At 47.8% G+C, this 50,921-nt stretch carries 42 protein-coding genes, 1 tRNA gene and 3 pseudogenes; 10 read left to right on the top strand and 36 right to left on the bottom strand.

The features are described from left to right. On the bottom strand, nucleotides 1-141 hold a 141-nt coding region (locus ACY2VT_RS08070; protein ID WP_461879513.1), incomplete at its 3' end, for a transposase. A 252-nt stretch (nucleotides 142-393) separates the two neighbouring features. Beyond that, nucleotides 394-1,320, bottom strand: coding sequence for an AraC family transcriptional regulator (locus ACY2VT_RS08065; protein WP_461879512.1), 927 nt, complete (start codon nucleotides 1,318-1,320; stop codon nucleotides 394-396). Nucleotides 1,321-1,527: 207 nt separating this feature from the next. On the opposite strand from ACY2VT_RS08065, the gene ACY2VT_RS08060 reads away from it, so the two are divergent. Beyond that, on the top strand, nucleotides 1,528-2,706 hold the full coding sequence (locus ACY2VT_RS08060) for an MFS transporter (RefSeq protein WP_461879511.1): 1,179 nt from the start codon (nucleotides 1,528-1,530) through the stop codon (nucleotides 2,704-2,706). A gap of 64 nt (nucleotides 2,707-2,770) precedes the next feature. Continuing rightward, nucleotides 2,771-3,364: a DUF1349 domain-containing protein gene (locus tag ACY2VT_RS08055; RefSeq protein WP_055218940.1), complete on the top strand. Its 594-nt coding sequence runs from the start codon at nucleotides 2,771-2,773 to the stop codon at nucleotides 3,362-3,364. A 53-nt stretch (nucleotides 3,365-3,417) separates the two neighbouring features. Here the strand turns inward: ACY2VT_RS08055 and ACY2VT_RS08050 are convergent, their stop codons facing one another. The 9 genes from ACY2VT_RS08050 to ACY2VT_RS08010 all read right to left on the bottom strand — a co-directional run bounded on the left by ACY2VT_RS08050 (nucleotide 3,418) and on the right by ACY2VT_RS08010 (nucleotide 13,485). After that, on the bottom strand, nucleotides 3,418-4,872 hold the full coding sequence (locus ACY2VT_RS08050) for a serpin family protein (RefSeq protein WP_461879510.1): 1,455 nt from the start codon (nucleotides 4,870-4,872) through the stop codon (nucleotides 3,418-3,420). Beyond that, nucleotides 4,869-5,429 (bottom strand): RNA polymerase sigma factor, encoded by a 561-nt coding sequence (locus ACY2VT_RS08045; RefSeq protein WP_461877186.1) that lies wholly within the window; start codon nucleotides 5,427-5,429, stop codon nucleotides 4,869-4,871. The genes ACY2VT_RS08050 and ACY2VT_RS08045 overlap by 4 nt, the downstream gene beginning before the upstream one ends. A 123-nt stretch (nucleotides 5,430-5,552) precedes the next feature. Further along, a complete protein-coding gene (locus ACY2VT_RS08040; protein WP_461879509.1) occupies nucleotides 5,553-7,235 on the bottom strand; it encodes a phospho-sugar mutase in 1,683 nt (560 codons plus the stop codon). 260 nt (nucleotides 7,236-7,495) lie between these two features. Then, complete coding sequence (locus tag ACY2VT_RS08035) at nucleotides 7,496-8,164, bottom strand: SGNH/GDSL hydrolase family protein (RefSeq protein ID WP_195997419.1); 669 nt, start codon at nucleotides 8,162-8,164, stop codon at nucleotides 7,496-7,498. Between the two features lie 162 nt (nucleotides 8,165-8,326). Next, on the bottom strand, nucleotides 8,327-9,358 hold the full coding sequence (locus tag ACY2VT_RS08030) for a TRAP transporter substrate-binding protein (RefSeq protein WP_461879508.1): 1,032 nt from the start codon (nucleotides 9,356-9,358) through the stop codon (nucleotides 8,327-8,329). 16 nt (nucleotides 9,359-9,374) lie between these two features. After that, on the bottom strand, nucleotides 9,375-10,664 hold the full coding sequence (locus ACY2VT_RS08025; RefSeq protein WP_461879507.1) for a TRAP transporter large permease: 1,290 nt from the start codon (nucleotides 10,662-10,664) through the stop codon (nucleotides 9,375-9,377). Continuing rightward, on the bottom strand, nucleotides 10,664-11,296 hold the full coding sequence (locus tag ACY2VT_RS08020) for a TRAP transporter small permease (protein WP_461879506.1): 633 nt from the start codon (nucleotides 11,294-11,296) through the stop codon (nucleotides 10,664-10,666). The genes ACY2VT_RS08025 and ACY2VT_RS08020 overlap by 1 nt, the downstream gene beginning before the upstream one ends. Before the next feature lie 103 nt (nucleotides 11,297-11,399). Then, nucleotides 11,400-12,161, bottom strand: coding sequence for a type I 3-dehydroquinate dehydratase (aroD, locus tag ACY2VT_RS08015; protein WP_118666662.1), 762 nt, complete (start codon nucleotides 12,159-12,161; stop codon nucleotides 11,400-11,402). Between the two features lie 109 nt (nucleotides 12,162-12,270). Next, nucleotides 12,271-13,485 carry an MFS transporter gene (locus tag ACY2VT_RS08010; RefSeq protein ID WP_461879505.1) on the bottom strand — a complete coding sequence of 405 codons (1,215 nt, stop codon included), beginning with the start codon at nucleotides 13,483-13,485 and terminating at the stop codon, nucleotides 12,271-12,273. Between the two features lie 278 nt (nucleotides 13,486-13,763). Here ACY2VT_RS08010 and ACY2VT_RS08005 point away from each other — a divergent pair, with 278 nt between their 5' ends. The 4 genes from ACY2VT_RS08005 (at nucleotide 13,764) to aroE (ending at nucleotide 18,872) form a co-directional block, all read left to right on the top strand. Beyond that, complete coding sequence (locus tag ACY2VT_RS08005) at nucleotides 13,764-14,711, top strand: LysR family transcriptional regulator (RefSeq protein WP_461877191.1); 948 nt, start codon at nucleotides 13,764-13,766, stop codon at nucleotides 14,709-14,711. A gap of 71 nt (nucleotides 14,712-14,782) precedes the next feature. Continuing rightward, nucleotides 14,783-16,804, top strand: a complete 2,022-nt coding sequence (locus tag ACY2VT_RS08000; RefSeq protein ID WP_461879504.1) for an oxidoreductase — start codon at nucleotides 14,783-14,785, stop codon at nucleotides 16,802-16,804. A 103-nt stretch (nucleotides 16,805-16,907) separates the two neighbouring features. Next, nucleotides 16,908-17,798, top strand: a complete 891-nt coding sequence (locus tag ACY2VT_RS07995; RefSeq protein WP_334294803.1) for a quinate/shikimate dehydrogenase — start codon at nucleotides 16,908-16,910, stop codon at nucleotides 17,796-17,798. A gap of 201 nt (nucleotides 17,799-17,999) precedes the next feature. Then, nucleotides 18,000-18,872: a shikimate dehydrogenase gene (aroE, locus tag ACY2VT_RS07990; protein ID WP_055218962.1), complete on the top strand. Its 873-nt coding sequence runs from the start codon at nucleotides 18,000-18,002 to the stop codon at nucleotides 18,870-18,872. Between the two features lie 79 nt (nucleotides 18,873-18,951). Here aroE and ACY2VT_RS07985 read toward each other — a convergent pair whose 3' ends face one another. Both ACY2VT_RS07985 and ACY2VT_RS07980 read right to left on the bottom strand, forming a co-directional pair. Next, nucleotides 18,952-20,739 (bottom strand): ABC transporter ATP-binding protein, encoded by a 1,788-nt coding sequence (locus ACY2VT_RS07985; protein ID WP_119221392.1) that lies wholly within the window; start codon nucleotides 20,737-20,739, stop codon nucleotides 18,952-18,954. A 12-nt stretch (nucleotides 20,740-20,751) separates the two neighbouring features. Further along, nucleotides 20,752-22,482, bottom strand: coding sequence for an ABC transporter ATP-binding protein (locus ACY2VT_RS07980; RefSeq protein ID WP_461879503.1), 1,731 nt, complete (start codon nucleotides 22,480-22,482; stop codon nucleotides 20,752-20,754). Nucleotides 22,483-22,748: 266 nt separating this feature from the next. Here ACY2VT_RS07980 and ACY2VT_RS07975 point away from each other — a divergent pair, with 266 nt between their 5' ends. Continuing rightward, a complete protein-coding gene (locus ACY2VT_RS07975; protein WP_441761948.1) occupies nucleotides 22,749-23,654 on the top strand; it encodes a helix-turn-helix domain-containing protein in 906 nt (301 codons plus the stop codon). A 111-nt stretch (nucleotides 23,655-23,765) separates the two neighbouring features. Here the strand turns inward: ACY2VT_RS07975 and ACY2VT_RS07970 are convergent, their stop codons facing one another. The 17 genes and pseudogenes from ACY2VT_RS07970 to ACY2VT_RS07890 form a co-directional block, all read right to left on the bottom strand. Then, nucleotides 23,766-25,346 carry a glucose-6-phosphate isomerase gene (locus ACY2VT_RS07970; protein ID WP_461879502.1) on the bottom strand — a complete coding sequence of 527 codons (1,581 nt, stop codon included), beginning with the start codon at nucleotides 25,344-25,346 and terminating at the stop codon, nucleotides 23,766-23,768. 165 nt (nucleotides 25,347-25,511) lie between these two features. Beyond that, complete coding sequence (gene pfkA, locus ACY2VT_RS07965) at nucleotides 25,512-26,504, bottom strand: 6-phosphofructokinase (protein WP_022462041.1); 993 nt, start codon at nucleotides 26,502-26,504, stop codon at nucleotides 25,512-25,514. An 81-nt stretch (nucleotides 26,505-26,585) separates the two neighbouring features. Then, nucleotides 26,586-30,059: a DNA polymerase III subunit alpha gene (locus ACY2VT_RS07960; RefSeq protein WP_461879501.1), complete on the bottom strand. Its 3,474-nt coding sequence runs from the start codon at nucleotides 30,057-30,059 to the stop codon at nucleotides 26,586-26,588. Nucleotides 30,060-30,070: 11 nt separating this feature from the next. Beyond that, complete coding sequence (locus ACY2VT_RS07955; protein WP_461879500.1) at nucleotides 30,071-30,850, bottom strand: response regulator; 780 nt, start codon at nucleotides 30,848-30,850, stop codon at nucleotides 30,071-30,073. Next, nucleotides 30,844-30,975 (bottom strand): hypothetical protein, encoded by a 132-nt coding sequence (locus tag ACY2VT_RS07950; protein WP_461879499.1) that lies wholly within the window; start codon nucleotides 30,973-30,975, stop codon nucleotides 30,844-30,846. The genes ACY2VT_RS07955 and ACY2VT_RS07950 overlap by 7 nt, the downstream gene beginning before the upstream one ends. A 24-nt stretch (nucleotides 30,976-30,999) precedes the next feature. Further along, nucleotides 31,000-32,250, bottom strand: coding sequence for a GGDEF domain-containing protein (locus tag ACY2VT_RS07945; RefSeq protein WP_461879498.1), 1,251 nt, complete (start codon nucleotides 32,248-32,250; stop codon nucleotides 31,000-31,002). A gap of 176 nt (nucleotides 32,251-32,426) precedes the next feature. After that, nucleotides 32,427-33,278: a CvfB family protein gene (locus ACY2VT_RS07940; protein WP_055218974.1), complete on the bottom strand. Its 852-nt coding sequence runs from the start codon at nucleotides 33,276-33,278 to the stop codon at nucleotides 32,427-32,429. A gap of 13 nt (nucleotides 33,279-33,291) precedes the next feature. Further along, on the bottom strand, nucleotides 33,292-34,761 hold the full coding sequence (locus ACY2VT_RS07935; RefSeq protein WP_119221388.1) for a nicotinate phosphoribosyltransferase: 1,470 nt from the start codon (nucleotides 34,759-34,761) through the stop codon (nucleotides 33,292-33,294). Between the two features lie 71 nt (nucleotides 34,762-34,832). Beyond that, nucleotides 34,833-35,537: an acyl-[acyl-carrier-protein] thioesterase gene (locus ACY2VT_RS07930; protein ID WP_461879497.1), complete on the bottom strand. Its 705-nt coding sequence runs from the start codon at nucleotides 35,535-35,537 to the stop codon at nucleotides 34,833-34,835. 78 nt (nucleotides 35,538-35,615) lie between these two features. Further along, nucleotides 35,616-35,687: transfer RNA gene (locus ACY2VT_RS07925), tRNA-Gln, on the bottom strand. Between the two features lie 97 nt (nucleotides 35,688-35,784). Next, complete coding sequence (locus tag ACY2VT_RS07920; protein WP_461879496.1) at nucleotides 35,785-36,987, bottom strand: cation diffusion facilitator family transporter; 1,203 nt, start codon at nucleotides 36,985-36,987, stop codon at nucleotides 35,785-35,787. A 218-nt stretch (nucleotides 36,988-37,205) separates the two neighbouring features. Next, nucleotides 37,206-38,795: an ABC transporter substrate-binding protein gene (locus ACY2VT_RS07915; protein WP_461879495.1), complete on the bottom strand. Its 1,590-nt coding sequence runs from the start codon at nucleotides 38,793-38,795 to the stop codon at nucleotides 37,206-37,208. A gap of 145 nt (nucleotides 38,796-38,940) precedes the next feature. Continuing rightward, on the bottom strand, nucleotides 38,941-40,077 hold the full coding sequence (locus ACY2VT_RS07910; RefSeq protein ID WP_461879494.1) for an HD-GYP domain-containing protein: 1,137 nt from the start codon (nucleotides 40,075-40,077) through the stop codon (nucleotides 38,941-38,943). Then, nucleotides 40,074-41,144, bottom strand: a pseudogene (locus ACY2VT_RS07905) (HD-GYP domain-containing protein). Before ACY2VT_RS07905 ends, ACY2VT_RS07910 begins: the two are co-directional and overlap by 4 nt. Nucleotides 41,145-41,428: 284 nt before the next feature. Next, nucleotides 41,429-41,896 carry an Hsp20/alpha crystallin family protein gene (locus tag ACY2VT_RS07900; protein WP_461879493.1) on the bottom strand — a complete coding sequence of 156 codons (468 nt, stop codon included), beginning with the start codon at nucleotides 41,894-41,896 and terminating at the stop codon, nucleotides 41,429-41,431. 363 nt (nucleotides 41,897-42,259) lie between these two features. Beyond that, a pseudogene (locus ACY2VT_RS07895) lies at nucleotides 42,260-43,536 on the bottom strand (tyrosine-type recombinase/integrase). Nucleotides 43,537-43,766: 230 nt separating this feature from the next. Further along, complete coding sequence (locus ACY2VT_RS07890; protein WP_461879492.1) at nucleotides 43,767-43,901, bottom strand: hypothetical protein; 135 nt, start codon at nucleotides 43,899-43,901, stop codon at nucleotides 43,767-43,769. On the opposite strand from ACY2VT_RS07890, the gene ACY2VT_RS07885 reads away from it, so the two are divergent. Continuing rightward, nucleotides 43,895-44,404, top strand: a complete 510-nt coding sequence (locus ACY2VT_RS07885; protein ID WP_461879491.1) for a helix-turn-helix domain-containing protein — start codon at nucleotides 43,895-43,897, stop codon at nucleotides 44,402-44,404. The genes ACY2VT_RS07890 and ACY2VT_RS07885 overlap by 7 nt on opposite strands. 61 nt (nucleotides 44,405-44,465) lie before the next feature. Here ACY2VT_RS07885 and ACY2VT_RS07880 read toward each other — a convergent pair whose 3' ends face one another. Together ACY2VT_RS07880 and deoC are read right to left on the bottom strand one after the other, a co-directional pair. Next, nucleotides 44,466-45,254 carry an ElyC/SanA/YdcF family protein gene (locus ACY2VT_RS07880; protein ID WP_461879490.1) on the bottom strand — a complete coding sequence of 263 codons (789 nt, stop codon included), beginning with the start codon at nucleotides 45,252-45,254 and terminating at the stop codon, nucleotides 44,466-44,468. Nucleotides 45,255-45,338: 84 nt separating this feature from the next. Further along, entirely contained in the window at nucleotides 45,339-46,052 is a 714-nt protein-coding gene (gene deoC / locus ACY2VT_RS07875) for a deoxyribose-phosphate aldolase (protein WP_461879489.1), read from the bottom strand. 253 nt (nucleotides 46,053-46,305) lie between these two features. On the opposite strand from deoC, the gene ACY2VT_RS07870 reads away from it, so the two are divergent. Continuing rightward, nucleotides 46,306-47,118 (top strand): GntR family transcriptional regulator, encoded by an 813-nt coding sequence (locus ACY2VT_RS07870; RefSeq protein ID WP_461879488.1) that lies wholly within the window; start codon nucleotides 46,306-46,308, stop codon nucleotides 47,116-47,118. Between the two features lie 123 nt (nucleotides 47,119-47,241). Here the strand turns inward: ACY2VT_RS07870 and ACY2VT_RS07865 are convergent, their stop codons facing one another. From ACY2VT_RS07865 to ACY2VT_RS07850, 4 genes and pseudogenes are all read right to left on the bottom strand, one after another. After that, nucleotides 47,242-47,712: a flavin reductase gene (locus tag ACY2VT_RS07865; protein WP_461879487.1), complete on the bottom strand. Its 471-nt coding sequence runs from the start codon at nucleotides 47,710-47,712 to the stop codon at nucleotides 47,242-47,244. 261 nt (nucleotides 47,713-47,973) lie between these two features. Next, nucleotides 47,974-48,516 (bottom strand): rubrerythrin, encoded by a 543-nt coding sequence (gene rbr, locus ACY2VT_RS07860; protein ID WP_461877932.1) that lies wholly within the window; start codon nucleotides 48,514-48,516, stop codon nucleotides 47,974-47,976. Between the two features lie 42 nt (nucleotides 48,517-48,558). Next, a pseudogene (locus ACY2VT_RS07855) lies at nucleotides 48,559-49,179 on the bottom strand (flavin reductase); the annotation flags it as partial. Nucleotides 49,180-49,181: 2 nt separating this feature from the next. Then, nucleotides 49,182-49,577: a Fur family transcriptional regulator gene (locus ACY2VT_RS07850; protein ID WP_461877904.1), complete on the bottom strand. Its 396-nt coding sequence runs from the start codon at nucleotides 49,575-49,577 to the stop codon at nucleotides 49,182-49,184. 186 nt (nucleotides 49,578-49,763) lie between these two features. Here ACY2VT_RS07850 and ACY2VT_RS07845 point away from each other — a divergent pair, with 186 nt between their 5' ends. After that, complete coding sequence (locus ACY2VT_RS07845; RefSeq protein ID WP_461879486.1) at nucleotides 49,764-50,657, top strand: DegV family protein; 894 nt, start codon at nucleotides 49,764-49,766, stop codon at nucleotides 50,655-50,657. Nucleotides 50,658-50,921: the final 264 nt, after the last annotated feature.

The following is a 50,921-nucleotide window of genomic DNA, read 5'->3' as shown; positions in this document are numbered from 1 at the left end:
TGCAGCATACTCTGTGAGCAGCTCCTTCAGCCGGACATCCACACCGTTCGTTAATACTTTTCGTCTATACTTTGGGCACCATACTACATGGTACTTACAGGAATAGACGACATTATTGTTTGATTGATATGTTGTGTTCATGTTTGTATTATACGATATTTTATTGATTAATACAACTATTATTTTGTCCATCTTCAATTACTTGCGTAAATTCGATGGACGCGTCTTATTTTGTGTCTACCGCACTTTTATCCACTTTCTGCGGTCTTTTTTGTCAACGCTCCGCTCTACATATCCTTTTTCCTCCAGTCTGCGACCCAGCCGGCGGAAGCATTTTGGTCTTTGCTGCCAGCTCTGAGCTTGTAATTTTTCCGTTTTCTCCTACACTACGGCTTAAACGATCCATCCTCTGTCATCCGTATCCATTTGTTTTTTTCTTCGATATTCCGTCGGTGTTCTCCCATAATACTTCTTAAATGTTTTGCAAAAATAATCCATGTTTTCAAATCCCGTCTCGCCGGAAATTACAGTTATCTTTTTCTCCGTCGTGGCCAGAAGCTTTGCAGCCTCCTGCAGACGATACTTCACCAGATAATGTACCGGCGTATCGTGAAGATATCTTCGGAACAGATTCAATGCCGTACTCTTGCTCACCATAGCCTGCCCGGCGATATCCTCCAAGGTAAGATTCTGTCGGAAATTTTGATGAATATATTGCATCATCAGCTGTGTTCTTCCCTGTGAGGATGCCGTATTTTCTCTTTTTTTCTGCAGCACTTCCGAATCCATGTGCAAATAAAGCAAGTGCCACAATTCCTGCGTCAGAAATAAAGTAACCAGTTCCCGGTCTTTGTCTGATTCCTGCGCTTTGAGAATTTTCTGCATGAGCTCCAGCGCTTCTGCCTGCCATTTTATTTCCCTGCAAAAGACAATGCAGTCCACCTTACACGCCTGTATCGGTGCAATGTATTTTTTGTAAATCAGGCTGTCTGCCGGAGCGAGAAATGTCGGTTTCAGAACGAAATTTGGCACAATCGCATGGCCTTCAGAAAAATAGCGATGCAAAATCTTTGAGTTAATAAAAATGCCCGTTCCCTGTCCCAGTGAAAACTGCTTTTCGCCAACCCAGAAGGTTGCTGTTCCCTCCTGTACAAAAACAAACTCAAACTCCACATGCCAGTGCCATTCTACACAATGAAAATCAAACAACGCAAGATCGTCGTAATACAATTGAAACGGATACTCACTGTTTCCATGCTGTATCGTTTCCATCATGCTTTCATCCGTTTGGATCTTGTTATAAAATGTATTAAATTCCATCTTTCCCCGCCTCCGTTTTTCAGGCACGACCCTCTCTATTTTACGATATTATACAATAAACAGAGGATATATTCCAGTGAAAGCGACATCATTTTACGTTATTATACAAAAAGAATCGTTGTCGCTCCATGGAACACGGTGAACGGCAACGAAACGAACACTACGGCCGCAGCAGTTCTGCCATTTTTAAAAACGGAGTATATCACTATGAAAAAGAACTACCGCAAAACCTTAATTGCCTGTTATCTTGGATTTATCACGCAGGCAATTTCTGCAAATTTTGCACCTTTACTATTTCTTACTTTTCACAGAACTTACCATATTTCTCTTGGAAAAATTGCGTTTATCTCGACAATATTCTTTTTCACACAACTTCTTGTCGATTTGTTCTGTGCCAGATATGTCGATAAAATCGGTTATCGCAGGTGTGTCGTTGCTTCCGAGATTTTTTCCGCCTGCGGCCTGATTGGACTTGCCTTTCTGCCCAATATTCTGCCAAATGCCTATGCGGGAATTTTGCTCAGCGCCATGATCTATGCCGCCGGAAGCGGACTGATTGAAGTTCTTGTCAGCCCAATCGTAGAAGTTTGTCCGTTTGACAATAAGGACAGCGTTATGAGTCTGCTTCACTCCTTTTACTGCTGGGGGTCTGTAGGCGTCATCTTACTCTCCACTGCTTTTCTGGCAGTTTTTGGTATGGAACGCTGGCCGATCCTCGCATGTATCTGGGCTGTACTTCCACTGTACAATACGTTTAATTTTCTTTCCTGCCCGATTGAATCACTGACCGGAAGCGAAGAAGGACTTACCATTCGTCAGCTGTGCCGTCTTCCCATTTTCTGGATTTCCCTTGTTCTTATGGTCTGCGCCGGAGCAAGCGAGATTTCGATGGCGCAATGGGCTTCCGCTTATGCCGAGTCTGCATTAGGTCTCTCAAAAAGCATTGGAGACATTGCAGGACCGTGCCTGTTTGCTGTGATGATGGGCATCAGCAGAACCTTCTATGGTAAATACGGGGAAAAAATTGACTTAACAAAATTCATGATCACATCCGGTACACTTTGCCTGATCTGTTATCTGGCTGCAGCTCTCGCACCATATCCTCTTTTAAATCTTACAGGCTGCGTTGTGTGTGGTTTCTCCGTAGGAATTATGTGGCCGGGAACCATCAGTATTTCATCCTCTAAAATTCCACTTGGCGGAACTGCACTGTTCGCACTTCTCGCCATGGCCGGAGATATGGGCGGTTCCATTGGACCATTTGTTATTGGATTTGTCACACAAAACACCGGCGACGATCTGAAGGCAGGTATGCTGGCCGGTTGCATTTTCCCTGCTGTACTGATTTTGTCTGTTTTTCTGCTCCGACAAAGGAACGCAGAGTAAAAATAAGCACCAAAGAGATACTGTAACGTGTCTCAGACACACTTCTTAGAAAGGAGATAGGATGATGGATTTTTCCTGGTTAAATGAAAGCGAATTAAAAAGAGAGGAAGAAGGCAAGCTTGTCATCTTTGCACCGGCTGGGACAGATTTCTTCTGCAACAACGGCACTGTTTCGGAAGAAGGCATTACGCCGGAATCACTGCACAATGCACCCTATTATTATACGGAAATCGAAGGCGATTTTGTTCTGACTGTCAAAGTTTCTCATGACTTCAAAGACATCTATGACTCTTCTTCTCTTATGGTCATGGAAGATCTGGACAACTGGGCAAAAAGCTGCTTTGAAAAAACCGATTTCGGAACTCATGCCGCTGTCAGCGTTGTGACGAAACAAGGTTATTCTGACGATGCCAACGGAAGTAATATTTCCGGAAATACCGCATGGCTGAAAATTTGCAGAGTGAAAAATTCCTTTGCTTTCCATTATTCTGAAGACGGCATTCATTATTTTATGACAAGATTTTTTAATCTTTCCGGTAAAAAGACCGTAAAAGTAGGGCTTCTTGCCCAGGCGCCGCAGGGAAATGGTGGCAACCGGATTTATGAAGATTTGCATATTGAGAAGAAAACGGTAAAGAATATCCGCTTCGGAGAATGAAATACCCTGAGTTCTTCTATTTTAAAAGGAGTCGGACAGTCCGACTCCTTTTTTCACTTCCCGTCGATATTTCTTACAACTCCCGAGAACAACAGCGATCCGTCCTGCCCCGTAACAAGAAACAGGAATGGACGATCCAGTACGAAATCGATTTCGTCGTCCGGGATTTCTGCTGCGGTTTCTGAAACGCCAAGTTCTGTATAGGCTGCTCCGGTTACTCCGTTTTCATCAATTTCGAGCATGGCAGCGTGGTCTGCTTTACTCAGGTATAAATTCTCTTTATCCTCTGTCAATGGGCTGAAATCTGCCAGATCCGCATCCAGTGCATCCGTTACACCCAGTGCGCGCACGGTTTCGATCAGGTCTGTTTTTTCCGATACTTTAAATTTAGGAACAGACAGGTTCACCATAGGTGAATACCAGTTATCACTGCTTTCATCCCGCCGTATAACCTTCATCAGATCCGGATCCGATACCAGTTCATTGACATCGGTATTTTCATCCGGAAGCAGGAAATACATGGAGCCGCTGTCCTGAAGGCTAAGGCTGGCTGCACGGAAATGCTCGCCCCGGTAGACATCCATCCGTTCCGTTTTCTTCATCATATCCACAGTGGTATCTCCCGCAGTTCCGTGGAAGGTTTCCTTCTCTGTATTTACTTTCCAGAAGTTCTCCCGCCACATCGCCTTATAATAGATGGTTGATACCAGTTCAAATACCGTTTCCGGGGCGATCGCCATATTTTCGGTATATTCTTTTAAAAGTCCTCCGGTATTATCATCCGTCCAGGTCCGCAATGCCTGATTCATCTCCTCCGATCCGGGAGTTCCACGGAAGGTCGATGCATAATACTGCTCCGCCAGCCGCTGCAGCGTTGTGTCATTGTATGTTTCCTCACCATCCAGCCACAGCGAATTTGCCAGCACACTTTTCAGCGCAGGCGTATCTGCATAATTACTTTCCCAGAGCGAAGAAACATTTTCCCGCAACGTATCCATATCTTGAGCACCAAGCATGTCGAGAATCTGCTGCCGTGTATTTCCATCCGAAGTTTCCGCCAGCATCGCAAATGCGATATACAGATTGATCGGCGAGCAGACGGTATTTTCATTTTCCGAAACCAGCATCTGTTCTATCAGGTTCTGATAATACGCATCCATTCCTGTCTGCAGTTCTGCTGATTTTGCTGTCAACTCCCGGTACGAATCCCACCAGTCCCAGTGTGCATCGCTTTCCATAAATTTCTGCGCATCCATCGTCCGCGCCACAGATGCCGGATAAGCCGCCAGCACCGTCGTTACCCTCGACGGATAACGGACTGCAGAACCCTCCCGACCGTTTCTCCATGTCGTAACCCCCAGCACAGCTCCGCCAATGATCACCGCACAGGCTGCAGTGGCCGTCCATTTTTTCCATGCAGTCCTTCGTGAACGCTGATATTTCCCCGCTTTTTCCACCATAGCAGGATCCAGATTTCCCAGCGTTTCAAATAATTCTTCTTTCTTCATACTTCGAACCCCCTTTCCGTCAAGTGTATATGCAATTTTCCACGGATCCGGTTCAATGAAACTGAAATATAATTTTCACTTCTTCCCAGCCGCTCCGCGATTTCACCGATGCTGTCTACATACCAGTACCGCAGGACAAACATGCATCGTTTTTCCTCCGGCAGCTTCTGCAGAAACCGATTGATCTCCGCGATCAGTTCTTTCATCTCCCACTGCCGCTCAATATCATCTTTCCCCGAAACGCATTCTTCCAGCTCATCCAATACCGCATCCATCTGACTTTCTCCGCGTTTTTTGCGATGCATTTTTCTATACAGATCAAACGAAAGATTTCTCGTTATTTTTCCAAGAAATGTGGATAGCAGAGACGGCCGGTGCGGCGGCATGGCATTCCACGCGTGAAGCCAGGTGTCGTTGACACATTCTTCTGCATCCGCCGGATTCTGCAGAATATTCTGTGCAATGGACGTACAGTATGCGCCATATTTCATCGATGATTCGCTGATCGCTGTTTCGTTTCTGTCCCAGTACAGTTGGACAATATGAGTATCCTCCATATGGAAATCCCCCCTTTCATCTATCATCACGCCATTTTGCAGAAAATCTTACACTTTTTAAAAGAAATTTCGGTTCGAAAAAGGGCGTGACCGAAGCCACGCCCTTCCATTCTTTTATTTTCTTTATGCCAGAATCGGTTTTAAAGCCTCTGCGAGTTTTTCTTTCTCTGCTTCTGCCTCTGCCAGATCCTTTCCAAGTGTTGTGTAGTATACTTTGATCTTCGGCTCTGTTCCGGACGGGCGGACGATGACGGTTTCACCGTTTGCCAGCTTGTAGATCAGAACGTTTGCGGATGGGAGTCCGGTTTCTTCCGGTTTCTCATAGTCGGTTACTTTGACAACGGCAGAACCTGCGATCTCGGTCAGCGGCTCTTTTCGAAGACCGTCCATAATGCCAGCCATCTTGTCCATTCCGCTCAGTCCCGGGAACTCGAAGCTGTCTACTTTGTTCAGGTAACGGCCATACTCGGCATAGATCTCTTCCAGTCTCTGTTTCAGGGAACTTCCGATGCTTCTGTAGTAAGCTGCCATCTCGCAGATCAGCATGGAGCCGATGACTGCGTCTTTATCTCTTACATACGGGCCGGCCAGGTATCCGTAGCTCTCCTCAAATCCGAAGATGAAGCGGTCTACTTCGCCGTCTGCCTCCAGGTTTGCAATCTGGTCGCCGATCCATTTGAATCCGGTCAGAACGCTGCGGAGTTCTACGCCGTAGTGCTCGGCAACAGCATCTGCCAGCGGTGTGGATACGATGGATTTTACAGCAACCGGTTTCTCCGGCATGGTGCCTTTCTCGATGCGGCCTGCGCAGATGTAGTCGAGAAGCAGAACGCCGACTTCGTTTCCGGTTACCAGTTCATAGCTTCCATCCGGGCATTTCATGGCGATACCAACACGGTCTGCATCCGGGTCGGTAGCCAGCATCAGGTCTGCGCCGGTCTCTTTTGCAAGATCAAGACCTTTTTCCAGTGCAGCAAAGATTTCCGGGTTCGGATAGCTGCAGGTAGTAAAGTATCCGTTCGGGTACTCCTGCTCCGGAACGATGGTGATATCGGTGATGCCGATGTCTTTTAATACACGCGTAACCGGTACAAGACCAGATCCGTTCAGCGGGCTGTAAACGAGTTTCAGTCCGGCGGTTTTGCACAGACCCGGACGAACCTGACGGGATTCGATTGCTTCATACAGGGCATTCTTGCAGTCTTCTCCGACAAAACGGATCAGTCCTTCTTCCACTCCCTCTGCGAACGGCATGAATTTTACGCCGGTCAGGATATCGGTTTTCTGAATCTCTGCGTATACGATTGCAGCAGCATCGTCAGTCATCTGGCATCCGTCCGGACCGTAGGCTTTGTAGCCGTTGTATTTTGCCGGGTTGTGGGATGCGGTTACCATGATACCTGCGTTGCAGTTGTAGTAACGGGTTGCAAAGGAAAGTGCCGGTACCGGCATCAGTGCGTCGTAAATTCTGACTTTGATTCCATTTGCTGCCAGAACGCCTGCTGCTGTTTTTGCGAATACATCGCTCTTGATACGGCTGTCATAGCTGATGGCTACGGTCTGGTTTCCGCCCTGTGTTTTTACCCAGTTTGCAAGACCCTGTGTTGCCTGACGTACTACATAGATATTCATACGGTTTGTTCCTGCGCCAAGTACACCACGAAGTCCTGCGGTTCCGAATTTCAGAGATACAGCAAAACGATCCTTGATCTCCTCATCGTTTCCTTCAATCCGTGCCAGCTCCGGGTTCAGATCTGCGTCTTCCAGATCAGCTGCCAGCCATCTCTTATACTCTTCCAGATACATATCTTTTTCTCTCCTGTTCTATTCTTTATTTTTATGTCTCACTCTTATGTCCCAATTCAGCGCCACATAAATGTATGGATAGTCATAATATACCATAAAAGCGCCAAAACAGCAATTAAATTTGGTCATTTAAGCAAAATTTTACCGCAGTTTTTCTCCTTTTTTCGACTCCATCCGCAGTTTTCAGACAGAACCTCTGCCCTTTTCAAAAACAAAAAGCGGGAACCGCGATGACGATTCCCGCTTATCATATGCATTTTTTATTCTTCCCCCGGCCTATGGTTATAATCAAATCCGCATTTTTCCAGAAATGCCCGCGCGATCACCGTTGCACCAATCTGGTTCGGGTGGATTCTGTCCCAGGCGATGTAGGAGGAATGGCGGTACTGGAAGTAATCGTTAAAAACGGCCTGCAGGTCGATGAAGCGGCAGCCGTATTTTTCAGCCAGTTCGCCGCAGATTGCGCCGTAGGTGTCCATGCGTTTTCTCATCCAGTCTTCTGCGTTCGGCTCCATGTAGTATGGGGTCATTAGGAAAATGCCTTTTACGTTATCTTTTACGGAAAGAATCATCTGTTCCACATTAGAACGGTACTCCTCCGGGGATACCTGCTCGTCCGGGATGGCCGGGCTGTCGAACTGTCTCCAGACATCGTTGATCCCGATGCAGATAGAAACCCAGTCCGGGTTCAGGGAAACAACATCGCGGTCAAACCGCTGCAGCAGATCACGGCTTGTGTTTCCGCCGATGCCGGAGTTTGTCACGCGAAGATATACCTCCGGGTAGAATGCTGCAAGCATGTTTTCGACGATTCGGACATAGCTCTTTCCGACATTTTCAAATAAACCTTCCCCCACCGGCTGTGCACTCTCCATATCCGTTACGGAATCTCCTGCAAATACAATCCGGTCCATGTGTTCAAAAATCATTTTTTTGCCTCCCTTGATCATGAGTAATTAATTTAGAAAAACCCTCTGAACCCCATTATAGTCTTACAGTTTCGACCGTGCAAGGCAAATTTTGTGTAAAAAAATCCGGCCGCGAAACACTGTTTTTCAGTGCCCCGCAGCCGGGAATTTCATTTTCTTTTCTTACTCAATCCCATCCATATAAGCATTGTAAATCGCCGGGTCAATGTTCTCTTTAATCGACGCATACACGCTCTTCGATGCCTCTCGGATGTCCGCTCTTGTCTGGTCGTCGAGTGTCAGGATCTGGGTTCCGCTCTCCTCGATCGTCGCGATCTTGTCGGCGATACGGGCATCGGACTGCTCTCTTGCGTACTCGGTCGCAATCTTGGCAGCCTCAGTCATAATCTCCTGCTCGTCCTCCGGCAGATCCTTGAAGAAATCGTCGTTGACAATCAGGGAAATCAGATGCGGCAGATGGTTGGTCTCCACCACATAGTCCTGCTGCTCGTACAGGTTGTTCGAAACGATAACCTCATACGGGTTCTCCTGCGCATCGATTGTATGCTGCTGCAGGCCGATGTAAACCTCACTGAAGCTCATCGGTGTCGGGTTGGCGCCGATCGCTTTCCAGAATGCCAGATGGTAGCTGTTCTCCATTGTACGGATCTTCTGTCCTTTGAAATCTGCAAAGCTGTAAACCGGCTTATTCGTACTCATCACACGGAATCCCTGATCCGCCATGCCGAGCAGGTGATAGCCGCCCTCGGTATAAACGTTGCTGATGAGGTCATAGAAATTCGGATCATCAATTTTCTCACGGCACTCATCCACCGTAGCAAAGACGCACGGCAGGTCGAAGACAGCCAGATCACTCATGAAGGAAACCTGCGGTGCCGTATTCTGTACAACGAAAGGGATATCGCCGTCGGCACACGTTTCGAGCAGATCGCGGTCGCCGCCGAGTGTTGAGTTTGCGTAAACCTGAATTTTCATTTTACCGTCGCTCAGCTCCGAAATCTCTTCCGCGAACTTCTCGGCAAAAATCTGTGTGACCGTGTCCTCCGGGCTCGCCGTTGCCAGCGGCCAGGAATAACGCTGTGTCGTCTCTCCCTCGGAAGAGCCGCAGCCGGCAAGCGATGCACCAAGCGCAACGACAGCAGCAAGTACCGTCGCTGTTCGGAAAAGCTTTTTATTTTTTGTCATCTTTTTCATTGTCCTTCGCTCCTCCTTATAAAATTCCAATCGAAATCGCCGGAATAAACGTAATCAGCAGCAGTGCCACAAGGAAGAAACCGATCATCGGCATAGCCTTCTTTGCGATCTGCATGACCGGAACCTCGGTCAGGGAGCTTGCCACGAACAGGTTGACGCCGATCGGCGGTGTTACGAAGCCGATCGCCAGGTTGACAACCATGATCACACCAAACTGAATCGCATCCATACCGATTGCCTGTACGATCGGCAGCAGGATCGGGGTCAGAATCAGGATTGCCGGTGTGGTATCCATCACCATTCCGACAATCAGCAGGAATACATTGATGATCAGAAGGATCGCAACCGGGCTGTGGAAGTTGTTCAGAATGAATTCGCTGACCGTCTGCGGTACCTGCATCAGCGTCAGCACACGGGAAAATGCCGTCGATGCCGCCAGGATGAACAGGATCGGGGTGAAGGTACGAATCGCCTCAACCAGAATGGACCAGATGTCGCGGATGCGGATACTCCTGTACACAAAAAGGCTGATGATCAGTGCATAGAATACGGAGATAACAGCCGCCTCGGTCGGGGAAGCAACGCCGCTGTAGATACAGCCAAGGATGATCACCGGGCTGAGTAATGCAAAAAAGCTCTCTTTTAAAACGCGAAGCAGGCCTTTGTCATGCAGCACTTTGACTTCTGCATAGATCTTCTCTTTGTCCTCCCCATACCGTTTGCAGTGATAAACGGCATAAATCATCAGCAGCAGACCGATCATCAGACCCGGTACAATTCCGGCAAGAAACAGATCGCTGACCGAAGCGCCGGAAGCCATACCGTACATGATGAACGGAATACTTGGCGGAATGATAACGCCAAGACCGCCGGCAACTGCCACAATCGCAGTGGAGAATGTCAGATCATAACCAAGCGTGGTCAGAATCGGGATCGTCATACTTCCGACCGCGGCAACGGTCGCCGGAGCGGAACCGGAGATCGCACCATAGAAGAGGCATGTGACGATAACCGCACACGGCATACCCGCAGTAAATTTTCCAAGGAAATAGGCAAAGACGTCAAACAGCTTCTTGGAGATTCCTCCCTTTGCCATGATAATACCGGAGAGAACGAACATCGGAACTGCCAGCAGGGGAAAGGAATCGAGTCCCCCGAACATGGCACGGATCAGATATTTGGCTCCTACCGTAAAAGACGGGTCAAACACCGACGGAAGCACAGATGTGATTCCAAGGGTAATCGATACCGGAACAGCGATGACCAGCAATGCAACAAAAATCAGAAATAATACTACGACCGGCATTAGTGTTCCTCCTCATTCGAATTTTTAATCGTATGGATGCGGTTGTCGATACCCGCGTTCAGGGCATTTTCTGTGGCGTTATCTGCTCCGGCATTTGCCTCGATGAAGGATTCCGGCGTATTGCGCTCCGGATGGGCCGGGTCGAAAACGTTCTCACCGCGCGCTACACGGAACTCAATCATCCAACGCTGCAGTACACGGAACGCAACCAGCACAAAGGAGACAAGCGGTGCTGCCTGGATAAAGTACATCGGGATTTTGCAGGCCGGGGAAAGCTGGCCGCTTTTAACCGACGACATCATATAAGAAAAAGCAAACGGAATCATGTAGATGAAAAAAATCAATTCAAACGTATGATTCACAATTTTGAAGATGGCTTTTCCTCTCCGCGGAAAAATCGCAACAAACTGCTCGATCTTAATCGAAAGACATTTCTTGCTGCAGTAACTGACACTTAAGAAACCGCACCAGATAAAAATATATCTGGTCAGCTCTTCCGACCATGACAGCGACATGCCAAGGACGTAGCGGCAGAAAACCTGAATTCCCATGATCAGCGTCATGGCGATCAGACCGATCACAAGAAGAAATTCTTCCAGGTTTTCATCCAGCCAGTGAAATATTTTTTTCATGAAAGGCATACCTCCGTTAAATTTGTAACAGGATAATAACATAAAGGGGACATCGGCATCAATAGCAATGCTAAAAACACCGGTGTCCCCAAAAGAAAAACGGTTACATAGCTTTGTGAAGCAGATCCAGGACTGTGCTCAGATCATTGACTCCCATCTGACCCGGTGCGGATGCTTTCTTCGCCGCGCCGAAGGTCATGGAAGAACCAAATACCTCACCGCAGAGACGGCTGATTACACCTGTGCCTGCCATAGACATGGTGATGATCGGTCTGTCCGCATAATTGGTGGTCATTTCCTCTGTTGCTGCAAGCAGGGTCAGAACGTCTTTCTTATTCTGCGGCATAACAGCGATCTTCGGAATATCTGCGTTCATATCCTGCATCTTGCGCAGTCTGTAGATGATGTCTGCTTTTGCAGGAGTCTTGAAGAAATCATGATTGGAAGCGATAACCTTTACGCCTGCTGCGTGTGCACCGTCGATGATCTTCTTTACGATGTCATCTCCGGTAAAGATCTCAACATCCACCAGATCCACATATCCGGTCTGTGCTGCTTTGATGTTCAGCTCTGCATATGCTGCCGGCTCAATCGCTTTTTCACCGCCCTCTTTGGAGGTACGGAATGTCATCAGAAGCGGAATATTGCCGAGTGCTTCGCGGAGGTCTTTTAACACGTCCTCTACCTGTGCAAAGTCGAATACACCCTCGAACCAGTCTACACGCCATTCTACAACGTCAACCGGAATCGAATGGAAGGTTTTTGCTTCTTCGATGATATCGTTTTTGGTAACGCCTACGATCGGAACGATGATCTTCGGTGCACCGGCACCGATTTCAATATCACGAACTTTTACTGTATTCATGTGTTTTTCCTTCTTTCTTCAATATTAATCCTGACTTTTCTTTGCAGGCTTTTCTTTTTCACGCCCGGATTACCCGGTACTTCGTACTCCTGCAATCCTTAACCTCATTTTAGTTGTCCTGCTGTGCAAGTTCAACCATTTTTTTGTAGCGAATGTTTACAAACAGTCCAAGTGCAACACCAACTGCGGTCAGAACGATGTTCATGGTCATAACGCCGGACGGCTGCATTTTAGATGCTGCGGTCAGGATCGTGTAGTTGCAAAGAGAAGATGCAATCATAACCAGTGCGGTTACGGTTCCTTTGATTTTCGGGAACAGCATGTTGCAAACGGAAGTTGCGATCTGAAGCAGTCCGCCTGCGCCTGCCCATCCGATAATGAAAGCACCGGCGATCATCAGCGGTTTGCTCTGTCCCATCAGGACAACGATCATGGTTACAAGGCAAATGGCCGGGTAAACAACGATGAAACGAACGTCTTTGATTTTTCTGGTCAGGAATGCGGTTACAACGAGTGCCAGCATGGTTCCTGCTGAATAGTAAGTCTGCATGATGGACGGATTCGCCCAGCCTACATTCTCTTTTGCAAAGTTCTGCGCACAGTTCAGCCACAGCTGGAAGGTACCGGTGCAGGTAAATCCGATCAGAATCATGGCAACGGACTCGAAGGAGAAATGGGTATGTTTCAGGCTGTCGATCAGACCTTCTTTTTTGCCGGATGCTTTCTGGTCAGCATCTGGCAGCGGGAACAGGAATACCAGTACAAAAAGGACGATATACGCGATTCCGCATCCGTAGAATAACGGATTGTAGGAGGTAAGGCCAGCTGCGGTAGAAGTAACCGCTACACCAAGAACAAACGGAAGCAGCATCTGTGCGATTGCGATGAAAAATTTGATTCCCATGGTAGCAACGCCAGGAGCTTTGTAAATAATCTCGGATACTGCCGGGTAAATACCGGTATCCAGAAAGGAGTTTGCGATACCGCCGATGATGGCGCATACGTAAGCGATGGTATAACCACCGTGTGTTCCTGCATTAAATGCAAGAGCAAGGCCGATCAGGTAAATTGCATAAGAAGCACTTCCGATTGCAGTGGAAATGCGGCGTCCGAGCTTGTCGGACAGAGGACCTGCAAATGGCAGTGCGATCAGACGGCCAAGACCGAGTGCTGCGGAAATCGCAGTAATTGCCATTGCTTCCACTCCCCATGCTGCTGCCAGAGCCTCTTTGATGACTGCCTGGCCCAGGATGGAGCATCCAACACCGTGGATAAAGTAGTTCAAGTACAGAATTAATGCACTTGGCAGGTATTTCTTGTTCATGGTTTCTCTCCTTTTAAATAAGATCATGTTGAGGTCAAATTGTTTTTGCCTCTGTTCGGTTCATCCTTTTGTTTTGTCACAAACAACAGATTACCAGTTTCGTGAATGTTAAAAAAATAACATTTGCCTTTATTTTAGCAGTGAAAGGGGATACAGTCTAATGCTTTTAAAGGAAAAAACCAATGCATTGAATGCATTGATGTGGTATACTTGAGTTATAATAATAAGAGGAAGCAAAGACTTTCTTACGGAACCATTTTTTCAGGAGGAAAATCCACATGACACTGAATCAGATTCTCTATTTCCGAAAGGTTGCCCGGCTGGAAAATTATCACCAGGCAGCGGAGGAGCTTTATATTTCCCAGCCATCCCTGAGCCGTTCCATGGCTGCCCTTGAAAGTGAGCTTGGAATCACGCTGTTTGAAAAGAAAGGGCGCGGTGTTGTCCTTACCAATGCCGGCCGCCTTTTCCTGGAGCATGCAGACCGGATCGCAGGTGACTGTGACATTGCGACAGGAAAAATGAAAGAGCTCGCCTCCGGTGGCGGAAAAATCAATATCGGTTATATTTTTCCACTTGCCGGACATTATATTCCACACAACGTCCGCACCTTTCTGGACAAAGAAGAAAACAAAAATGTTGCCTTTAGCTTCTGGCAGAACCATACCCCGGCCATTGCACAGAAGGTGAAATCCGGTGAACTCGATCTTGGGTTTGGCGGCTTTTTAAAGCGCGATGACATGGAGTTTTTTCCGTTGATCCAGCAGCCGCTTGTCATCGTATCCCCGGAACAGCATCCGATTGCCGATGAACCGGAGGTTCCGCTTGTAAAGCTTACCCGTTATCCGGTGATCGGCTACGACCGCACCTCCTGGCTCGGTGTCTACACCGATCATCTCTACCGGAAATATCAGCTTCATCCGAATATTATCATGGAATGCCCGGATGAATATTCGATTGTAGCACTGGTACGCGAAAATTTCGGCATCGCACTTATGCCGCGAACCGATATTCTGGAACAGGCAGACGGCATCCGCATCCATACGCTGAAAGGTCTCGAAATCTATCACCAGACCTTTATGTTCTGGATGAAGAACCGCTACCGGCTTCCGGCTGTCGAACGGTTTACCGAATATATGAAACAACACGCTGACATTATCGAAGAGACCGGAAATGATAGCGAAAACGTATCGAAAGTTTATCTGAAAGATATTGTTAATTTTTAGTCGAAAGAGTTATGATGAAATTGTCACAAACAGAGGATTACCGCTCATGTAATGAATAAGGAGAAATTTTCATGAAGAGTGCTTACCCAAAAATTTTTGAGCCAATTACAATCAAACGAACAACGATTAAAAACCGTATTGCAATGACCCCGATGGGAACCAACTACGGTGAGACAAGCGGTGAAATGAGTAACCGTCATATGAATTATTACTCTCTCCGCGCAAAAGGCGGCGTTGGTCTCATTATTCTGGAGAACGCCAACATCGAGTACCCGGTCGGTTCCAACGGAACCAGCCAGATCCGTATCGACCACGACAGCTTTATGCCGCGCTACTATCAGTTAGTCGAGAACCTTCATAAAAACGGTGCTACCGTAGCAATCCAGATCAACCACGCCGGAGCTTCCGCATCTTCCGCAAGAACCGGCATGGAAACCGTTTCTTCTTCCAATATCCCGACAAAGGCCGGTGGCGAAACCCCGCGTCCGATGACAAAGGAAGAAATCATGACAACCGTGAAAAAATACGGCGAGGCTGCAAAACGTGTGCAGGCCATCGGCTTTGACGCCATTGAAATCCACTGCGGCCACTCCTACCTGATGAGCCAGTTCATCTCCCCATATTACAATAAAAGAACCGATGAATTCGGTGGTTCCGTAGAAAACCGTCTGCGCTTCCCGCGTATGGTTCTCGAGGAAGTACGTAAAAACGTCGGACCGTGGTTCCCGATCATCGTTCGTATCTCTGCCGAGGAGCGTGTTCCGGGCGGAAATACCCTGGAAGATACCCTGGAGTATCTGGAGTACCTGGATGAGTTCGTAGATATGTACGACGTATCCTGCGGTCTCAACCCATCTCTGCAGTATCAGATCGATTCCAACTTCCTGCCGGACGGATGGCGTTCCTACATGGCAAGAGCCGTAAAAGATAAATTCAAAAAACCTGTGATCAACGCCGGTAACTACCGTGACCCGAAGGTTGTTGAAAAAGTTCTTGAGAGCGGCGATGTAGATATCGTCGGCATGGGACGCGGCCTGATCGCTGAGCCGAACTGGGTAAAGAAAGTGGAGAATGGTGAAGAAGATCTTCTTCGGAAATGTATCTCCTGTAACGTCGGATGTGCAGGAAACCGTATCGGTGTCAACCGCCCGATCCGTTGTACCGTAAACCCGGCTGTTCCGGAAGGCGATATTTACAAAGCACTGAAAGTGAACAAAAACTGTAACGTTGTTGTTGTCGGCGCCGGTACTGCCGGTATGGAAGCAGCCTGCACCGCAGCAGAAGTCGGATGCAACGTTTTCGTACTCGAGAAAAACGACCACATCGGCGGTCTTTCCACTTTCATCTCCGATCTTCCAAGCAAGAGCCGTATGAAAGATTTCCCGAAATACCTTGAAGCAAGAGCTGCCAGACTGAAAAATCTGTATATCTTCCTCAACACCGAAGCCACCGTAGAGAAGATCAAACAGTTCAAACCGGACATCATTGTAAACTCCACCGGTTCCGTTCCGCTTGTTCCGCCGATCAAAGGCCTGAAAGAGAATATCGACGCCGGAAATGTAAATACCATCTTTGGTATGATCAACAATGTAAACGCAGGAAAATATCCGGAAGAAGCCTGTCAGGGCAAGAAAGTCGTTGTCGTTGGCGGCGGTTCCGTAGGACTTGATGTTGTTGAGTACTTTGCACCAAGAGGTGCTGAGTGTACCATCATCGACATGCTGCCGCAGATCGGTATGCTTGCAGACCCGATCACCAAATGCTCCATGCGTGAGACACACGACAAATACGGTGTAAAAGAGTATGTCAACACTGCTCTTCAGGAAGTAAAAGAAAACGCATTCACCGTAAAACTTCCGGACGGAACCATCCAGGATCTCACCTTCGATTACGGATTCAACTGCCTTGGAATGCGCTCCAACAACCCGATTCTGCCGGAGCTTCAGGAAGCATTCGCCGATACCCATACTTATATTTATACCATCGGCGATTCCGTCCGCGCACGCCGCATCATGGAAGGTACCATGGAAGGCCGCGCGATCCTGAATGTACTGGAGTCCCAGGGATACCTGCATCTGGAGCCGCTTGAGTAATCATCGATTTTAAGCAGCCCGACAAAAACTGTATATCACCTGCTGCGCTGCCTCTTTTTCCAACCAAAAACAGCGCAGCATGAAAAAAAGAAAAGAGGAAAATATCATGCCAAACGTAACAGGACATACCGAATTAGTTGGATTAATGGCTTACCCGATCCGTCATACCCAGTCTCCGACAACCCACAACCTTGCATACGACAAAAACGGAGATGACGTCATTCAGCTTGCTTTCGAAGTTGATAACGATTCTTTAAAAGATGCTGTGCAGAGTATCCGCGCGCTGAAAATGCTCGGTTCCAATATTTCCATGCCAAACAAAACTGTTGTCCACAAATATCTGGACGAGGTAGATGAAGCAGCTAAGTTATGCGGCGCTATTAACACCGTAGTCAACCTCCGCGACGAAAACGGTCAGGTAACCGGCAAACTGAAAGGCTACAACACCGATGGTATGGGATACTGGCAGGCACTGACCGAAGAGGGCATCGATTTCAAGGGAATGAAGATGGTCCTGATCGGAACCGGCGGTGCTGCTACTGCAATTGCAGTGCGCGGTGCTCTGGATGGAGTTGCAGAAATTGAAATCTTCAACATCAAAGACAAATTCTACAGCCGTGGAGAGGAAATTGTTGATCTGATCAATAAGAACACCAACTGCAAGGCTACCATGAACGATCTGGCAGACAAAGACCTCCTGAAAGAAAAAATGCACGCAGCCGACCTGTTCTGCGATGCTACCGGCGTAGGAATGCATCCACTCGAAGACCTTTCCAACATTCCTGATCCTTCCTTCTTTAAAAAAGATCTCATCGTAACGGATACCGTTTACGCTCCGCGCGAAACAGTTATGATGAAACAGGCAAAAGAAGCAGGATGCGAAAAGGTCTTCAACGGCATGGGTATGATGCTGTTCCAGGCACTCATTGCAATCAAGCTGTATACCGGAAAAGATACTCCGGTTGACTACATGAAAGAGAAACTTGGAATCTGATTTCCGGGCGAATCTTTTCCATCTTAAACCTTAATCAAAAACCAACACGAAAAGAGGAAATGAACTTTGCGTCATTTCCTCTTTTTTTCTTGCTTTCTTTCGGCATCTGGAGTATAATTCACTTCATATAGTAGCAGTTTAAAGTGCTACAGCACGATTTATCATCATGCGGAAATACGAGGAGAGAGAGGATTTCAAATTATGTCAAAACACATCACAGGACACACCGGATTATTATGTTTACTCGGAAGCCCGGTTGCACACAGTGTTTCTCCGGAAATGCACAACGAAGCATGCGACCAGCTCGGCCTTGATTATAGCTACCTTGCCTTTGATGTACCGGAAGACAAAATGCCGCAGGCAGTCGAAGGACTCCGCACCATGGGTGCAAGAGGCTGGAACATCACCATGCCTGGCAAAAATATCATGTGCAAATTGGCAGACAAGGTTTCTCCTGCTTCGGAGATCTCCGGCGCATGTAATACCATCGTCAACGACAACGGCGTTCTCACCGCTTACACCACCGACGGTGTCGGCTTCATGAGAGCAGTTGCAGAAAACGGCGTAGACATCATCGGCAAAAAGATGACTCTGCTCGGTGCCGGCGGCGCTGCTACTGCAATCCTGGTACAGGCAGCCCTCGACGGCGTGGCTGAGATCAATGTATTCAACGTCAGAGACAATTTCTTCGGAAGAGCCGAGGAAATCGTTGCAAAACTCAATGAGCGTACTTCCTGCAAGGTTACCCTGCACGACTTCTCCGATCCGGAAGTCCTTCGCGCATCCATCGCAGACAGCGCCATTCTTGTCAACGGAACTTCCGTCGGAATGGCTCCAAAAACCGAGAACACCATCATCACCGACACAACGATGTTCCACAAAGACCTCTTCGTTTTCGATGTGATCTACAATCCGCAGGAAACCCGCCTGCTGCGTGAGGCAAAAGAGGCTGGATGCAAGACCGGAAACGGTATGTACATGCTGTTATACCAGGGAGCTGCTTCCTTCAAACTGTGGACTGGCGAGGATATGCCGGTTGAGATCATCAAAGAGAAATACTTCTCCGGAAAATAAAATATCACACAATTTCAAAAGGCTTCTGCCCCGGATTTTCATCCGCCGGCAGAAGCCTTTTTGCTGTCCTGAAATGGTGTCAGCCCGCTTTCTGTACTTCGTCGAGCTGTGCCGTATACAGTTTGTAGTAGTATCCTTTCTTTGCCATCAGTTCGTCGTGCGTTCCGCTCTCCATGATACCGCCGTTGTCGATATACATGATCTTATCGCAGTTGCGGATCGTGGACAGACGGTGGGCGATGATGAACGATGTTCTGCCCTTCAGCATCGCATTGAGGCCAGTCTGCAGTGCTTTCTCGGTCTGCACGTCGATACTCGAGGTTGCCTCATCGAGAATCAGAATCGCCGGGTCCGAAAGCAGCGTTCTCGCAAACGAGATCAGCTGTTTCTGGCCCTGGCTCAGCATGGAGCCGCGCTCCCGCACCTCGGTCTGATAGCGGTCCGGCATTTTGCTGATGAACTCATCCGCGCAGACGGTTCTGCTTGCCTTCACGATCTCTTCCCGTGTCGCATCCAGCTTTCCGTAGCGGATGTTGTCCTCGATGTCTCCCGAGAAAATAAAGCTGTCCTGCATCATAATACCCATCTGTTCACGCAGCGAATGAATTGTCACCTGCGAGATGTCCTGGCCGTCGATCAGGACGCGGCCGCCGTTGACATTGTAGAACCGGGAGATCAGATTGACAATCGTACTCTTTCCGGCTCCCGTCGGTCCGACAAGCGCCACACTCTCACCCGGTTTTACCGTAAACGAAACGTCTTTTAAAATCTGCTTCGATTCATCGTATGAGAAGTTGACATGGTCAAACGTCACCTCACCACGGATCTCCGGCATTTTTACGGCGTTCTCCGCATCTTTTACCGTTACCGGCTCGTCCATTGTCTCGAAGATACGCTCCAGGTAAGCGATATTGTTGATAAAGTTGTTGAAGATATTTCCAAGGTTCATGATCGGCTGCCAGAAGTACGATGCGTAGCTGGAAATCGCCACGATGGTACCGAGTGATTTGCTGCCCTGTCCGAACAGCACAAGGCCTGCTAAGAAGATCGCCGCGCGCACGCAGACGGAAATGGAATCAATGCCCGGCCATACCAGGTTGGAATAACGCACCGCCGTGTTCCACGTTCTGCGGCAGTCCTGTGAAAGATCTTTGAAAATCTCCGCATTTTCATCCTCTCTCGCAAAGATCTGCGTAATGCGGGCTCCGACGATATTTTCCTGCAGATACGCATTCAGGTTCGAGTTCTTATTTGAAACTGCCTGCCATGCCCGTCTCTGTTTATTCTTGATCCAGACCATGAACACGCACAGCACCGGCACGCCGCAGAGAACAACGAGCGCCATCTGCACATCGACCAGGAACATGAAAATGACGATGAACAGCAGATTGAAACACTCCAGCACAATGTTGATCAGTCCATTCGAAAGCATATCCGATACCGAGTTGACGTAGTTGACCACACGGATCAGAATTTTGCCGTGCGGGCGGTCGTCGTAATACTGGAACGGCAGCTCCTGCAGATGCTCAAACAGGTCTTTTCGGATATCGTAGATGATATTCTGGCTGACATCCACCATGATACGGCTTCGGATCGTCGTGAAAATGACGCTGACGACGTAGATGCCCACGAGCATTCCGACCAGAGAAAACAAAAGTTTCTCGTTTTTGTCCGGAATCGCAAGGTCCAGTGCCCGCTGGATAATCATCGGCGCAACGTAGCCGAACGCGCCGCCGATGCCGCTTAAGAGAATCGCCACAACCATCCGGCCCGCGTATTTTTTAATATAAGATGATGCCCGGAGTAAGTGTCTGATGTCAAAAGGTTCTTCGAGCACTTCATCCTGCTTGTATGTATTTTTTGCCATTGCTTCCCCCTCCTACAGTTCATCCACACCGGTCTGCAGTTTCACCAGTTCGTAGTAATAGCCCTTCTTTTCCATCAGCTCCTCGTGCGTTCCCATCTCCTTGATGTAACCGTTCTGCAGCACGATAATTTTGTCCGCCGTCTTTGTGGTGGAGATTCGCTGCGCGATGATAACTTTCGTACACGGGAAATCCAGTTCTCGTAAGGAATGCTGGATCTGTTTTTCCGTCTCCATATCGACGGCCGATGTCGTGTCGTCAAGAATCAGGATCGACGGACGGATGGCCAGCGCTCTCGCCAGGGAAATTCTCTGCTTCTGGCCGCCTGAAAGACCGACGCCGCGCTCACCGACCAGAGTGTCATAGCCCTCCGGCATCTTCGAAATAAAGTCTGCCGCGGCAGAATATTTTGCAAATTTAATGACTTCATTCATCTTGATCGAGTCATCGCCGTAAGCAATGTTGCCCTCGATCGTATCAGAATACAGCAGGACATCCTGCGTCGCAAGTCCGATGTGTTTCCGGAGGTCATACAGCTTCAGATCTTCCACCGGAATACCGTCGATGCGGATCTGACCTTCTGTCGGCTCGTAGAAACGCGGAATCAGGTTGATGAGGGATGTCTTTCCGCATCCCGTCTCTCCCATGACCGCCACGGTCTCATTCGGGTTAACCGTAAACGAAATGTTATGCAGAACCGGCAGATCACCGTCCTCATACTGGAACGAAACGTTGTCGAACTCGATTTTTCCCTCGAAGCGTTCCGGGTGTGCCACTGCATTTTCCTCGTCCTTGATCTTCGCCTCGGAGTAATACAGCTCCATGACTTTTTTTGAAGCCGCCGAGAACCGCTGGAACTCGTTCATGATATTTCCCATCTGACGCATCGGGTTTGCGATTGCCCAGATGAGGCCGGAGAATGCCACATAATCACCCATGGTCAGCTGGCCCTTAATCATAAAGACACCGCCGACTGCCAGCAGGACAACCGGCATCAGGTTAGCGATACTCTCGACAAACGGGAAGAATTTCAGCCATACCATCGCGGTTGCTTTGTTTGTCTCCGCGTAATCGGTATTAGCGCGGTCGAATTTCTCGATCTCGTACTCTTCTCTTGCAAACGCCTTGACGACGCGGTTTCCGGAGATATTCTCCTGCGCACACGTATTCATCTGTGCCAGCTTTTCACGCAGTGCCGCATGCATCGGGGCAACACGGTTGCGGAACAGGTAGATGATCCAGAATACGAACGGCGAAATCACAAGTATGCAGAGCGCTAGCTTCCAGTTCGTGTACAGGAAGAAAATGGCCGCTGCCGCGAACAAGGAAAACGACTCAATCACCATTCGGATGACCCATGCGACCATATGGCGGACGGCATCGAGGTCTCCGGTCAGACGCGTCATCAGATCGCCGGTACGGTACGTGCTGTAAAACGTCATATCCTGCCGCTGGATTTTGTCATACAGGTAATTCCGCACCCGGTACAGGACGCTCTGTGATACGTGCTCGTAAATCATACAGCTGCCGTAGACAATAACGACACGCAGAAACGTGAAGCCAATCATCGCAATCAACAGGCGGTAAAATAGATCCCGGTGTGTCTGCAGATTCTGCACTGCATTTTCACCTGTCAGAAACAGGTCAACAATTTTTCCCGAAAAATATGGAATCGTAAGCTGCAGAACGTTATATAATACCGTTCCGATCATGCCGATCAGATACAGCGCACGCTTTCCTTCCATGTTTTCCCACAGCCATTGGATTTTAGTTTTCGGGAATGATTTTGTGCTGCTTTTCATTTTTTCATATCCCCCCTTATCTTCTGAAAATCAAAAGGTTTCTGCATTTTTCTCTTTCAAATGCTTTCGCCATTGTATCAATTTTCATTTCATTATGATATAATGCGACTGTATAAAAATAGAACGTTTCTATCTTCATGCACGATTCTTTTGAATAATCCTCGTAATTTTTTGCAGAACTTTTTAACCGGAACAGGAGGAATTTACTTTTGAAAAATCTATTTGAATACAATGATATCCTGCGCTCACCGATCGAGGCATTTTCCTGCAGCTCGGAAACCTTTTCCATGCCGGTGGTATCACACTGGCACTATTTTACTGAAGTACTTTATCTGCAGGAAGGCTCGCTCCTTGTGAGCTGCAACGATGTTGTCTATCCGATGGAGGCCGGCTCTTTCATCCTTTTTCCGCCGCAGGCAGTCCATGCGCTTGCCGCGGATCATGACAAACCGTTTCGCTTTTTCTGCGTAAAATTCAATCTGAACCGGATTCATCTCACCGGAAGCTATCTTCCGAACCTGAGCTTTGCGTTCCATAAGGTTGCCTCCATGACGCATCCTTCCCTGCTCTTTACGCAGGCGGATCTTCCGGGGCTCGACCTGAACGATTTTTTTACAACCATTGAAAAAGAATCCCATGCAAAACAGTACGGCTACGACGCGTATATTTATTCGCTGTTTTCGACACTGTTCCTGCGCCTTCTGCGGACGTGGCACTGCCAGGGAATCTGTTTTGATCTCGAAACCATCTCCGAGAGTGAAGAGAAAAGTATGCAGGACATTCTCGTCTACATCGACCGTCATTCACAGGAGAATATCAACATCGAAGAGCTGGCGCATAAATACAATATGAGCTATTCGTACTTTGCCAAGCTGTTTTTAAAACACTATGGGCAGAGCTGCAAGCAGTATATCGAATTTATCCGTTTGAACAAGGTCGAGAACCTGCTCCTCTTTACCGATTATGACCTGAACTTTATTGCCACCGAGACCGGCTTTGCAGACTGCAGCCACCTGATCCGTACGTTCAAAAAACGGTATCAGATCACCCCGCGGCAGTTCCGGCAGGAGCATCAGTCCACAGTGTCCTCGTCGCTTCCGGCGAAGCTGGGATAACCCCATAATATAGTAATAAAAAAGGCGGCATACCGTTTTCCCCCTGAAACTTTCAGAAAGAAAATCCGGTATGCCGCCTTTTCATATCTTAAATTTTCTGATTTAAACTTCTTAGATGTTGAGCAGATCGCTGAATACTTTCAGTGCTCCGTCTGTCTCGTGAGCCAGAACGCGTTTTGCAAGGACTTTACCAAGCTGTACACCCTCCTGGTCGAAGCTGTTTACGTTCCACAGGAATCCCTGGAACATGATCTTATTCTCGAAGTGTGCAAGCAGTGCTCCCAGCGTCTTCGGATTTACCTGATCTCCGATGATGATGCTGGACGGACGGCCGCCTTCGAAGTTTTTGTTTTTATTCTCATCTGCTTTACCGCAGGCAAATGCAACGATCTGAGCTGCTACGTTTGCGCAGAGTTTCTGCTGGCTGGTGCTGCCCTGGATGTCGACATCGGTCTCCATCTGGTTATTGCGGAATCCTACAAACTGCAGCGGAACGATATCAGTTCCCTGATGCAGCAGCTGATAGAAGGAATGCTGTCCATTGGTACCTGGCTCGCCGAAGAGAACCGGACCGGTCGGGTAATTGACCGGCTCGCCGAAGCGGTTGACCGATTTACCGTTGGACTCCATATCTACCTGCTGTAAGTGAGCCGGGAAACGGTTCAGTGCCTGGGAATACGGAAGAACTGCAGTGCTTGGATAGCCAAGAACGTTTCTCTCGTAAACACCGATCAGCGCATCGAGCATCTCCGGGTTCTGTAATACGTCTTTGTTTGCAGAAAGTTTATCTTCTGCTGCAGCGCCCTCGAGGAATGCTGCGAATACTTCCGGTCCGAAAGCCAGGGACAGAACAGCGCCGCCGACTGCGGATGTGGAAGAATAACGGCCTCCGATGTAGTCATCCATGAAGAATGCTGCCAGATAGTCGTCGCTCTTTGCCAGCGGAGAAGTCTCACTGGTAACGGCGATCATATGCTTGGATGCATCCAGGCCTGCATTTTTCAGAGCGTCTTTTACGAAGGACTCGTTGGTCAGAGTCTCCAGTGTGGTTCCGGATTTGGATACCAGAACGAAGATGGAATGTGCTACGTCGATCGAATTCAGAACAGCTGCTGCGTCATCCGGGTCAACGTTGCTGATGAATTTTGCTTCCATTTTGAAGCAGCCGTTTTTCTTTGCCCAATTTTCCAGAGCCAGATACATCGCACGCGGGCCAAGGTCGCTTCCGCCGATACCGATCTGCACAACGGTGGTGAATTTTTCACCTGCTGCGTTGGTGATCTCACCTGCATGTACTTTGTTCGCGAACTCTGCGATGCGTTTCTGCTGCTCTACGTAGAAAGCACGTTTGTCTACGCCGTCTGCCGTAACGGTGTTTCCGAGCTGGCCGCGGGTCAGCTGATGAAGCACGAGACGGTTCTCTCCGGTGTTGATGACAGCACCGTTGTAAAGCTCCTCAAATTTTTCAGAAAGCTGTGCCTCTTCTGCCAGTTTTACGAGTGCGGCAAGGACATCCTCATTCACCTGTTTTGCTGCGTAGTTATACGCAAGTCCTTCTGCCATCGGAACGCTGTAAGATTTTACGCGCTCTGCTCCGTTTTCGCCGGACATCACCTCGGCAAGATTGACACGCTCCACTTTTTTCAGCTCCTCAAAAGAAGCCAGTTTATCAAGATTGTTCCAGGTAACCATTGTTAAGTTCCTCCTGTTTTTTTATTTTGTCTCTCTATTCCGTCCGCGGAAACATTTTTATTCCCGCTATTATACCACTCAAAATTGGTCCACTGGACCAATTGTTGATGTGCAGAGCAACGAAACAGACTGCTTGCTAAAAACAGTCTGTTTCGTGATATTTTTTTATTTCGTATAGTTATAAGAAAGAGCTCTTGCGATCTCCCACTGATATTCCGGCAGAGTCTTTGTCATGGACAGTGCCTCATCGATATCGTAATCTACATACTCACCGTTCTTGTATGCAACAACGCGGTCTGTTTTGCCTTCCAGAAGAAGGTCAACTGCGTAAGCACCCATGATGGACGCATATACACGGTCTTTACATGTCGGGCTTCCTCCACGCTGCATATGTCCAAGAATCGTTGCACGGGTCTCGATGCCGGTTGCAGCTTCGATTCTGCGCGCCATGCTGGTGGAATGGCCGATGCCCTCAGCATTTACGATGATATGATGTTTTTTGCCTTTTCTACGGTTCTCGATGATGTTGTTGATGATCTTCTGCTCATCGTAATCGTATTTCTCTGGAAGAAGAATATCCTCTGCGCCGTTTGCGATACCGCACCACAGAGCGATATATCCGGCATTACGTCCCATAACCTCGATGATCGAGCATCTCTCATGGGAAGTGGAAGTATCTCTTACTTTATCAATGGCTTCCATTGCAGTGTTTACCGCGGTATCAAAACCGATGGTATATTCTGTGCAGGCGATATCCAGGTCGATGGTTCCCGGTACACCTACGGTGTTAATTCCAAGAGCTGCCAGTTTCTGCGCTCCTGCAAAAGATCCGTCTCCGCCGATAACTACCAGTCCGTCGATGCCGTGTTTTCTGCAGACATCTGCAGCACGTTTCTGGCCTTCCGGTGTACGCATCTCTGCGCAGCGGGCGGTATAAAGGATGGTACCTCCGCGCTCGATGGTGTCGGATACATCGCGGGCTGTCATGTCGATGATTTCTTCGTTCATCAGTCCGTCGTAGCCTTTCAGGATACCTTTCATCTGAACGCCCTTCTGCAGACCTCTTCTTACGGCTGCACGGATTGCTGCGTTCATACCTGGTGCATCACCACCGCTGGTAAGCACTCCGATTGTCTTTACCTTGTTAGTCGTTGCCATATGAATTCCTCCATCTCATCACACACATTAATAAACGAGTAGTTTTATTTATTAATCACACACAGTTTTATTTTAAAGCATTCAGGCCCTTTTTTCAATACTCTTTTCTACAACTTTCACGTTTCCGGTACCGAATTTTGCCTGAAGTGACGCCACCAGACGGGCATCTGCCTGCACATTGCGGCTCGGCGGCAGTTTTTTCATCGCTTTGATCGATTTGATGTAGAGAATCACGCTGTCCTTGCCGTCGGATTCATGCAGCATCTGGTACAGATCCGCCACTTCTCTCTCGTACGTTTCCTTGTCCGGGAACTGGATCCAGAGCTCTTTCGGGATGCCTGCAAACGGGAAAATTTTCTCGCAGATCAGCTTGCTCGGCTTATCATCCTCCGCGGAAACACGGCCCTGGATGAAGACACGCGCATCGGTCTGCATCATCGCTGCGTTTTTCTCGTAATCGCGCGGGAATACGACGATTTCCATACTGCCGACGAGGTCCTCGAGTGTGAGAAATGCCATTGTCTTGTTATTCTTTGTATATTTGATTTTTTTATCCGTGATAATGCCGCCGACAATCTCTTTCGCGCCGTCGGTGACGGATGGGAAACCCGTCTCCTCATCCGGCTGGAAGTCTGTCGTTACCGCGGAAATGTTCTTCCGCCAGCACTCCTCCTGCTCCTCGAGCGGATGACCGCTGACGTAGATGCCGAGCACCTCTTTTTCGAGCGCCAAAAGATCACTCTTTTCGTATTCTCCGACATCCGGGTACACCGTTTCATACGACCGTTTGGTCGTCTCATCTACGAAGTCAAACAGACTCATCTGGCCGCTTAACGAATCTTTTTTCTCGCGCGCCACATCATCGAGCACATTGGCGTAGACGAACATGAGCTGCTTTCTCGTCACGCCGAAGCAGTCGAATGCGCCCGCCTTGATAAAGTTCTCGACGGTCCGCTTGTTAACTTCTTTTCCGCTTAAACGCTCTGCGAAATCCTTTAACGAGCGGAACGGGCCGTTTGCACTCCGCTCCTCCACGATCGCCTCCATGACCGGCTTTCCGATGCCTTTGACCGCCGCCATGCCATAGCGGATCGCCTGGCCGTCCACTGTGAATTTTCCTTCGCTTCGGTTGATGTCCGGCGGCAGAATGGAAATGCCCATCTGGCGGGAACTCAAGATATACTCTGCGACTTTTCCCGGGTTATCGATGCAGGAGGTCATCAGAGCCGCCATGAACTCAACCGGGTAATAGTATTTCAGCCATGCCGTCTGGTACGATACGAACGCGTACGCCGCCGCATGGGATTTGTTGAAGGCGTATTTCGCGAAGTCGATCATCTCGTCGTAGATCTTGTTCGCTGTCTTCTCATCAATGCCGTTTTTGATACAGCCCGGCACGCCCTCGGCCTCGTTTCCGTAAACGAAATTCTGGCGCTCTTTTTCCATGACGGATGCCTTTTTCTTCGACATCGCACGGCGCACCAGATCAGCCCGTCCAAGCGAATAGCCCGCCAGTGCCTGTACGATCTGCATAACCTGTTCCTGGTAGACGATACAGCCGTACGTCGGCTCCAGAATCGGTTTTAAGAGCGGTGTATCGTACGTAACGGATTCCGGGTTGTTTTTTCCTTTGATGTACTGCGGAATAAAATCCATCGGGCCCGGCCGGTACAGGGAAATTCCGGCGATGATATCCTCGAGGCTCTGCGGTTTTAACTCCTTCATGAAGTTTTTCATTCCCGCACTCTCAAGCTGGAACACACCGACCGTTTTCGATGCGCCGATCATGCCGAGCACTTTCGGATCGTTGTAATCGATGTGAAGCAGATCAATTTTCTTATTGCTGTAACGCTCTGCGAGCTTTGTCGCATTCTGAATGACGGTCAGGGTCCGAAGCCCTAAGAAGTCCATTTTCAGAAGTCCCAGTTCCTCGAGCGTCGTCATCGTGAACTGCGTGACGATCGTTCCGTCGCTTCCTCGCGAGAGCGGCACAAATTCCACCAGCGGACGCGAGCCGATGACAACACCGGCGGCGTGCATCGACGTGTGGCGCGGCAGACCTTCAAGTCTCCGTGACATGTCGATCAGATGTGCAACCTCTTCATTGCCCTGGTACAGCTCCCGCAGCTCGTGGTTCATCTGCAGTGCCTTGTCGATCGTGATATTCAGCTCATTCGGAATCATCTTCGCAATCGAATCGACCTGTGCATACGGCATATCCAGCACACGGCCGACATCGCGGATGACACCGCGCGCCGCCAGTGTACCGAATGTGACGATCTGTACAACGCGGTCTTTGCCGTATTTTCTCGTTACATAGTCGATGACTTCCGGGCGGCGTTCGAAGCAGAAATCCACGTCGATATCAGGCATGGTAACTCGTTCCGGGTTCAGGAAACGCTCGAACAGGAGCTGGTACCGCATCGGGTCCAGCTGTGTGATGCCAAGGGTGTAGGAAACAATACTTCCGGCCGCCGATCCTCGTCCCGGTCCGACCATGATGTCGTGGTCGCGCGCAAATTTGATGAAATCCCACACGATCAGGAAGTAATCAACGTAACCCATCGTTTTGATCGTATCAAGCTCGTATTTCAGCCGCGCTTTCAGTTCATCCGTCGCCGGGTGATACCGTTCCTCGAGGCCGTCGTAGCAGAGCTTATTTAAGTATTCCCAGGAAGTGTATCCTTCCGGCACATCGAATTTCGGAAGTTTTGTGACACCAAATTCGATCTCCACGTTGCAGCGATCGGCGATTTTCTGTGTATTTTCGATTGCCTGCGGTGCATACGGGAAGAGCGATGCCATCTCCGCCTCGGATTTCACGAAATACTGGCCGCCCTCGTAGCGCATGCGGTCCTCATCCGTGATCTTCTTTCCGGTCTGCAGGCACAGAAGAATATCGTGGGAATCCGCATCTTCTGCGTACGTGTAGTGAATATCATTCGTCGCCACCAGCTCGATGCCGGTTTCTGCCGAGAGGCGCATCAGCTGCTGATTGACCATCCGCTGCTCCGAGATGCCGTGATCCTGCAGTTCCAGGAAGAAATTGCCTTTTCCAAAAATCTTCTCATACCGCAGTGCGGCCTCCTTTCCCATCTCGTACTGGTTCCGCACCATCGCACGCGCCACCTCACCTGCAAGGCAGGCGGAAAGCGCGATAATGCCATCGTGATACTTTTCCAGAATCTCCATGTCGACACGCGGCTTATAGTAAAATCCATCGATAAAGCCCGCCGAAACAATCTTCATCAGATTGGAATAGCCCGTATTATTTTCCGCCAGCAGAACCAGATGGTAGTACCGGTCCTCTCCGCGGCTGGTTTCGCGGTCGAAACGGGAACCCGGCGCCACGTAAACCTCACATCCGAGGATCGGCTTGATGCCCTGCGCGCGGGCTTCTTTATAAAAATCGATACAGCCGAACATGACGCCGTGATCGGTGATCGCGGCGCTGTTCATGCCAAGCTCCTTGACTCTGGCAACGTACTCTTTGATCTTGTTCGATCCGTCCAGAAGGCTGTATTCGGTATGTACATGTAAATGCGTAAAACTCATCGTTTTCTCCTCTATTTTCCAAAGGCATGTTCCGTTGTCTCCAAGATCGTCTGCACCAGGCTGTCCGGCTCGATCGGCTTGGTCAGATGGCTGTTCATGCCCGCTGCGCGGCATCCCTCTTTGCTCTCTTCGGAGGACTGCGCCGTCATCGGGATGATCGGGACTTGTTTTGCTTCTGGAAGCTCCATGGCGCGGATCTGCTGCGCTGCCTCAAGGCCGCCCATCACAGGCATCATCAGATCCATTAAAATCACATCAAATTTCTGCGGATTCGCCGCATACTTTTCAACCGCCTCGCGGCCGTTCCATGTCTCTTCCACCGCCGCACCGTGATCGGTCAGGTAAAACTCGGCGATTTCCATGTTGATCTCATTATCTTCGACAAGCAGAACGTGGAAGCGGACAAGCTCTTTTCCTGCGATCCGTGTCTTTACTTCCTGAATCCGCTGTCCCTCGCAGTCGATGTAAAACGGAAGCCGGAATACATACGTCGTTCCGACGCCCTGCTGGCTTGTTACCTCGATCGTGCCCTGCATTTTTTCGATCAGCTCTTTGACAATCGACATGCCAAGGCCCGTTCCCCTGTACTGCGTTCTCGCACCGGACTTCTCCTGTGTGAACGGATGGAACAGCTCTTTTTCGATAAATTCGCTGCTCATTCCGATGCCGTTGTCCGTGATGCGGAACTCGTAGACGACCTGGGTTCCGTCGCAGGAGACTTCGCCCGCATACGTATCGATCGTTCCGCCCGGCTTGTTGTACTTGATTGCGTTGCTGAAGAGATTCAGCATAATCTGCCGCAGGCGTAGTGGCTGTTTTCAATGATCGACTGTTTCATCTGTTCATAGTATTGGTCGAGCTGTTCTTTTTCATTCCGAGCAGCTTCCTCATTGGAGCGGAACCGCTCAAAGCCCATCAGAAAATGGTGCAGTCCGCCGTCTTAGGCCGCGTCATAGAACAGTATGGTGACTTTTCCTCTGCAGAGCGCTCCGCCTCCGCTGCCCTCCCGATACTCGCACAGAATTTCTACGCTCTCTTCTCCCTTCTGATAGCACTCCTTCAGATGGGTAAGATCCAGCATTCTGCGCATTTCCTTTCTCTTTTCCTCATCCGTGATGCTCTGCACAATATGCTCGGCCGCACCGGTATAGCTGCCGTCCCCGGCAAGGAAAAAGCCCGAAACGGCGCGCAGAATCCGGTACTGATCCTGTCTTGCATTGCAGTAAATGCAGCTGGAAAAATGATATCCCTTTCTCTTTACAACATCCAGCGCTTCCAGGCTGATCTTCCGCTCTGCGGCGGCTTCTTCCATCTTCGCGCGGTTTTTGTCGATATACATGTTCTGGTCCGCATGGCGGAACAGTTCCCGGATATCACAGTCTTCAAATTCCGTGGACAGTGCATAGCCTCCGGCGTAGCTGATCGGCATCTCCGGGTGCTGGCGGGAATATTCTGCCGTCTGCGTGCGGATGTGATTCATGCACGCTTCCACCTCTTCGCGGTTCAGTCCGCGCAAAATGGCAAGAAACTCATCTCCGCCGTTTCTTCCGACGAAATACTCCTCCGGGACTGCTTTTCGAAACTGAACGGCAAAGGAACGGATATATTCGTCTCCCTTATCGTGGCCAAGACTGTTGTTGATCGTGCGCAGATTGTTGAGGTCAAACACGCAGACCGCATACACGCCGGAAATTTCTTCTCCGCCGTCGCTTCCCTCCAGAATCTCTTCGCATTTATTTTTATTCGGCAGGCCCGTCGCCTCATCACAGATTTTGAAAAAGGTCTCACTCTTTTCGATAATCGCGGTGTTCTCATATCCTTTTTCGCGCACCAGCAGAATCTCTGCCTTCAGCTCTTCAAAATACGATGCCAGCTCGGTCATCTTATCCTGAAAATCCCGGTCATCCAGGCACACCAGATCCAGCTCGCTGCTTCCGTTCCGCAGACTGTCGATATAGGCGTCAATGTCTGCAATCATCGTATCCTGCGGTTCTCCCGCATCTTCCAGCTTGATAATCCGCTGCGTTTTTCCGCGTACCAGACCGGCATAATTGACAACGCGGGCCGTTCCCTGTATTTTCTCGACCATCGACATAATGCAGAAAAACAGAATAATCAGAATGATCGTCAAAACCGTCATTGCGGTTTTGGAAATAAAAGATGTTTTTTTCTTACTTTTCTTTTTCTTCATCGCCCTCCATCAGATCCTGTGTCATTTTTTGTCATATAGATCAATTATAAGCGCAATCCTTTCTTCGCGCAACCGCAAACCGGGCGCAGAAAAAATTTCAGAATTTTATCTGCTGTCTGACACAAAAAAACGGACACCGGAGAGGATGCGCTTCCTGTCCAGTGTCCGATTTTTTCTTATTTTGCTTTTTCTGCCGTCCAGATTTTACCGTCGCGGATGACAACCTGTTTTTCTTTCATCAGGTGGCCGACCGCGCGCTTAAATGCTGCTTTGCTGAGGCCGAATTCTCTCTGAATCACTTCCGGTGATGCTTTGTCATCAAACGGAAGGACGCCTGCAAATTCCTCGATCACAGAAAGAACGCTCTCTGCATCGATTGCGATCTGCTCGTACGCTTTTCCGCGTGCGGACAGAGAAAGTTTTCCGTCCTCTTTGACTTCGGTGACGCGGCACTCAAGTTCCTGGCCGACGTGATAATCTGCCTGTGCTTCTCTCTTTGGAATCAGGCCGGAGTAGCGGTCATCAACAGCAACGAAAACGCCGAAGTTTCCGCTGATCTCGTAGATTCTTCCCTTTACGGTATCGCCTACGACGTACGGAGAATTGGTTTTCAGGAAATGGTAAACCTTCATCGTTGCGCAGAGACGGTCGCTCTTGTCGATGTAGAGGGAAACCAGCACTTCATCCCCTGGATGGAGGCGGCGGGTCTGCTGTTTAAACGGAAGAAACAGATCTTTTTCCAGACCCCAGTCCAGAAATGCTCCGATCTTTCCGGTAGCAGCTACGTTTAAGACAGCCAGCTCTCCAAGCACCAGCTTCGGCTCTCTGGTTGTCGCAATCAGACGGTCGCTGGAATCGCGGTACAGAAATACTTCCAGCTCATCTCCCTCTTTTGTTCCTTCCGGCACCTGTTTGATCGGCAGAAGAACGCGTTCCTTCTCGCCTGCTTCCCGGGTCTCCCCAAGATAAATACCGAACTCTACTTTCTTTACTACTACCAGCTTTTGCTTTCTTCCTATATTTAACATTTGACTTCCTTTCTTACTGCTCGTCGAGAGCCTTCATGCTCATCTCCTCGAGCAGGTCGCTCTTGATGTGGTACAGCTTGTCGGACAGATCCACGTAAACCTCATGCGGATTGACCAGACGTTTGGACTCCTCCCAGAGGGTATCTTTCTCTCTGGTGCAGATGTCGCGGATCTCCATGACGGATGGAGAAGTGTAGACGCATGCGCCCTTCTGGAAAATCGGAACGAGGAGCTCGCGTAAGGTGTAGGTTCCGCCTTTGATCTTCGTCTTTTTCCAGGTCTCGATCGGGTCGAAGATGATCATATCTTTGCTCTCGTCGAAGGTCTCGTCTGCGAGGCAGATCAGGTCGGCACGGATCTTTCCGGTTTCTTTATCATAAATACGGTAAATCGTCTTGTTGCCCGGGTTTGTTACTTTCTCGGAGTTCTCGGACAGCTTGATCTTCGGTGTGAATTCTGCGTCATCTTTATCTTTTGCTGCTGCCAGCTTGTAAACGCCGCCGAATGCCGGCCAGTCACCGGATGTGATCAGGTTGGTGCCGACGCCCCAGGAATTGATCTTCGCACCCTGGGTTTTCAGACTGTCGATCAGGTACTCATCGAGGTCGCTGGATGCGGAAATGATGGCATCGCCGAAACCTTCTGCCTCGAGCATCTGATATGCTTTTTTCGACAGGTAAGCCAGGTCACCGCTGTCGATGCGGATGCCGTAGCCCTTCATCGGTAAGCCCTCTGCTCTCATCTCTTTGAAGACGCGGATCGCATTCGGAACACCGGATTCGAGAACATCGTAGGTGTCTACGAGAAGAATGCAGGCTTCCGGATACATTTTCGCATACGTTTTGAATGCGGTGTACTCATCCGGGAAGCTCATGATCCAGCTGTGTGCGTGGGTTCCCTTGACTGGAACGTCAAACATCTGTCCGGTCAGGACATTGGAGGTTCCGATGCAGCCGCCGATCATGGCAGCACGCGCGCCGTAGATACCGGCATCCGGTCCCTGTGCACGGCGGAGTCCAAACTCCATGATGCCGTCGCCCTTTGCCGCGTAAACAACGCGGGATGCTTTCGTCGCGATCAGGCTCTGATGGTTGATCATGTTCAGAATCGCGGTCTCTACAAGCTGTGCTTCCATGATCGGAGCGACAACTTTTAAGAGCGGTTCTCTTGGGAATACGACGGTTCCTTCCGGGATCGCATAGATGTCTCCGGTGAAATGGAAGCCTCTTAAATACTCCAGGAAATCATCGTTGAAAATATGGAGGGAACGGAGATAGTCGATGTCGTCCGGTGAAAAGTGAAGATCGCGGACATACTCGATTACCTGCTCCAGTCCTGCGCATACGGCGTACGCTCCGCCGCATGGATTTTTTCTGTAAAATGCATCAAATACCACGATCTGATCGGACGGATTCTCGTAGTAGCCCTGCATCATGGTAAGTTCATATAAATCGGTTAACAGTGTAAGGTTCTGCGCTCTCATGGCAAATTCCCCTTTCCTCATTGTGTTTATTACGTTCGTATCGTATCTTATTCTTTCCGATTGTACCACAATCATTGAAATTCCACAACTACGTATGGCTGTCCTTTTTCATCGTTCAGCGAGATAAAACAGCCGTTTTCCGTCTCTGCGCGCAGCGGATGCAGGACGTCACCGAGGTGCGCCTGCTGTTTGTATTCGGCGCGCATCCGGTGCACGGTGAAGTTCTTCGGAAGACACTCGCCGGCAAGGGAAATGAACTGTGCGTTGTTGACGTGGTGATTCGTGTCGAGGTTGTGCGGCCGCACCGGGAACGGTTCGCCGATGAAATCTGCTTCCGGCATTTTCACTTTGCGCTCGCCGAAATCTTCGTCGATCGGATCGTCGATGCCGTAGGCGTCTGTCGTCTCTTTCGGTGCGCGGACGGGATGGCCCGTTTCCATATTGACGTAAGACCAGATGGAGTTGGCACAGGCGAGCATTTCGCCGTCTTCTGTTTCCATCGTGAAGTTACGCAAGCCAAGAAATCCTTTGAAGCCGCTCGCCCATGTGGTGATTTTTACCGATTCGCCGAGGGATGGATAGCGGCGCACATGAATCTGCCACGCGGACAGCACCCAGGCGCAGCCTCGTTTTTTGAGCTCCGCAACGCCCTCGCCGATCGCTTCCGACTGGAAGGTACTGCAGTCCTGGAAGTAATTGATCAGCCCCGGCAGGGTGAGATTTCCGTCCTCACCGATTTCGCTGTAGCGGATTCTGCTCGTAAAGGAATACTTCATCGTTTCGTTCCTCCTGCTGTATTTGTTTTTGAGCATCGAAAAAGGTCTCAGGTACGAGACCTGAGACCTTTCAATGAGCTGGGCTACCTGGATTCGAACCAGGAACTGACGGAGTCAGAGTCCGTTGCCTTACCATTTGGCGATAGCCCATTGCCTTGCGACAAGATGTATAATACACTATCGCAAGGGAAAAGTCAACATCTTTTTTGAAATTTTTTTATTTTTTTCAAAAAACTGAAAAACCCGACTATTTAGAGTTGTCATTCAGCCGCTGCTCTGCGGCCACGTAACTCTTGTCGATATTGATGACACACTCGTATTTCTCATCCATTTCCTTCATCAGCGCCCCGATCTGTCCGATCACGCGGTCGCAGTCTTTCTTCTTATAGGAATAGGGAATCTCGAGATCAAAAATCAGTTTTTTGCGTTCCGGTCCGTTGATCATGCGGAAATCGTGGAACGAAAGCTCCGGATCAAGAATCGCGATCACGTTTCTTACCTTCTCTTTCGTCGCCAGAACCGCCGCATCGTGGATCTCCACCGGATCCATGTGGATGACCAGCAGGATTCCCAGCTTCGCGCCGACTTCATGCTCAATACGGTCGATGATATCGTGCGATACCTCAATATCGACATCGCGCGGCACCTCCGCATGGATCGAAGCCATGCTTCTGCCCGGGCCGTAGTTGTGGACGATCAGGTCGTGCGTTCCGACGATGCCGTCGTAGGACGCTACCTCTTTCATGATGCGGTCATACAGATCCGGGTCGGCGCCCTGGCCGATCAGCGGCTCGAGGGTGTCCTTCGCAATCGAAACGCCGGACCACATGACGAGCACGGCGACAACGAGTCCTGCAATTGCATCAATGTTGACGGAAAGGAAATGGCAGATCAGCGTTGAAAGAATCGTTGCACTCGTCGTGATCACATCCCCCATGGAATCTGCGGAGGTTGCCAGCATGACCTTCGACTGGATACGGTTTCCAAGTCTGCGGTTAAAGAATGCCATCCAGAGCTTGACACCGACCGACAGCACCAGGATCAGAAACGGCACCAGCTGGAACGTGATCTCCTCCGGATTGCGGATTTTTTCTAAGGAGCTCTTTAAAAACGTAAAGCCGACTTCGATGACCAGAAACGATACGATCAGCGCCGCGATATACTCGATCCGCCCGTGGCCGAACGGGTGCTCTTTGTCTGCCGGCTTATTTGCCATCTTCACGCCGACAAAACTGATCACAGACGATGCCGCGTCCGAGAGGTTATTGAACGCATCCGCCATGATTGCCAGCGAGTGCATGCCGACACCGATCAGCAGCTTTGCCGTGAACAGCAGAATATTACAGCAGATTCCCACGATACTCGATAAAATACCGTAATTCGTGCGCACATCCGCGTTGTCGGTTTTCTCATAATCTTTTACAAAACGTCTTACCAGAAAATCTGTCATGGTTCCCCCTTCTTTTAAAAAAAGGCCTCCTGCATCGCCGCGGAGCCCTTACGTTTTCTCTGTCTTTTTCTATAGTAGGCAGTGTCGGAAAAAAAGTCAAGCCTAACATATTTTCGTGGTTTCTATTAAAAATTACAGGGGACTCTCCCGGCAGCGTTTGACAATTGAATGAGAGTTTTTTCTTTACCCTCTGCCTTTTCGAGTCCCCTGTAATTATTTTACTTTACTTTGTAAATCTTAGCCATATTCTGCACATACAGCGGATAGAACGTATATCCCGCAAAGTCATTCCGCAGAACAACCTCGCACGCCATATCCTCAATATACAGGTTTGCCGCATCGTCCGTCAGCAGTGTCTCCATCTTCTTATAGAGCTCGATCTGCTCATTTTCGTCCGTGCTTGCCTTTACCTGCTGATACAGTTTATCGTACTCTTCGTTGTTATAGTTGATAAAGTTCTTCGATGATGTCGAAGTAAAACGCTCGAGCAGTGCGCGTCCGGTCAGGTACGCTGCATCGACGCCGACAACCGTTGACTGGAAGTTCCGGTCTGCGTACGTGTCGGACAGCCAGCTGTCCCACTCGACCTGCTGGATTTTTGCGGTCACACCGATTGCCTTAAACTGCTCCACCAGAACCTGCGCGGTATCGATATGCTGCTGATAATTGTTCGGCACTGTGATCGTCAGCTCGAATCCATCCGGGTATCCGGCCTCCGTCAGCAGTTCTTTTGCCTTCTCAATATTCTGCTCATACCGGTCTGCCAGTTCCGGCATATAGTATTTTCCAAATGCCGGGAACATGCTGCTTCCGATGATCGTTCCTTTTCCGTCCGCAATCATATCGAGGACTTCCTGGCGGTCTGCCGCATAGCAGAGCGCCTGGCGGACCTTCACATTATTGAGCGGTTCCACCGCATTGTTCAGATACAGTGCCTGCACCAGGTTCATGCCGCCGTCGTAGATCGTAAAATCCGAATCTCCCTGAAGCTGTGCAAGCTGGGTGGAATTCAGGCGCACATACATATCGAGTGTGCCGGATTTCAGATTCGTTACGACTGCATTGCTGTCTTTGACAATTCGATACGTTACTTTATCGAGATACGCCTGATTGTCCGTATCCCAGTAATCGTCGAATTTTTCAATGATGATGTTTTCCTGCGGGGAGCGTGATACATAGCGGAACGGACCCGTTCCGATCGGATTTGTTTCCAGATCTTCCGCATGCTCAGGTACAATCGCTACCGTCAGATAGGCAAGAAACTCGGTGTCTGCCTCTTTTAAGTAGATATCGATCGTGTTCTCGTCCGGAATTTCTACTTTGTCCACATTGGAAAAGGACTCAATAAAAGGTGTTCCGTCCCCGATAATGCCTGCGCAGCGTTCAATCGAATATTTTACATCCTCTGCAGTGACGGTCGTTCCGTCGTGGAACTTCACGCCGTTCCGGAGTTTGAAGGTGTAGACCTTTCCATCCTCCGAGATCGAATGGCTTTCTGCCACCGCATCGTTCAGATTTCCTTCTTCATCGGGCTTTACAAGGCCCTCGTAAATGTTGAATAGGATTTCTTTCGTTCCTGCCGCTACCATTTTGTGTGGGTCAAGACTATCCTCAATGTCCTGAGAAATTCCTACCGTGATAGAACCGCCCATAACAGGTTCTCCTGTCGGGGCTGATTCCGTTGATACCTGAGAACTTGCGGTATCGGAAGAATCTGCTTTCCCATCCTTGCCATCCTGGCATCCGCCAAGTACAACAGTAAGAGCTGCAACCAAAAGCAGCGCAATGACGCTTCTTCTTTTCTTCATGATTTCTCCTTTTGATACGAGTTCTCTCATTTTGTAATTGTCACGCCTATTTTATCCAACCTTTTCCAAAATGGCAAGTATATTATTGTATACAATTTGTTTTTCCTGAAATTTCCTCCGCCTGCAGTTTTTCCAGAAGTATTTTTTATTTCTCTTTTTCGCACAGAATCGTCCGCATCTGATCTGCGCACTCCGGGTCAAACCGGGTTCCTTTTCGCTCTTCCAGCTTTTTTCCGATCTCCTCCGCCGTCTCGCCCCATCTCGCATGGCGGTCCGCATAATCTGCCACGCTTAAGATTCTGGACAGCATCGGAATCTGTCTGCCGGATCTCCCTTCCAGGTATCCGCTTCCATCGTAATTTTCCCTGTGATACAGCACCGCTTCCGCTACTTCGTCCGCAATCTGAAGTTCACGGATAATTTTATATCCACGGGAAACGTATGTCTGATAGATTTTATACTGCTCCTCTGTCAGGCTTGGTTTCTGTATGACCTCATCCGGCAGTCCAACGGCCCCGACCTCGTGCAGAAGCCCCGCATAATAGGCATTCGTGCACATCGTCTCATCGAATCCCATCCGTCCGGCAATTTCCCGCGAATACAATGCCGTCTGCTCGCAGTGGCGGTCGATCTCCGGGACTTTGGCGCTCAGCGCGCTGTACATGGAGGTAATGACATGCAGCGACATGTCCGCCAGCTTCTTTTTCTCCTCATGGATTCTGTGTTCCAGAACCAATCGGCTTTTTTCTTTTTCCACCCAGTATCTCTGGATCGAAAACATGATAATATACGCAATCCCGACAATGCACAAATATAAATAGGGAAAACGAAGCAGTAAATTTTCATTATAAAGCCCGCGTAACTGTTCCAGCCCGCTTCCTCTGACCTGCACAAAGATAAAAACCGTACAGACCGCATTGAACAGAACACTGGTCCGGATTCCGAGGATGAAAACGGCACCCACAGAAAACAAAATGATATAAAACATGCTGAAATATCCAATATCTCCATCATGGAACAGATGCAGATTTGGTGCGATCAGAAGAAGAAACGTCGCCGTATCCAGCCATGCGTACTCTCTTCCATAGCTTAAGGCACAGTTAATCAAAAGAAGAACAATCATCGACAGAAACATCGGAAGAACGGTTTTCTTTTGTTCCATCGGATAAAAAAGTCCGGCACAGAAATTCAACAGCATAATCAGTACCAGAACATGTTTCATCCACATCGCAATTTTGGGATCTTTGTATTTACAGAATACGATTTCCAGAAATTCTTTCACGCATTTTCTCCTTCCGGAATTTCAATCTTTCCTTCCTCGATCAGGTAAATCACCGTCTCTGCCACCTCCGGGTCGAACTGTGTTCCGCTGCCTTTTTCAAACTCGCTGATGATGTAGTCCCGGCCGCACTGCTTCCGGTAACAGCGGTTGGAATTCATCGCATCCAGCGCGTCCGCAGCGCTGATGATTCTTACGATATACGGCAGATCGTCCAGACGGATTCCCTCCGGGTAACCTTTGCCGTCGTACCGCTCGTGATGGTAGCTTGCGCCGTAGTCCGCCTGCGGCAGGAAGGAAAGCCCGGCGAGAATCTTTCACCCCCACACCGGGTGCGTTTTCATGATCGCGTATTCCTCGTCGTTCAGGCGGTATGTCTTTTTCAGAATCGCATCCGGGATCGCAATTTTTCCAATATCGTGCAGAAGCGCACTGCGGTAAATCTGATCCAGTTCTTTTTCTGTCGGAGCATAACTTTTCAGATTTGCTGCAATCAGCCGCGAATAGTCGGCGACACGCTGGGAATGCTCTCGGGTATACTTATCCTTTTCATCGATCATTCGTCCGATCGCCGCCACCGAGTTTATCATCAGCTTCTGTGCTTCTTCGACCGTCGCACGCACTTCCGCTTCCATCTCATCCTGTTCCCGCTCCTGCTCAATCCGGTATTTTTTGAACAGCAGATCGGTGATAAGCATCAGCAGGAAAAAAGACCAGTAAAACACCGGGTAATAAAAGCGGTAATCCCAGGCGTACGAATGCGCCATCTTTTCACACAGCGGGCTCCAGAACAGAACCGTAATGACACCTCCATAGCCCACACAGCACGGAACGCCGAACGGCAGTCCGACCAGCAGCAGAAGAATCGACGGCGCAATGAAAAACCAAAGATTCTGGAAACCGTCATTTCCGCCGAAATAGATACAGTAAACGCTCGATACCAGCAGAAGAATCGTCACCACCTTGACCGGCAGTTCCACGTTTTTCGCATTCCGGATGTGAAACGCATCCCACACACCAATCACACAGACCACAAGGCAGAAGATATAGATCCCCAGGTTCTTTTTCATGCTGTTGTTAAACAGATTGATCAGAAATACCATCAGGCAGAACCAGAGCAGCACGTTGCTTAAATATCTCGTCTCAATTTCCGTTTTCTTCTCATAATGATACACTTCCCGGATCAGTTCTTTTATTTTCTGCAATGGCTCACCTCTTTTCTTCCTATTTTTCTATTTTATCTTATATTTTGTATTTCGAAAAGTAGTAATTTGCAAAAAAGAAATCCGCCGCCCGGGAATTTTTACACTCCCGGGCGGCGGACTCTTTTGGTTTTGCTGTATTCTTTTAAAGTTTATCCCTCAATGGAGATCGTCTTTTTCTGCTCAACTGCCGGTTTTGCTTCTTTCTTCGGTACGAAGAGTTTCAGCAGACCGTGTTTGAACTCCGCTTTGATATCCTCTTCGGTGACATCCTCGCCTACGTAGAAGCTTCTGCTGCAGGCACCTGCATAACGCTCTCTGCGGATGTAGCGGCCGTTCTCTTTTTCTTTCTCGTCTTTATCGAGGCCTTTCTCAGCGCTGATGGTCAAATAACCATTTTCCAGTGTTGCCTGGACCTCATCTTTTGTGAAGCCCGGAAGATCTACAACCAGCTCGTAGCCATTGTCCATTTCGCGGATATCGGTTTTCATCACATGACTGGCTTTGCGGCCATACAGTTTCTTCTCGGTGTTTTTCATTTCTTTATCGTAATCATAGAACGGGAAATCGTTAAAAAAGTCATCAAATAAGTTTTCTCCAAAAATACTAGGCATCAACATAAGTCATCGCTCCTTTTCTATCTTCGTCCAGTGCTTCCTGCTGCCGGACCATTTGCTGTTTACCTGTTTCTTTGGAACTTGGGTGGAGTCCTGATACCGGAGGTCTTTCTCTTTCTTTCCTCTCTTTGTATCCCTCTTCCTTTGTTCTAGCTGTAATATAACACTTATTATTAGCACTGTCAAGAGGTGAGTGCTAATTATTTTGTGAAGAATTTGTGAAGCCTTGATTTTACGGGCTTCACAGGGATTTTTCACTTGCTTTCGCACTCGATTTTCTTGATTTGACCACATTTTTACGACAAATCTTTGAAAAAATATATTCGTCTGATTTTCTTACCACATTTTACGACAACGGCTTCTGGTTTATACCACAGCAGGTACGGTTTCTGGCAGGTTCATTTTAGACATCTCGTTCTCCACATGAGATTTCTCTGCAATATGATTATAGACATTCATTGTGATCTGTGCATCTGAATGTTCTTCGCTCCGCTACGGTCGGTGCTAAACGGATGTCCACCGGACATCCAGCACCCCATCACATACTGCATAACTTTGGGATTGACGTTGTTCTCACCCAGTCTGGTACATCCCGTATGACGAAGAGTATGCGATGAAATAGGCGGCATCAGCTCCGACTCTCGCTTCTCTTCTTCTGCCAGTTTGCTTTCTTTCTTATTATAAGCATTGACAATATTTTTCAGAAAGCTGTTCACTCCCGCCGGCATGATTGGACGTCCATGCTTTGTATTGAAGATGAATCCACTGCGTCCACCGATCTCAACATTACTCTGCAAACCAAGCATCAGGTTCAGCTCTCTCTGCTTACGGAACGCATCATATACCATCTGTGTCATAGGAATGTCTCTGATTCCTGCATCCGTTTTGGTTTCTGAATCATGGAAACAATATCCTTCATCACCTTCATAATACACAAGCTGTCCACCTACATGAATCTCCCTGTTCTTCATATCCACATCTGACCAGGTTAAGCCGATAGTCTCACTCACTCTCAGGCAAGCTCCAAACATAACCTGCATCATTGGAAGATGAGGCTTATACACATTACTCTGTTCAACAAACTTCAGGAGTTTTTCCTGCTGTTCCAGTGTCAGTGCTTCTTTCTCCTTTGCCGGAGCCCCATAATCTCCAAGTGTTCCAGTTACCGGATTCTTACGGATAATCCCGTCTTCCACTGCCAGTTCAAAACTGGGATTCAATAAACCATAAAGACCTTTGATCGTACTGTGTGCCAGTCCTTCATCTGACAATGAGGAAAAGAACGTCCTTACGTGAGATGTCTTAAAATCCACAACACGAATGTTTCCCAAAGTATTTCGTATACGGTAGTCCCACATACGGATATAATTCTTTTTCGTTCTTTCCTTGATATTCTTTGTTGCCACGTATCGCTCAAACAACGTATTTACAGTCAGCTTCTTGACTGATGCATCTGTAATAAGCAGATCATCCATATCCTTATTGATCTTCTTTTCCATTTCTCGCAGACTCGCCAGATCAGCTGCATAAACCGAATTACGCTTTCCGGTAATTTCATCCTTGTAGCGATACTCATAACGTCCATCCGGACGCTGGTATTCACCTGTTTTTAAATTTCTGCCTTTATTATCTTTTCTTGCCATATCAATCATTCCTTTCACTTCATTTTTCGTTATTCGGAATGATTTTTGTCCTGTCGGTATCAGTCATTTACTGTCTGATACCTGCTCACAGATTAACATAATATTTTATGATTTCCAAGGGTAAATTCCTGCAAAATGCTAATTTTTATTTGCCTTTTTACAGGAATATTTTTCCCTTTTCACTTTTCATTCCGGAGGAAAGTTGTTGTATTTTATCCTCTCATCTTTCATTACACTGCCATTGCATCAATATATTTTTTTATCTTATCCATGTTATAGAGAACACGTCTTCCAACAATCACTCTTGCTTCTGCATAGTCTGCAATTTTCTTTGCAGTTACCTCTCCGCAGGATAACATTGCCATTAATCCTTCTATATCTACCGTCAGAGAAGATCGGACTGACCGATCAGCATAGAATTGTACAATATGAAAAAGGTGTTCGTGTTCCAAAAAAAGATCTGGTTGATAAAATGGCTAAGGCTCTGGATGTTAATCCTTATACCCTCTATGATACCGCTGGACGTGATGCTTCCGAAATGATGGAACTACTTTTCTGGCTGGATGAATTTAATTCATCTGCCCTGCATCTGTTTCTTCCTCGGAAATTTCCTGGTGAAAAATGCAATGAAGTAGCAGACACTTCCGTTTACTACCATGACAATGATAACTGGCCTGCCCATGCTCCTGTCTGTATGTGGTTTGATTATGGGGTTTTGAATGATTTTCTGAAAGAATGGGTGGTTCGGATGGATGAACTGAAATCCGGTGAGATTACCAGAGATGAGTATTTTGAATGGAAAATCAACTGGCCGCAGACTTGTGATGGATGTGGAAAATATGAGCCTAAGAAACAGTGGAGAAAATAGCTCAAAAAAAGGTTGTCAAATCAATGGCAACCTTTTTGTAATTTGTTTCAATTAATTTATTTTATCCCGCATACTCTGGATTTGCTACCCTCACCTTATCTCCAAACTCTTTCTTCAAATCCATAAATGCCTTTTCTACTTCATCCGGCACATCCACATGTATGATATATCCCTTTCCTTCCGGACCATATCCATCTTCGTTATCCGATAATCGTTGCACATCTCCCAGAAGAAGTGTCAGATACCGGTCAATATCCCACATTCCCCAGATCTCTTTTTCATAGGTGAGCTCACCGTTTCTGACCACAACCTCTGCATCATAAACCGCATAATTGATCACCTGGATGCCCGGCATATATTTCTTCACACTGGCCTCCATCCTGTGCTGCATCGTTGCATCCTGCGAGAGAATCATCGTCCGGCAGGCAATCCCCTCTTCTTCGATCAGCTCTTTCAAAAAAGTGATATTATTTCCACAGTTTGTCGACTTCCTTTCCAGATAATCTGCATGAAGGCCGTACCTTTTCTCCAGATACTGTTCAAACACATCCGACTCCGGAAGCCCATTCGTTTCAATCTCCGGAAATGCATGGTGCATTTTCTGGCGGAGTGCTTCTGTTGTATGTCCGGCACCGCCTACAATAATATACTTTTTCGCAATCTCATTTCTAATTGCTTCGGCAAGTACATCCCCGCCGCACAGGATGCTTCCTCCAAAAAGTACCATCACATCTGCCTGTGAAAATCCATATTTTGCTTCAAGTGCTTCTTTGGAAAGCTCGTGGATATCCCGCTTTCCAAGAAAGGTGCCAAGAATATTCATTTTTTCGGCAATTTCTTCTTTTTTCATTTTAGCTCACTTTCTCATTTTGATGCAGCAAAGCCCTCTCTTCTAATTGCTTTTACCTGATTTATTTTTCCCGTTATCCAATAACTATCTGTTCAAATCAAGTACTACAGGTACTGATCTATATCCCACGCCCATTCTGTCGATTCCCATATCGATCAGCTGAAGGAAATGTTCTCTTGTACGAATGCATCCGCTTCCTTTTACTTTACATTTGTCTCCTACTTCTTCCATCATGATCCTGATAACCTCCGGTGTTGCCCCGTGTGCTTCAAATCCGGTCAGGAAGCCTGTGCTTGTCTTTACAAAGTCTGCTCCTGCTTCAATACAACAATGGCAGGTCTTTCTGATCTGTTCTTCATTCAGTGCGTCGGTTTCGAAGATAACCTTGATCTCTCTTCCATATTTATGTGCGGCTTCCACACATTTCTTCAGATCTTCTGTCACTTTATCATACTGTCCGCCTCGGATCCATCCAAAGTTTGCTACAATATCCACTTCTTTTACTGTATCGTATTTTGCTACAATTTCGATCTGTTTTACTTTTGATTCTGTTGAACTTGTTCCAAATGGGAAATCGCATACCGGACAAAGCATCGTGTCGCTTCCCTTTACATATGGTTCACACAGGTCCATATAACCAGGATTAATACAAATGGTGGCACATCCCAATTTCACTCCGTCCTTTGTAAGTTCTACAATCTGTTCTTCTGTAAATTCCGGTTTCAATACCGAATAATCGATGTAAGATGCAAGTTCCTTTAATGTCATTTCGTTTGCTTTTTTTGTCAGTTTTTTCATGATTCTGCCTCCGTTTTTATTTGTTACATATGTATGATACATTTAATATATATCATCCTTTTATTTTATTGTCAACACTTTCATATTATTTGTTTTAGTTATCCTTTTTTCTTCTTATATTTTGCAGGCCTCTCTTCTACATTTGCTTGATTTCTGATTTTTAGTATGCTATGATAAGCTTATTATGTAACAAATGTATGTAACATTTATTATTCTATATTTGTTTAATAATACGATACGAGGAAAAATGACTATGAATGAAAAATATCTCAGAGAAACCTTCCATTTCTCCAGTGATACAGGCATCCCCTATTATATGCAGCTTGCATCTTATTTTAAAATCCAGATACAGGCAGAGGTATTAAGACCGGGAGATCCCATGATCGCGGAAAATGAATTATGTGCAGTTTTAGGTGTCAGCCGTACAACTGTCCGACAAGCACTCAACTGTCTGGTAGATGAAGGTCTGATTGTAAGACATCGTGGAAAAGGATCTTTCGTTGCAGATAAGAAGTTCACCAGACCAATTAATCATCTGTATAATTTTACAGAAAACATGAAAAGCCTGGGCTATATGCCAACTTCTGAAGTTCTTACAAAAGAAGTAACTGATAAAATCCCGGATAAAATTGCAAATGCGCTTCGCTTTCCTGCCGGACAGCAAAAAGCCTTTCATCTGGTTCGTATACGATGTGCAGACAAAGAGCCTCTTCTAGTCGAAGATACTTATATTCCTTACTATCTCTGTGAAGGAATTGAAAAATACGATTTCAGCAACGGTTCGCTCTATAATATTCTGAGTAATGAATATCATCTGGAGCTTTATCACGCAAACGAGTCCATCGAAGCAATCGTTATAAATAAAAAAAATGCAGCTCTTTTGAACTGCAAACCTGGGATCGCCGGTTATAAAATCAGCAGACTGTCCAATCTGCAATCCGGGTTTATTTATGAATACACAACATCTATCACCCGTGCCGACCGCTGTGTATTCCAACTGGATCTGTATAATAATACAAACGGAAATAAAAATAATATGAATTTCCAGAGACAGCTGAATGTCTGATCTGAAATGTAAAACTTTTCACCCATTATATATGCCCCTCGTTTCATCTGGGTTATTGAAACCAGATCGAAACGAAGGGCGAGTCTTCTCATTTCTTTTCTCTGGCAGTGCCAAAGCAATCAATTACTCCTTATCATCTGCCACCAGTATTTTTACAATTTCTCCAATATAGACTTCATGGAAATCCCTGTCCGGATAATTAAAATCTATCAGTTCTTTATCAACATATCCAGTTTCCAGAAGTGGTGCCTGATACAACCTGCGGCAAATAAACACCAGATCTGCTTCCGCAAAATAAGTAGTTCCATCTGAAAACACAGGTGTTAAACCAGTGGCTTTGCTCTTATCCTCATTTCTTCCTGAATGGCTGCCCAGATATCCCAATACTTTTTTATATTCGGGAGCGAAATGGGATAATGTGAAATATTCTTCCTTATCCATATATTTTTTGGTATATCGGCCAGGACGCACATAGCAGACAGCGGTTGGAAGGCAGTTACGATGATTTCCACGTTCCCATATAGAACCAAGATGTCCCCATGCTACGGTCATCATATTAAAGCCATCTTTTTCTGTTCCGACAGTTAACGCCATCCAGTCTTTTCCAAACAGAGTATACGGATTTACCTGTAATTCATTGATACTATAGCAATCCCCGAAAATAATACAAAAAAGGCAGTGCTGCAGAGCATCATGAACAGCCTGCCCGGTTTCCTGGTTTCTGACTGCTGCTACGATGGTCGTTTACTATTTTTACAAAACCAGACACGCTCTTTCCTGAATCTTTCCAGAATAAACAGCCCCTGCTCCCGGAAAATTCCAGAAGCAGGGGCTGGCTGTTGATTTTCAAAACAATTAGTAATTCTCTTCTCTCACCTCAAAGTAGCTCTGCGGATGTGCGCATACCGGGCATACTTCCGGGGCTTTGGTTCCGACTACGATGTGGCCGCAGTTCCGGCATTCCCATACCTTTACTTCGCTCTTTTCAAATACCTGTGCTGTCTCGATGTTTTTCAGCAGTGCGCGGTATCTCTCCTCGTGATGTTTCTCGATCTCGCCGACTGCGCGGAATTTTGCAGCCAGTTCCGGGAAGCCTTCTTCCTCGGCTGTTTTTGCAAAGCCTTCGTACATATCGGTCCACTCGTAGTTTTCACCTTCTGCGGCTGCCGCCAGGTTTGCCTTGGTGTCGCCGATGCCTGCGAGCTCTTTGAACCACATTTTTGCATGCTCTTTCTCATTGTCTGCTGTTTTCAGGAATAGAGCTGCCATCTGCTCATAGCCTTCTTTTTTCGCTACAGATGCAAAATACGTATATTTGTTTCTCGCCTGTGATTCACCGGAAAATGCTTCGTGTAAGTTTTTCTCTGTCTGTGTTCCCGCGTATTTGTTTGCTGCCATTTTGATTTCCTCCGTTTTCTCTGTTTTTTCTATTGTCACTGTTTTTACAACTTTCTCAAAATCCGACGCCGGGTGCTTGCACAGAGGACATACAAAGTCTTCCGGCAGCTCCTCGCCTACATACTCATAACCGCAGATCGTACAGCGCCATACCGTCTGCCCGCTCTCCGTTTTTCCAACCGCCTGCGGCTTCGGTTTGATGTTTTCCAGGTAATACGCATACGTTACCGACGGCGCATCACTCAAAACTTCCATGTCTGTAATCTCACCGATAAACATCGTATGGGATCCCAGATCTTCCGTCTTTTTCACCTTCACGGAGATATAAGCATTTGTTCCTTCCGTGATGTAATAAATCCCATTCGCTCCACGGGCGCATGCGTCAAAGTTTTCAAACTTATTGACATCCCGTCCCGACTGAAATCCGAACTGTCTGAACAGATCAAATTTCGCATTCTGGCTCAGAACCGACACGGTAAACTCGCCGGTCCGCAGTACCATATCGTGTGTGTAATTCAGCTTATTTACACAGATACTCAGCTGGTTCGGCTCCGATGCTGCCTGAATAGCGGTGTTGATGATGCATCCGTTGTCTTTTTCCGCTTCTTTTGCCGTCAGCACGAACAGACCGTAGCTCAGTTTGTACATCGCTTTTTTATCCATCCTCATTCCTCCGTTTCTTTTGCTCTGCACACCGGGCAGATTCCCTTGAAGAAAATATCGTAGTTCAAAAACTGCATGCCATGTGTATCATGGATTCTCTCATTCAGATCGGTCACTTCATCCATATCGACATCGAAAACTTCTCCGCACCGGATGCACTCTACATGGTAATGATTTTTCAGCGTAAAGTCGAACCGGTCCGGTCCGTCCGGGACTTCTACTTTCCGGATCGCTCCCTCTTCTGCCAGAATGCCGAGGTTGCGGTACACCGTTCCCTTTCCTATGGTAGGATGATCTTTTTTGATAAATTCATACACTTCTTCCGCCGTCAGATGGCGTTTCAGCCCCTGCACTGTCTTTAGAACCAGGTCTTTTTGAATCGTATTTCTGCGTTCCATGGCGCTCTCCTTATTAGGATCTTTTCTTAATTAGGATTATATATTGTTTTTTAGTCTTCTGTCAAGATACAAATCACAAAAATCCTCCATTGAAAACGCCCTTCTTTGGTGATACAATGTGTTACAATGCTTATCAAAAGTTGCGTAATCTGGGGGACATTTCTATATACAAGGAGAATTTTATCTATGTTTCAGGTTTTTGTTGATTCAGCGGCAAATCTGCCTGCTGTTACCGCGAAAAAATACGATATCCATGTCGTTTCTTTCGTCAATCTTGTGAATGGAAAAGAGCTGGTCTGCTTCGACCCGGATCTGTCACCGGAAGAGGAGCTTGCCAAAGGAAAAGAATATTACAGCACCATGCGTACCGGCTGTGAAATCAAGACCGGACTGATCAGCACTGCAAATTTTGCGGATGCGTTCCGCACCGCGCTTGAGGCAGATCAGGATGTCATCTATCTTTCCTTAAGCAAAAACATCAGTGGAACTTATAACTCCGCAAGACTTGCTGCCGAGGAGCTTCTTGAGGAGTACGGCGGAAAACGTAAAATCCGCCTCGTCGATTCCCTGAATGCCTCTCTTGCGCAGGGCATCCTCGCCATCTATGCCAGCGAAATGCGCGATCGGGGCATGAATGTAGACGAAACGGCAGATCTTCTGGAAACCTACGTCGGCAAAATGAACGGCATTTTCACCGTCGGCGATCTGAAATATCTTTCCCGCACCGGAAGGATTAAGGGAAGTGTCGCTGTGGTCGGAAATATGCTGAAAATCAAACCGATTCTGCGTGGAAGTGAAGATGGCTATATCGTTTCTTATAAAAATGTCCGCGGGCGCAAGGCCGTTTTAAATGAACTGATCCGTCTTTTCTGCGAAACAATCGAAGACCCGGAAAACCAGATCGTCGGAATCGCACATGCAGACGCCTATGAGGAATCTCTTTATATGATGGAAGAAATCCAGAAAAGAGTGAAGGTGCGTGAATTTATCAATACTTCCTACGATTACTGCACCGGCAGCCACGTCGGACCGGATACGATCGCACTGTTTTATCTGGCGAAAGATCGCGAACTGCTGTAAAAAATTCCCAAAAATTCAATCATAAAAAATGCGTGTCTGAAAGTTTTCTGCTCTCAAACACGCATTTTTTGTTTCTCTGACTTATTTCAGTTTCCCATACTCCTCATCCGATACCGACTCGCACCACGACAAACGCATGAGTAAATAAATTGTGAACACGCCCCTTTTTTGATAAAATAAAAGAAAAAGGGGCGTTGTTTATGCAGGAATTATTAGAGTGGATGGAATACATTGAAGACACCCGTCAGCAGACAAAGGTTCGTC

Origin of the sequence: Fusicatenibacter sp., assembly GCF_050872605.1 — a bacterium.
In the GTDB taxonomy this organism is placed as follows: Bacteria; Bacillota; Clostridia; order Lachnospirales; family Lachnospiraceae; genus Fusicatenibacter.
Note: the sequence above shows the minus strand (reverse complement) of the source record. Positions and strands in the feature narration are given on the sequence as shown.

Bases quoted from the DNA above. Each gene is read 5' to 3' on its own strand.
- ACY2VT_RS08040 (WP_461879509.1), bottom strand. From the start codon at position 7,235: ATGTATCTGGAAGAGTATAAGAGATGGCTGGCAGCTGATCTGGAAGAC.
- ACY2VT_RS08035 (WP_195997419.1), bottom strand. From the start codon at position 8,164: ATGATTTTTGAACACATGGACCGGATTGTATTTGCAGGAGATTCCGTA.
- ACY2VT_RS07950 (WP_461879499.1), bottom strand. From the start codon at position 30,975: ATGGGCTTTGAGCGGTTCCGCTCCAATGAGGAAGCTGCTCGGAATGAA.
- ACY2VT_RS07900 (WP_461879493.1), bottom strand. From the start codon at position 41,896: ATGTTGATGCCTAGTATTTTTGGAGAAAACTTATTTGATGACTTTTTT.
- ACY2VT_RS08045 (WP_461877186.1), bottom strand. From the start codon at position 5,429: ATGGAGGATACTCATATTGTCCAACTGTACTGGGACAGAAACGAAACA.
- ACY2VT_RS07970 (WP_461879502.1), bottom strand. From the start codon at position 25,346: ATGGTTACCTGGAACAATCTTGATAAACTGGCTTCTTTTGAGGAGCTG.
- aroD (WP_118666662.1), bottom strand. From the start codon at position 12,161: ATGAATACAGTAAAAGTTCGTGATATTGAAATCGGTGCCGGTGCACCG.
- ACY2VT_RS08030 (WP_461879508.1), bottom strand. From the start codon at position 9,358: ATGAAAAAGATGACAAAAAATAAAAAGCTTTTCCGAACAGCGACGGTA.
- ACY2VT_RS07955 (WP_461879500.1), bottom strand. From the start codon at position 30,850: ATGCTGAATCTCTTCAGCAACGCAATCAAGTACAACAAGCCGGGCGGA.
- ACY2VT_RS07890 (WP_461879492.1), bottom strand. From the start codon at position 43,901: ATGGCAATGTTATCCTGCGGAGAGGTAACTGCAAAGAAAATTGCAGAC.
- ACY2VT_RS07960 (WP_461879501.1), bottom strand. From the start codon at position 30,059: ATGAGTTTTACGCATTTACATGTACATACCGAATACAGCCTTCTGGAC.
- rbr (WP_461877932.1), bottom strand. From the start codon at position 48,516: ATGGCAGCAAACAAATACGCGGGAACACAGACAGAGAAAAACTTACAC.
- ACY2VT_RS07940 (WP_055218974.1), bottom strand. From the start codon at position 33,278: ATGTTAAATATAGGAAGAAAGCAAAAGCTGGTAGTAGTAAAGAAAGTA.
- ACY2VT_RS08005 (WP_461877191.1), top strand. From the start codon at position 13,764: ATGACACTGAATCAGATTCTCTATTTCCGAAAGGTTGCCCGGCTGGAA.
- ACY2VT_RS07870 (WP_461879488.1), top strand. From the start codon at position 46,306: ATGAATGAAAAATATCTCAGAGAAACCTTCCATTTCTCCAGTGATACA.
- ACY2VT_RS08050 (WP_461879510.1), bottom strand. From the start codon at position 4,872: ATGAAGAAAGAAGAATTATTTGAAACGCTGGGAAATCTGGATCCTGCT.
- ACY2VT_RS07935 (WP_119221388.1), bottom strand. From the start codon at position 34,761: ATGAGAGCGCAGAACCTTACACTGTTAACCGATTTATATGAACTTACC.
- ACY2VT_RS08055 (WP_055218940.1), top strand. From the start codon at position 2,771: ATGGATTTTTCCTGGTTAAATGAAAGCGAATTAAAAAGAGAGGAAGAA.
- ACY2VT_RS08000 (WP_461879504.1), top strand. From the start codon at position 14,783: ATGAAGAGTGCTTACCCAAAAATTTTTGAGCCAATTACAATCAAACGA.
- ACY2VT_RS08010 (WP_461879505.1), bottom strand. From the start codon at position 13,485: ATGAACAAGAAATACCTGCCAAGTGCATTAATTCTGTACTTGAACTAC.
- ACY2VT_RS07845 (WP_461879486.1), top strand. From the start codon at position 49,764: ATGTTTCAGGTTTTTGTTGATTCAGCGGCAAATCTGCCTGCTGTTACC.
- ACY2VT_RS07865 (WP_461879487.1), bottom strand. From the start codon at position 47,712: ATGGCGTTAACTGTCGGAACAGAAAAAGATGGCTTTAATATGATGACC.
- ACY2VT_RS07930 (WP_461879497.1), bottom strand. From the start codon at position 35,537: ATGAAGTATTCCTTTACGAGCAGAATCCGCTACAGCGAAATCGGTGAG.
- ACY2VT_RS07850 (WP_461877904.1), bottom strand. From the start codon at position 49,577: ATGGAACGCAGAAATACGATTCAAAAAGACCTGGTTCTAAAGACAGTG.
- ACY2VT_RS08065 (WP_461879512.1), bottom strand. From the start codon at position 1,320: ATGGAATTTAATACATTTTATAACAAGATCCAAACGGATGAAAGCATG.
- ACY2VT_RS07880 (WP_461879490.1), bottom strand. From the start codon at position 45,254: ATGAAAAAAGAAGAAATTGCCGAAAAAATGAATATTCTTGGCACCTTT.
- ACY2VT_RS08020 (WP_461879506.1), bottom strand. From the start codon at position 11,296: ATGAAAAAAATATTTCACTGGCTGGATGAAAACCTGGAAGAATTTCTT.
- ACY2VT_RS07945 (WP_461879498.1), bottom strand. From the start codon at position 32,250: ATGAAGAAAAAGAAAAGTAAGAAAAAAACATCTTTTATTTCCAAAACC.
- ACY2VT_RS07980 (WP_461879503.1), bottom strand. From the start codon at position 22,482: ATGGAAGGAAAGCGTGCGCTGTATCTGATCGGCATGATCGGAACGGTA.
- ACY2VT_RS08025 (WP_461879507.1), bottom strand. From the start codon at position 10,664: ATGCCGGTCGTAGTATTATTTCTGATTTTTGTTGCATTGCTGGTCATC.
- pfkA (WP_022462041.1), bottom strand. From the start codon at position 26,504: ATGGCAACGACTAACAAGGTAAAGACAATCGGAGTGCTTACCAGCGGT.
- ACY2VT_RS07985 (WP_119221392.1), bottom strand. From the start codon at position 20,739: ATGGCAAAAAATACATACAAGCAGGATGAAGTGCTCGAAGAACCTTTT.
- ACY2VT_RS07915 (WP_461879495.1), bottom strand. From the start codon at position 38,795: ATGAAGAAAAGAAGAAGCGTCATTGCGCTGCTTTTGGTTGCAGCTCTT.
- ACY2VT_RS08060 (WP_461879511.1), top strand. From the start codon at position 1,528: ATGAAAAAGAACTACCGCAAAACCTTAATTGCCTGTTATCTTGGATTT.
- deoC (WP_461879489.1), bottom strand. From the start codon at position 46,052: ATGAAAAAACTGACAAAAAAAGCAAACGAAATGACATTAAAGGAACTT.
- aroE (WP_055218962.1), top strand. From the start codon at position 18,000: ATGTCAAAACACATCACAGGACACACCGGATTATTATGTTTACTCGGA.
- ACY2VT_RS07920 (WP_461879496.1), bottom strand. From the start codon at position 36,987: ATGACAGATTTTCTGGTAAGACGTTTTGTAAAAGATTATGAGAAAACC.